We start from the raw sequence: 41,706 nt of genomic DNA, 5'->3' as shown, positions 1-41,706 counted from the left end.
GGGTTTCCCCATGTGAGAGTAGGTCATCGTCAAGATTAAATTCCGAAACCCCTATCTGCTGACGCAGGTAGGGGTTTTGTTTTATGCGAACAATAAAAAGGGGTGACCTGAGGTCATCCTTTTTTATCTCCATCAATCAAGCCTCTGGCACCGGGCAGCTTAAATCACCTTCCTTACATTTGAGGTAGGTTTTGAACGCCTCGACCCGCGCCTTCGTCAGGGCTGTAATGCACTCATTGTGGACCATCGGATAGACGCTGCCGCCCTCGACGCCGGACGCAGAAAAGCTGCATTCGGCGTCACGGAAGTCGATCCAGGCACGTTGCGCCTTGACCAGCAGTCGCTTGGCCTCGGCATTGTCCTTCAGGCGCGCTGTGATCTGCTTGTACAAACTGTTCAGTTCCTTGTCGGCAGCCTTGTTCTCCTGGGCTGCGCACTGGTTCATGTCACCTTGGGTCACAGCATCGGTGCAATCCTCTGCCTGGACAGCGCTGATGAACAACAGCGGAATCAGGGGTAGAAGCAAACGTGCGGACTTCATCATCTCTCCTTGAGTTGAAGGGGTAAGACTGCCGGGGAGTGTACTCAAACAACGCGCCGATACAACTTTTCGGTTGGTCTTGTGGTCTTACAGGCCTAGTGTTGAGCACAGGAGGTGACCCATGCATCTATCTGATCGTATCGAAAGAAAGATCTTACTGAAGGCGCCGCGTTCGCAGGTCTGGCGAGCCCTGGCCAATGCAGAAGCTTTTGGTCAATGGTTTGGCGTGGAGTTGGCGGGTAAACGCTTCGTCGCAGGTGAGCGCACCCAAGGGCAAATTACCTATACGGGTTATGAGCATCTCGTTTGGGATGTGCTGGTGGAGCGCGTCGAACCCGAGCGAGTGTTCTCGTTTCGCTGGCATCCTTATGCTGTGGAGCCGCAGACTGACTATTCCCAAGAGGCCGAGACGCGAGTGCAATTCGAGCTGGAAGATATGGATGGCGGTACCTTGCTAAAGGTAGTCGAGTCGGGGTTCAACGACATTCCCGAGGCGCGTCGACTCAAGGCTTTCCGGATGGACAGCCGAGGCTGGGATGAGCAGATGGCCAACATAGAGGAATTCTTGAGCAAAGCATGAGGTTCCCCATAAGACGGTGTGCTGGGCTTGGAATCAGGTTTTCCTGGGCGCTCTAAGGGTTTTCGGAAGGGTGGGTATGGCGAATGTCTTACATGACTTGGTAGCTATGTCCTCTGTTTCACTTTGGATCCGAGGCGTAATCTTCACTCATCCACTGAAGCACAGGGAGTGCTGCAGGATCAGGGAAGATCGACCTTGCAAGGATGGCTATCGACAGGGAGTCGTAATGGTCTTGGAAAAACCCGCTTCGGCGGGTTTTTTTTCGCCTGTTATAAAGCTTCAAATGTGCTGTATAGCGAAACGCTTACACACTAGCGGTGCATTGTCGTCTTGGACCAAGGCATCCGCGGGGCTAATCTGTTTTCACCCACTGAGCACAGGGAGTGCTTGGGGTCACGGATGATGGGACCAGGCATGGAGTGCCGGACAGTGAGTCAAAATGGTCCTCAAAAACCCGCCTAGGCGGGTTTTTTTTCGTCTGGAAGAAAGTCGTACTCATATCATGCCAAGCACCTGGCCATGGTACGGTCCGAACCATCAGCGGCGAGCGCTTGCCCACCAGGCGTACGGTCCGCGCCATCAGCCGCAAGTGCTTGGCCCATAGGCGTACGATCCGTCCCGTCTGCCGCTACTGAATGTTGATGGTCGTTCGCTTGGGTGAAGAAACGGTCCTGTTGCTGGCTCGGCAAAGCAAAAGCCGTGGCGCTCAGGACGAAGGTAATAATGGCGATTGAGTATTTCAAACTTTTCATGGCAATGACTCCGGTCATAACAAGGGGGTAAGGGCCGGGTCGTTCAGATGCGAAATCTGGCTGAACCCGTTGCAGCCCGGACGGTTGCCTTGCTGCGTGAGTTCAGAGTAGGGACCATGAGTGGGAAGACGTTAGACGGAAACTGCCTTGCGTTTGCCTGATCCTGTTCGCAGGCAGATTCAGACAGTGCTGGCCTGTAAAGCCATGGCGCGCAAGCGAGCGATGTCCTTGCTTGGCGAGGCGCCAAATAGACGGCTGTATTCCCGACTGAACTGCGAAGGGCTTTCATAGCCCATCTTGTAGCCTATTGACGAAACGTCGCTGTTCTCGGCAAGCAATAGGCGCCTGGCTTCCTGCAGGCGCAACTGTTTCTGATATTGCAGCGGGCTCATCGCGGTCACTGCCTTGAAACGATGATGCAGTGCCGAGGGGCTGAGATTGATCATTTGCGCCAGGCTGTCGATGCTCAGCGGTTCGGCGTAATGCGTATTGAGCCATTCGATGGCGCGGCTGATACGGTGGGTCTGGGTGTCAGGAATGGCAATTTCATGCAGTCGCCTGCCTTGGGCGCCCCGCAACAGTCGATAAAAGATTTCCTGCTGCGCCAAGGGCGCGAGGGTGGCGATGTCGTCGGGGCTGTCGAGCAACCGCAGCAAGCGCAACATTGCGTCGAGCAAGGGCTCGTCGATGCGGTCCAGGAACAAGCCGCGACCGGACCTTTCGGTCGGCACGCCGATGGGGCTGGCGTCGGCGATCAGCCGACAGATCTGAGCGGGATCGATGTCCAGGCGAATGCATAGGTACGGTTGCTCGGGGCTGGCCTCGATCACTTGGCCGGCCAGAGGCAATGTCACTGAGACCACCAAATAATTGAGCGGATCATAAACGTAGCGCTCATCAGCCAGGGTCACTTCCTTGCGTCCTTGGACAATGACGCATAACCCTGGCTTATGCACGACATGTAACGCTTCGGTGGGTTCGTCGCTGCGGATCAGATGCAAGGCGTCGATGGCGGTGGCGTGGACGCCGTACTCCGGCGCGTAGCGCTTCATCAGGTTCGCCAGCTCGGCGCGACGCAGGTCTACGCCATTATCAGGCGTGATGGTGATGGACGTGGATACCGACATGCCGATCAATCTCCCTGGCCAATTCAATGGATCGCGCTAGTTAAGCTGATTGCAACCGCTACGACCAGAGGCGTTATCGTTACAGGATCGTGCAAATGCGCAGGAGGATCCGGCTAACCGAAGCGTCGGATGGCTTCTTAATCTGGACCTGTCAAAACGCTCCCGCCGGGAGCAACGCATCCAGACGAGGAAACCAACATGTCCAATATTCAAGACAAAGTAGTGGTCATTACTGGCGCCAGCAGCGGGATTGGTGAGGCGGCGGCGCGGCTGTTGGCCGCTCGGGGGGCTTGCGTAGTGCTTGGCGCCCGGCGGGTGGATCGCTTGCAAACGCTGGTGCATGAACTTGAAGCCGCGGGCCACCGGGCTGCCTGCAAAGCCGTGGACGTGACCCGTCGCGACGATGTCCAGGCCCTGATAGATTTTTCCGTCGAAAAATTCGGCCGGCTCGATGTGATCATCAATAACGCCGGTGTCATGCCGCTCTCCAAGCTCGAAGCGTTGAAGGTCGAGGAATGGGACCGCATGATCGACGTCAACATCCGTGGCGTGCTCCACGGCATTGCCGCCGGCCTGCCGCTGATGCAGCGCCAGCGCAGCGGCCAATTCATCAACATCGCCTCCATCGGTGCCTACACGGTCAGCCCGACTGCCGCTGTGTATTGCGCCACGAAGTTTGCCGTGCGGGCAATCTCCGAAGGTCTGCGCCAGGAAGTGGGTGCGGATGTCCGGGTGACGGTGGTTTCCCCTGGTGTAACCAAGTCTGAACTAGCCGAGAGCATTTCCGACGAGGGCGGACGTGCCGAGATGCGTGAGTTTCGCAGGATCGCCATTCCCGCCGAAGCCATCGCACGGGCAATTGCCTACGCAATTGATCAACCAGCGGACGTGGACGTTAGTGAATTGGTGGTGCGACCAACGGCCAGCCCGTTTTAACGCCGAAACCAACAGGGGAGCTGCTTTCATGAGAAAGGTAATCGGAGACCAAGACAAGTTTGTCGGCCTGTGGGTGACGGCCGATGGCGTGATTCGCCATCGGTTGCTCCCCGGCGGGCGCTACGACGAAGCACGGGGCGCCCGGGAAAGTGCCTACCAAGGTGACTATTGGCTGCAGGACGACCATATCGAATACCACGACGACACCGGTTTCACGGCCGACGGGGATTTTCGTGATGGCGTGCTGTATCACGCGGGCATGGTGCTGTATCGCCAGGAAGTCTAAGCCATCCAAGCCAGGCACTTGATCGCAGTGCCTGGCCAAGACTTTTACGCAGATTTCAACCGTGCCGCGGCCCGCTGGGTGATCTGCGAACGCACCCGGAACGATTCTGCCGAACGGCGATTGGCTTCTTCGAGCACCTGCGGCGGTGCGGTGTCTGGGCGGCCTGCGGTGAACGGCGGAGCCGGGGCGTATTCAAGCTGCAGTTGGACCAGCTCGGCAGTGTCCTGGTCGAACAGCTCAGCTGCCAGCGTCAAGGCAAAATCGATACCCGCCGTGATGCCGCCACCGGTGAACACGTTACCGTCGCGTACCACGCGGTCCATGACCGGCGTCGCACCCAACGGCTGCAACAAGCTATGGAAGGCCCAGTGCGTAGTGGCGCGCTTGCCGCGCAACAGTCCCGCCGCGCCGAGTACCAGCGAGCCGGTGCACACCGACGTGATGTACTTGGCGTGGGCAGCCTGGCGCTTGATGAAGGCCAGGGTCTGCTCGTCTTCCATCAACGGGCCGACACCGCTGCCGCCGGGCACGCAAATGACGTCGAGGTCAGGGCAATCCTCGAACGTGACGGTGGGCAGCAGGACCAGGCCAGTGCTCGCGGTAACAGGCGCCAGGTCTTTCCAGATCAGGTGCACCTTCACATCCGGCAACGAGGCCAGCACGTCATAAGGGCCGGTGAGGTCCAGTTGCTGGACCTGGGGAAATAATAGAAAGCCAATCTGCAATGTCATGTCGCTTGCTCCTTTGGATGATGGTGCCCGAGGGGTGGACGTTTTCACTGTAGGCTCGTAGGATCTGGCGTATTCGCCAATAAACCCACGAATCACGCCAATATGCCCAATACGCCGAAATCCATTCATGTGCTGGCCTTCGCCAGCGTTCAGGTGCTGGACGTCACGGGGCCCTTGCAGGTATTCGCGTCGGCCAACGATCTGGTCCGTGGGCAAGGATTGCCGGCGCCTTATGCGCCGACGGTCGTTGCTGCTGGTGGCGGGGCGGTGATGTCGTCGGCGGGGTTGGCGCTGATGGCCGAGCCGCTCCCCGACGATGACAGCGACACGTTGTTGATCGCGGGTGGTTGGGGCGTATACGAAGCCGCCAAGGATCCGGCCCTGGTGGCCTGGGTCAAGCACCAGGGGATGCGCTCGCGCAGGGTCGCGTCAGTGTGTACCGGTGCGTTTCTGTTGGCGGCCAGTGGGTGGCTGGATGGGCGCCGGGTGGCGACTCACTGGACTCGTTGTGAACAACTGGCCCAACAACACCCGCAACTGCAGGTCGAACCCAATCCAATTTTCATCAAGGATGGCCCGGTCTGGACCTCGGCCGGGGTTACGGCTGGGATCGACCTCGCATTGGCGCTGGTCGAAGAGGATCTGGGCCGGGCGATGGCCTTGGAGGTCGCGCGGCACTTGGTGGTCTTTCTCAAGCGTCCCGGCGGGCAATCGCAATTCAGCGCCACCTTGGCGCTACAAAAACAGGGCGGTCGCTTCGATAGATTGCACGCCTGGATCGCCGAGCACCTGACGCGGGACCTGGGCTTGTCGAGCCTGGCCGCCGAGGCGGGCATGAGCGAACGCAGTTTTGTTCGCCATTACCGCGCCGAGACCGGCCAGACCCCAGCCCGCGCCGTGGAACTGATCCGCGTCGAGACCGCCCGCCGCCTGCTTGCCGACAGCGCGGTGCCGGTCAAGCGTGTCGCCCTGCAATGTGGCTTCGGCAGCGAAGAAACCCTGCGCCGCAGCTTTTTGCGAGCCGTGGGCGTGACGCCCCAGGCCTATCGGGAGCGGTTCAACGCTCAAGCAGATCCAGTAACGCCTTGACCGTGGCCTCGGGGGCCTCCTGAGGAATGTTATGGCCGACGCCGGCCAGTACGCGGCGTTCATAAAACCCGCTGAAATGCCCGGCATCCCCATCGTCCGCCGATGGTGGCCCCACACCGTCATCGCCGCCGCACAGAGCGATGCTCGGCACGCTGATGAAAGGTTGCTCCGTTAGTTTTTCCTCCATCCACTCGAGCGTCGGATCCCCCGGCGCGTACATGAAACGATGCCGGTAGGAGTGAATCACCACGTCTACAAAGTCCGGGTTCTCGAATGACGGCGCGGTGAGCGGATACAGCTCGGCGCCGCGTTTCCAGGTTGGCGACCAGAGGCGCCAGAGCAATTGGCACAGTTCACGCCGATTCTGCGTCAGGCCTTCGACGCCCCGGGCGGTGTGAAAGTAATACTGATACCACAGGCGATATTCATCTTCGGGCCCCAGCGGTTGGGTCGAGCCAGGAATGTCCTGCACGATATAGCCGTCGCCCGCGACCAGGCAGCGCACGCGTTCGGGCCACAGGGCGGCGACGATGCAGGCGGCGCGGCCACCCCAGTCATAGCCGCACAGCGCCGCTTGGGGAATGTCGAGCGCGTCCATCAGGTCGAGCAGATCCTGCGCCAACGCGGCCTGTTGGCCGGAGCGGGCGATGGCGGGATTGTTGAACCGGGTTGGGCCGTAGCCGCGCAGGTACGGCACGATGACCCGATAGCCGCGTTGGGCCAGGACCGGGGCAACCTCGTCGAAGGTACGCGGATCATAGGGGAAGCCGTGCAGCAGGATGATCGGCTCGCCGCTGGCAGGGCCGTGTTCTTCGTAGGCGATGCGCAGCAGCGGCGTCACCGCGAAATTGACCTTGGGCGCAGATGTCATGTTGGTCTCCGGCTTCAATCGGTTGGGGTCAGGCGGGCTCCTGGTTCACGTATTTGGCCCGGTCTGGCGTGAACGTCACGACCATGTTCGTGCTGGAGCAGGTCAGCGTGCGCTCCTGGGTCAGGTCGATGTCCAGGTCTTCGCCACGCAGGCCCTGCCATTGCGCCAGATACTTGAGACAACCGAACTTGGCGGTTTTCTTCAGGCTGCGGCTGACCCCGCCTTTCCAGCCCAGCACCGGCAGCTCACCGTCCAGGCAGCGTTGCGCCAGTTCGGGAAACCTCGCTGCCCGGTCGCGACCGATTTCCCAGCATTTGATCAGGCCCTTGTCCTGTTCGTCCCAGAGCTCTTCGCGAGTCAGCCCTGACCGGGGCTCGGTGGTGATGGAGCGTTTGATATGCGTCATGTCGGTCCTTGAATCAGGCTTTATCGGGCAGCTCCGCTGCACCCTTGCGTGCATCGATCTTAGGAGAGGGTTGCGGGGCTGGCAACCTGTAGCCATCGAAATGCGTTTAGCTTGGAAAGCAGATCCAACGTGGCGAGGGAGCTTGCTCCCGCTGGGTTGCGAAGCGACCCCAAAGTTTCTGAATCGAAAAGCGGCGTCTGCTGCGCAGCCGAGCGGGAGCAAGCTCCCTCGCCACGGGAAATGTGTTCCTACAAAAAGTGTGGCGAGCCGGAAATTTCCGACGAGTCGTGTCGGTTGGTGGTTAGGAAGCGGTGAGGATAGGCTTTGTCCGTCGCTGCAAAATCAGCGACCGGGTTTGGTCACCTGTTCGAAGTCAGGCGCATATGCGCAACTCAGCATCTCGGCGCTTTTGTCGGTATGCTTTGCGGCGGGCTGTGCGCGGGGCACTCTCTAGTGCGCCGGGTGCCTGACTTCCCGGTTGACCAACCTGCGTATAGCCCACCACCCTCGTTTGGTCACGAGGTGGGTGAGCTCACTATCAAGTCAGGAGTTTCACAATGGTCAAAATCACCCCCAACCCCCCCAAAAAAGCCGAAAACCTATCCAAGTACACCCGCTTCGACTCGCAAGAGCAGCGCGAAGCAGCCGACCGGGCATTGGATATCCATCTGTCTCCAGAAGCCGCCGCCAAGCCCGACACCGAGGACGGCCAGATATTTACCGTGGTCAAGGGCCTCAACACCGAATCCATACTGACCACCCTCAGCGAAACCCTGGCTTCTGCCAATGCCATGGCCAGCGACTTGGCCTTCGACCTGGAAGGCTCGCGAAGGCATGTGGCGCTGGGGCTTCAGCAGTTGATCGAGTTGGGAACGCTGCTGGCCAATCGGGCATTGGATGACATTGAACTGCCCCAGCCACCACGTTAGCCAACACACCGCAGGCCCTTGTGGCGAGGGAGCTTGCTCCCGCTGGGTTGCGAAGCGACCCCAAAATTAAAAGCGGCGTCTGCTGCGCAGCCGAGCGGGAGCAAGCTCCCTCGCCACGGGATTATCTTCCGTCATAGTCGCAGCTCACGGCTGCCAATGATTTTTCTCCCCACTCAACTTGCGATCCAGGAAACTCGCCGCGCTGATCAGTGCCAGATGGCTCAACGCCTGGGGCAGATTGCCCAGGTGATAACCGTGGCTGTCGAACTCCTCGGCATACAACCCCAGCGGATTGGCGTAGCGCAGCAGTTGTTCGAATTCCAGTTGGGCTTTTTCCACGCGGTCGGCGCGGGCCAGGCATTCGACGTACCAGAACGAGCAGGCGACGAATGAACCTTCGGTGCCGATGAGTCCGTCAATGGAGTCTTCGTCGGTGCGGTAGCGATAGACCATGCCATCGCGCACCAGATCTTTTTCGATGGCGTTCAGCGTCGACAACCAGCGCGGGTCGCGGGCGCTGACGAAGCGTACCAGCGGCATCAGCAACATCGATCCGTCCAGGGCGGTGCTGCCCAGGCGCTGGACGAAATGCTGGCGTTCGTCGTTCCAGAAGTTCGTCCAGATGTCTTCGTATATGGCTTGCCGGGTCTCATCCCAGCGGGCAAACGGGGCGGGTAGGGAGCGTTTGCTTGCCAAGCGAATGGCGCGGTCCACGGCGACCCAGCACATCAGCCGCGAATGCAGGAAATGCTGCTCCTCGCCGCGCATTTCCCAAATGCCAACGTCCGTGTCCTGCCAGGTTGCGCACACCTGGTCCACCACATCGACCGTGTGTTTCCAGCCCTGATGGGAAATGGCTTCGCCGTATTTGTTGACCAGGTACACCGCGTCCATCAGCTCGCCGAAAATGTCCAACTGCACCTGTTTGTACGCCTGGTTGCCGATGCGCACCGGCCGCGCGTTGCCGTAGCCGCTCAGGTGTGTCAGTTCGGTTTCGGGCAGTTCAAGCCGACCGTCCAGGCCGTAGAGGATGTTGAGTTTGGTCGGTTGATCGCGGCAGTCGCTGACCCGACCGCGCAGCCAGCGCATATAGTTGTTGGCTTCGTCGATAAAGCCCAGGCGCATGAATGCGTAGACGGTGAACGAGGCGTCGCGGATCCAGGTGTAGCGGTAATCCCAGTTGCGTTCGCCGCCGCGTGTTTCCGGCAGGCCGAAGGTGGCGGCGGCGAGGATGGCGCCTTGTTTACGTGAGGTCAGCAGTTTCAGCGCCAGCGCGGAGCGGTTGACCATTTCTCGCCAGCGGCCGCGGTAGTTGGACTGGCTGATCCAGCCGCGCCAGAACGCCAGGGTTCGTTCCAGGCACAGCGTGCTGGTGTCGTCCACCAGGCGCGGGTCGTCGATACCCCCGAGAAGAAACTCCGCCGTCTGGCCTTGCGCCAGGGTGAACTCGGCTACCGCCGCCTGGCCGTCCAGCGTCAGTGGCTGGTCGGCGCACAGGCGCAGGCTCGGTTGCTGCGCGGCTTCGAAGATGACGTGATCGCCGTCCTGGCGGGCCGTGGTCGCGGCGCGGGAATAGTCATGGCGCACCGCGCAACGCATGCGAAACGTCGCGCTGCCGACCGTCATGCGCACCCGACGCATCAATACAGGCAAATCGTCCTCGCTGTCGCCGATGGGCAGCAGGTCGGTGATTTCCACCACCACGCCGTCGCTCAGCCAGCGGGTTTGCAGGACGTTGGTGTCGGGCAGGTAGATTTGCTGGCGACGGGCGTCCGGCACGTCCGGCGCGAGTTGAAAGATGCCGGCCTCGGGGGTGTCCAGCAGTGAACAGAAGATCGATGGGCTGTCGAATTCCGGCCAGCAGAAAAAATCCACGCTGCCACGATCGTTGACCAGCGCGGCGGTGCGCATGTCACCAATAATCCCGTGATTCTCGATGGGGCTTTGCGGTTCGTCATGATCAACCATTGCCACGGAACCCCGGATAGAGGCTCATTCCGCCGTCGATGAACAACGTAGTGCCCACGACATAGTCGGACAAGTCCGACGCCAGCCAGACCACCGCGTTGGCGACATCTTCCACATCGCCGACCCGACCGTAGGGGATGAGCTCCAGGATTTTCTGCTCCTTGTCGCCTTCCATGGCCTCGCGATTGATCGCCGTGCGAATGGCACCGGGGGCGATGCTGTTGATGCGGATGCGCTGGTGGCTGGTTTCCTGGGCCAGGGTCTGCATGAGCTGGTCGATGCCGCCCTTGGACGCCGCGTAATTGACGTGGCCGGCCCAGGGAATGCGCTGATGCACCGAGCTCATGTGGATGATCTTGCCAGCGGCCCGGGACACGCCCTGGCGAATGCCCTGGCGGTTGAAGATGCGCAGGGCGGCGCGGGCGCAGAGGAACTGGCCGGTGAGATTGACGCCAATGACGGTGTTCCAGTCGTCCAGGCTCATGTCGACGGCGGCGGCGTCTTTTTGCAGGCCGGAGTTGGCGACCAGGATATCCAGCGTGCCGAACGCGTCGAGGGTCTGGGCGAACAAGCGTTCGACGTCCTGCTCCTTCGACACATCGGCACCGATGGCGATGGCTTGGCCGCCATCGTCGTTGATCTCGCGGGCCAGCTCTTCGGCCGGGCCGGCGCTGGAATGGTAGTTGAGCACGACGGCGGCTCCGGCGGCCGCCAACGCCCGGGCCGAGCCAGCACCGATGCCGGAGCTGGCGCCAGTGACCAGGGCGACTTGTCGGGCGAGGGAAATCTGCATGAGTAGCACCTTGAGCTGAGGGCCTTACTTGCTGACTGACGCCAGGTGCCGAGAGTTCATTTGTCGGAAAAGTCTTCACATTTCACCCACAGTTTTGCGCTTTCCCCGGTACGTTCGTTTATGGCAAGTTGCAGGCCCTTGTTGAGGCCGCGTCCCATGGCAAACCCCTACCGTGAATTGTTCACCGCCCCTGGCAGCCGCGGCTTCGTGCTGGCGGGGATGGTCGCGCGCATGCCGATATCGATGACTGGCATCGGCCTGATCACCATGCTTGCGCAGCTCAAGGGCGGCTATGGATTGGCCGGCGCGGTGGCGGCGACGTTTGCCTTGGCGACGGCGTTCTGCGCGCCTCAAGTGTCGCGACTGGTGGACCGTTTCGGCCAGCGACGGGTGTTGCCGGTGGCGGCGTTGCTGGGCGGTGGGGCGTTGTTGATGCTGCTGTTGTGCACACGATTGCAGGCGCCCCATTGGACGCTGTTCCTGTTCGCTGCCTTGGCCGGTTGCATGCCCAGTATGTCGGCGATGGTGCGGGCGCGCTGGACCGAGGTGTATCGCGGCCAGCCGCAATTGCGCACCGCTTACGCGTTGGAGTCGGTGCTGGACGAGGTCTGCTTCATCGTCGGGCCACCATTGTCGGTGGGTTTGTGCGTGGTGGCATTTCCAGAGGCGGGGCCGCTGGCCTCGGTGTTGCTGCTGGCGATCGGCGTGACGGCGTTTGTCCTGCAGCGTGGCACCGAACCGCCGGTGCATCCGCATCAGGCGCATCATCAGGGCTCGATCATCGGTTCGGGCGATGTGCTTTTGCTGCTGTTGTTGATGCTCGCCATGGGGATCATCGTCGGGGTGGTGGACGTGGTCAGCGTCGCGTTCGCCCAGCAGCAGGGGCAACCGGCGGCGGCGAGTATCGTGCTGTCGGTCTATGCGATCGGCTCGTGCCTGGCCGGGCTGGCGTTCGGCGCGTTGCGCTCGAAACTGCCGTTGCCGCGGCTGTTCCTGTACGGCGGGGTGGCGACGGCAGCGACCACGCTGCCGCTGTTGTTGGCGAGCAATATCCTTGGGCTGTCATTGGCGGTGTTCGTCGCGGGGTTGTTCTTTGCGCCGACGCTCATCGTTGCGATGGCGCTGGTGGAACGTATCGTGCCACCGGCCCGGCTGACCGAGGGCCTGACTTGGCTGGTGACCGGCCTGAGCATTGGCGTGGCAATCGGCGCGGCCGGTTCGGGATGGCTGGTGGATACGTTTGGCGCGCGCAGTGGGTTCTGGCTGGCGATTGCGGCCGGGGCGGTGGTGCTGGGGGCGGCGGTGCAGAGTTATCGGCAGCAACAATGAACGCATAGCACTGTGGCGAGGGGATTTATCCCCGCTGGACTGCGCAGCGGTCCTAAATCCTTCTGCTTGATATTATCAAGCTAAACGCGTTGTTCTTTTGAGGGGCTGCTACGCAGCCCAACGGGGATAAATCCCCTCGCCACAAGGGAACAGCTCCGCTAGCGCTGTTACCAACCCCGACCCGAATTCACCCAGAAATTCACCGACAGTGACGTGGACATCGATTCCACCTGGTGAAACCAACCCTCGCGTGGCAGCCGGCCTGGGTGTGGCTGCTGGCCTTGACCTCGGACCAGAACGCTTGGCGCGGGCCGAACACGAATTGGAAGACGCCTTCGATGCCAACGGCGCCGGCATTGGCGAACAGCTTGCCCAGGATGGTTTGCAGGTCCACGGCGGTCACTCTTGCGGGTTTTGCTCTTAGCAGGTAACGAGGGCCTTGATCAGAAATTTACCCTCGCCGCCCGACCATCGCCCTAGCGCGTCGCGACGATGAACAACCTTGGAAACGGCAGCAGGACCGAGCCATCGTCCAGGGTCGGATAGGCCTGTTCGATGGCCTTGAGGTATTGGCTCAGATAGTCCTCGCGTTGCGCTTCATCCAAGGGTTCGAGGAATGGGCGCAAGCCGCTGCCCTTGAACCATTCCACGATTCCCGAGGCACCACCGGCCAGAGGATGGTGGTAGGTGGTGCGCCACACGTCGACGCGGCTGCAATGGGGTTTGAGGATCGAATAATAGGTGCTGGCGTCCTCCACCTCGGTTCGCGAATCAGCTGCGCCGGCCAGTTGACCGGCCCAGGGGCCGCTGGCAGCGATGTCTCGCATCAAGCGGTGGGACGGCTGGTGCAGGGTGTCGGGCATCTGGATCGCCAGGCTGCCACCTGGTGTGAGTTTATTCACCAGTGACGGCAGCAGGGTAGCGTGGTCCGGCAGCCATTGCAGTACGGCGTTGGCGAAGATCACGTCGAAGGGCCCGCTTTCGTTCCATCGGCCGATGTCTGCCGTGTCGAATGTGACGTTGGGCAAGCGCTTGCGGGCGGCTTCGACCATATCGGCGGAACTGTCCAGGCCACGCACCGTTGCGTCGGGAAAATGGTCCACCAACAGTTCGGTGGAGTTGCCGGGGCCGCAGCCCAGGTCGATCACCTGGCGCGCCTGTACCGGCGGGATCGCCGCCAGCAGATCGCGGGAGGGGCGGGTGCGTTCCTGTTCGAAAGCGACATATTGTCGGGCGGACCAGCTCATTGTGTTCTCCTTGGGCAGACTAAAGCCTTGGGGCGGGCATTATAGGCCGCATCCGGACGCGGGGCCGGTGACTAATTTTCCACGGCCCGGCCTCGTTATTCTTTTTATTCAAACGATCGGAGAAAACCGCAGTGACCCAATTGACCCTGCTGTGCCTGCCGTACTCAGGCGCCAGCGCGATGGTGTACAGCCGCTGGCGGCGCAAGGTGCCACAGTGGCTGACGGTGCAGCCCGTGGAATTGCCCGGGCGCGGGGCGCGTTTCGCCGAGCCGCTGCACACCGACGTGGGGCCATTGGCCAAGCAACTGGCGCGCGAGCTGCACCCGACGCTTCAAGCGCCTTACGCCGTGTTCGGCCACAGCCTGGGTGCGTTGCTGGCCTGCGAACTGGCCCATGCCTTGCGCGAACTGGGTTGTCCGGAACCGGTGGCGCTGTTTGCCTCGGGCACTGCGGCGCCGACGATGCGCGCTGATTACGATCGCGGCTTCGCCGAACCGAAAACCGATGCCGAGCTGATCGACCAGTTGCGCACCCTCAATGGCACCAGCGAAGAAGTGTTGGCCAACGAAGAGCTGATGGCCCTGACCTTGCCCGTGCTGCGGGCGGATTTCCTGCTCTGCGGGCGCTACCAGCCGCGGCTTCGGCCACCGCTGAGCTGCCCCGTGCATGTGCTCGGCGGCACTGCCGACAAGGCCACCACCGAACAACTGATTGGCTGGAGCCGGGAAACCTGCGGCAGTTTCTCCGTGGACATGCTGGCGGGCGGGCACTTCTTTATCCATGAGCACGAAGCCCGGGTGCTGCGGCTGATCAAGGATCAATTGAGCGTGCATCATCGCCGGCATGGCCTGGCGATCAGCGCATGAGCTGATCTCCAGACTTGCCGCAAGACAATCCGTTGCGAAGGTTGGGGGATTGGTCTCAGCCGTGGAATACCAGGAACAACAGCACGATATTCACGACCAGCGACACCAGCGCCAAGGTCCGCCAGACCTTCAGCGGTTCTCTCTCCAACAGAGGGCGGGGCCTTACGCTCAAGCTGCGGCGTTCGCCCTGTTCCAGCAGCAGCAACCATTCCTCGGCGGTTTCAAAGCGCTGGCCCGGGTCCGCCGCGACGGCACGTTCAAGGCTCTGCCCAAGCCATTCGGCCAGGTCCGGCCGATAGCGGCTGGCACTGACCGGCACGCCGAAGCGCGGGCGTTGGAAGGCTTCGACTTCGCCGTAGGGGTAGTGCCCGGTCAGCAGGAAATACAAGGTCACGCCGACGGAGTACAAATCCTGTTGAGCGGTCGGCGCGGCACCACCAAAGGCTTCCGGGGCAATGTAGCTGGGCGTGCCAGGCAGAATGTTGGCCTGGTCCTCGGACAAGCCTGGGCAATACGCTAGGCCAAAATCCAATAGACGAAGTTCGCCGTCGTCGCCCAGGTGCAAGTTTTCCGGCTTGATGTCGCGGTGGTAGATCTGCCGTCGATGCAACAGGCCCACCGCCCGTACCAGCCGCTGCGCGAGGTCCTGCCATTGCGCCAGGGGCAGCGTGCCGGTCCGGTCGAACAGCTCGGCCAGGGTCATGCCCGGATATTCGCGCATCACGTAGTACAGATGCTGGCGCTGGGGCACGCCATGCACTTCGGGAAACTGCCTGCCGGCGACTCGCTTGAGAAACCATTCTTCCGACAACAATGCCTGCCCAGCCCGGGAATCGTCCCGCAGCTGTGCAGGCAAGGTTTTCAGCAGCCAGGGTTGGCCCTGGCCGTCGTGGACCCGGTAAAGCAACGATTGCTGGCTCTGGCCGAGCAAACCTTCGATCTGCCAACCCTCGAAGGCCTGGCCGGGTTTCAGCGTCGGCGGCAACGGCCACTGCTGGAGCTGGATCAACGCATCGCCGATGCTGGCTTCGCCCAAGGCATCGACGCGCACCAGCAACGCACTGGCGTTGTCCTGGCTGCCGGCCAGGTGGGCGGCGTTCACCAGTGTCTGGGCCGCGAGTTCGAGGTCTGGCTGGTCACGCAGAATGCCAGCGATGGCGGTGTCGCCGAGTACTGCCCACACGCCGTCACTGAGCAGCACGAAGGTCTCGTCCTCGCGCAGTTCCCCGTCGAGGAAATCCAGGATCAGGTGTTGATCCAGCCCCAGGGCGCGCTTGAGCACATGTTGCATGCCCTGTTGTTCCCAGACGTGATCTTCGCTGATCCGTTGCAGATGATCGGCTTGCCAACGGTAGACCCGGCAATCACCGACATGGGCCAGGGTGAAGCGCCGGCCCCGCAGCACCAGCGCGCTGACGGTGGTGAGCAGCGGTTGCCCGCCACCGTTGGCTTGCAGCCAACGGTTTTGAGCCAGCAACAGCCGGTCCAGCGCCTGGGCCACGCCCCAGGTTTGCGGCGTGGAGTAGTAATCCAAGGCCAGCGCTTGCAAGGTCGAGCGGGCGGCCAGTCCGCCATCGGCGCATTGGCTCACGCCGTCGGCGATGGCGAACAGGTAACCCTTGCTGGCGGCCAAGGCCGGGGCGGGGGTGACCAGGCGCAGGGCGTCCTGGTTTTCTTCCCGGGGGCCGATGGCGCTGGCCTCGGCGAAACTCAATTGCAGGCTCATGGTTGCAGGTTATACCCGAGCGGCGGTGACGGCGGCCGAACCCCAAGTGGTTCTCCAGCGACGCTTGACGCCGTGCAGGCCGAACCAGGCCAGGACACCGAGGCTGGCGAACAACCACAACGCCAGTTGATAGCTGCCGGTGCTCTGCTTGATCGCACCCATGCCCGCCGCCAGGGCGAAGCCGCCGATGCCGCCGGCCATGCCGATCAAACCAGTCATCACGCCGATTTCGCGACGGAAACGTTGTGGCACCAGTTGGAATACCGCACCGTTGCCTGCACCCAGACCGAGCATGGTGCACACGAACAGTGCCAGCGCCGCGTAGGAACTTGGCAGGTTGAAACCCACGGCAGCGATGCAGATAGCCGCCACGGTGTACATGCCCAGCAAGGTGCGGATGCCGCCGAAACGGTCTGCCAGGGCGCCGCCCAGTGGACGCATCAAGCTGCCACCGAAGACGCAGGCGGCGGTGTAGTAGCCGGCGGTGACCGGGCTCAGGCCGTATTGGTCGTTGAAGTAGCCGGGCAGGGCGCTGGCCAGGCCGATGAAGCCGCCGAAGGTCACGCTGTAGAAAAACATGAACCACCAGCTGTCGCGATCGCCCAGGGCCTTGAGGTAATCAGCCATGGATTTGGCCTTGGGACGCTCGGGGGCGTTCTTGGCCATCAAGCTGAAGGCGATCAGGGTCAGGATCAGCGGGATCAGCGCGAAGCCGAACACATTGGTCCAGCCGAACGACACCGCGAGGATCGGCGCGGCCAGGGCGGCGAACACGGTGCCCGAGTTACCGGCCCCGGCGATGCCCATGGCCTTGCCCTGATGTTGCGGCGGGTACCACTGGGACGCCAATGGCAGCGCCACGGCGAACGAGGCCCCGGCCATGCCCAGGAACAGACCCAGCAGCAGGGCTTGTTCATAGCTGTGGATGCCGAGTTTCCAGGCACAGAACAAGGCACCGATCACGATGACCTGGCCGATCATGCCGGCGGTCTTGGGGGACAGGCGGTCGGCCAGCAATCCCATGAACAGGCGCAACACCGCGCCGGCCAGAATGGGCGTCGCCACCATCAAGCCACGTTGTTGGGTGCTCAAATGCAAATCGGCGGAGATTTGCACCGCCATCGGGCCGAGCAGGTACCAGACCATGAAGCTCAGGTCGAAATAGAGGAAGGCCGCGAACAGTGTCGGGGTATGGCCGGATTTCCAGAAGCTTGAATTCATCGCGCACCTCAGCTGTAAAAGTCTCGAGAAATGAGTCAGTGCTTTGAGCAGTGCGCCGCCTGTGGTCGCACCACCGGTCCCGCAGGACCAAAACAAAAAAACGCCGCAACCCGGATTGCTGGAGGGCAATGGGGTATGCGACGTCTTTGTCGTAGGTGGGGCAACCGCCGTTGGTTACCTGTGGGGTGGGTTAAGCGAGATCTGTGCCAACCTGCGAGGTAGGGGTAGGGCCATTCGCGAGCAGGCTCGCTCCCACACTTGGCCGGGGAGCGTCGCAAATGCTGTGTTTAACCTCAAAGCCCTGTGGGAGCGAGCTTGCTCGCGATGACGGCGGGTCAGTCGATATCAATGTGAAAGTCAGACCGCTTTCGCGAGCAAGCTCGCTCCCACATGTGGAGCGCGGTCTTCTGTGGGAGCGAGCCTGCTCGCGAATGGGGCAGGCCAGGCGCTGCAAGGCTTTCAGCCGAGCAATTCATTCATGGCGATAATCTGCTCCGCCACCTGGATCAGCTTCTGCTGTCGACTCATGGCCTGGCGGCGCATCAGGGTGTAGGCCTGTTCCTCGTTGCACTCCTTCATTTTCATCAGCATGCCCTTGGCCAGCTCGATGCGTTTGCGTTCGGCCAGTTGCTGGTCCCGGGCCAGCAGTTGGGCGCGCAGGGCCTGGTCGCTTTCGAAGCGGGCCATGGCCACGTCGAGGATCGGTTGCAGGCGCGCGGCATGGATGCCTTCGACGATGTAGGCGCTGACGCCCGACTTGATCGCCTGGCGCATCACATCCGGGTCGTGCTCGTCGGTAAACATGACGATCGGTCGGGGTTGGTCACGACTGACCAGCACCACTTGCTCCATCACATCGCGCCCCGGTGACTCGGTATCGATCAGGATCACGTCCGGACGCACTGTTTCGACGCGCGCCGGCAGGTCGATGGTCAGGCCGGATTCGTCGATCACTTCGAAGCCGGCTTCAATCAGGGCTGCCTTGAGACGCCCGACTTTTTTCGCGGTGTCGTTGATCAGCAGGATACGCAGCATGGTCGTGGCTCCTGTCAGCGGCTGGCGAGAAGGGGAGCCGCATCGCTCAAGGCGTGCAGTTTGAAGCTGCGGGCGTACCCGGCCGGATCAGTGCCGTCCCAGGTCGTGCCGTCGATCAGTTGGCTGCTGCGCATGTCCTGGCCAGGGGACGTCATGCCCAGCGCCGCGGCGGCTTCACGGTACAGGTCGAGCTGCTGGACCTGGCGGGCGACGGCCAGGTAGTCAGGGTCTTCGCGCAACAGGCCCCAGCGGCGGAACTGGGTCATGAACCACATGCCGTCAGACAAGTATGGCAGGTTCACCTCGCCGCCCGCGTGGAAGCGCATGGCGTGGGGATCCTGCCAGCTGTTGCCCAGGCCGTCCGCATAAATGCCCAGCAAGCGCGGCTCGATGCAGTCGAGAGGCGCGTCGAGGTATTCGGGCGCGCTCAACAGTTGTGCGGTGCTGCGACGGTTTTCAGTGCTTTGCTCGATGAAGCGGCTGGCTTCCAGGATCGCCATCATCAGCGCCCGGGCAGTATTGGGGTATTGCTCGACGAACGCGCGGGTGCAGCCGAGGACCTTTTCCGGGTGGTCGGGCCAGATGGTCTGGGTGGTCGCCAGGGTAAAACCGAGGTTTTGCTTCACCGCACTGGCGCACCAGGGCTCGCCCACGCAAAAACCGTCGATGCGCCCGGCTTGCAGGTGCGCGACCATTTGCGGCGGCGGCACCACGACGCTGTCGACATCCGATAGCGGATGGATGCCCTGGGCCGCGAGCCAATAGTAGAGCCACATGGCATGGGTGCCGGTGGGGAAGGTCTGGGCGAAGGTCAGTTTCGGGCGAGTTTGGTGCACGTGCCGTTCCAGTGCTTCAGGACTGGTCACGCCTTGGGCCTGGAGGCCGTGGGACAGGTTGATGCTCTGGCCGTTCTGGTTCAGTCCCATCAGCACGGCCATGTCCGTCGGCGCGACGCCGCCAATGCCCAGGTGAACCGCGTAAATCAAGCCGTAAAGGCTGTGGGCGGCATCGATTTCACCGCTGACCAGCTTGTCCCGCAGGTTGGCCCAGGACGCCTGGCGCTTGAGATTCAGGGTCAGGCCGTAGGGTTGGGCGAAGCCTTGGGTGGCGGCCACCACCACCGGGGCGCAGTCACTCAAGGCCATGAAGCCGAGGTTGATCGCGCTCTTTTCCGGGGCATCGCTGCCGTTGACCCAGGCCAGGGGCGTGGCTGGAACTTCATTCATCGATATCACCTTCCACATAAAAAAGCGCCGTGTCCTGGCCAGGGGAGGCCGGACGCCGACGCCGTTGTCCTTTGAAACAGTGCGGCACTCATTCCGTCGTTGGCATGGGCGCTGATGACCAAAAGGGTGCAAGGCATATGCCAGTGCTGCGGTTTTGTGCGAGTGCCTCGCTTGCGACGCCGTTGCGCGGCTATAATCGCCGCCTCATTTCGTCGCCCGAGTCAAAGCCGCCCATGTACACCCTGGCCCGTGAACTGCTGTTCAAACTCTCCCCGGAAACCTCCCACGACCTGTCCCTGGACTTGATCGGCGCGGGCGGGCGCTTGGGTCTCAACGGTCTGCTGTGCAAGGCCCCGGCGAAACTGCCGGTGACGGTCATGGGCCTGGAGTTTCCCAACCCGGTCGGGTTGGCGGCGGGCCTGGACAAGAATGGCGCGGCCATCGACGGCTTTGCGCAGTTGGGTTTCGGCTTCGTGGAAATCGGTACCGTGACGCCGCGACCGCAGCCGGGCAACCCCAAGCCACGCCTCTTTCGCCTGCCCCAGGCCGAGGCGATCATCAATCGCATGGGCTTCAACAACCTCGGCGTCGATCACCTGCTGGCCCGTGTCGCGGCGGCCAAGTACAAGGGCGTGCTGGGCATCAACATCGGCAAGAATTTCGATACCCCGGTGGAACGCGCCGTCGACGACTACCTGACCTGCCTGGACAAGGTCTACGCCCACGCCAGCTATGTCACCGTGAACGTCAGTTCCCCGAACACCCCGGGCCTGCGCAGCCTGCAATTCGGAGATTCCCTCAAGCAACTGCTGGCCGACCTGGCCCGGCGCCGCGCTGAGCTGGCGACCATCCATGGTCGGCATGTGCCGCTGGCGATCAAGATTGCTCCGGACATGAGCGACGAAGAAACCGTCCAGGTGGCCCAGGCGCTGATCGAGACTGGCATGGACGCAGTGATCGCCACCAACACCACGTTGGGCCGCGAAGGTGTCGAAGGGCTGGAACACGGTGACGAGGCGGGCGGCTTGTCTGGCGCGCCGGTGCGCGACAAGAGCACCCACACCGTGAGCGTGCTGGCGGGTGAACTGGCGGGACGCTTGCCGATCATCGCGGCGGGGGGGATTACCGAAGGCCGCCACGCCGCCGAGAAGATCACCGCCGGGGCGAGTCTGGTGCAGGTTTATTCGGGGTTCATCTACAAGGGGCCGGCGTTGATTCGCGAATCGGTGGATGCGATTGCGGCGTTGGGGTGAATCAAAGGTTAACGTTCTGCGCAGATCCATTGTGGCGAGGGAGCTTGCTCCCGCTGGGCTGCGCAGCAGCCCCAAAACCATGACACGCGGTTGTCCAGGAAAATAGTGCCAGCCGGTTTCAGGACTGCTTCGCAGTCCAGCGGGAGCAAGCTCCCTCGCCACAGGATGGTGTTGTCTTTGAGATGTCCATTAAAAAGGGCTCCTCGAAGGAGCCCCCTGGGCCGAAGCCCGCCGTCCGGATGGGACGTGCGTGGTTAAATCGGTTTGGATGTCAAATTGTCGAGTTCTTGAGTAATAGGCCCTGTGTCAGCCGACGGCGTGAAGTTCGTTGAGTCTGTGGATACCCGCAGTGCCGGTCATACCGTCCCAGTTGTCGCCGCGTCCTTCCCGCCAGCCATTGATCCAGGCTTGACGTACCGACGGTAGAGTAAAGGGGCAAAGCTCACGGGATTTACCACCAACGCCATATTGGTAACCGCGTAAAAAAGCTCTTTCCAACGGATCACGCTTAAGTCTTCTCATAGGGTGTTGCCCTCACTTGTTGACTGTTGCTTAGCGTCGACCTCTATCGAGGCCGGGGCAGAATCATTCTGCCGTTGGTGGCTCGTTGCCGGCGTGACGAGCCAAGGTGTTGACGCCGTTGCGACGTCAACCTGTGGTGAGTTCTAACCAAAGCGTCACACGGATGGAATGATCGTTTTGTCATAAGCACGTAACAATAAAGATGTTAGTGCGATAAGTAACATGATGTTCGACACCCGCTTTCGAGCAAGACCCCTGTATGATCAGCCCTGCGCTGAAAGGCGGTCGCCGAAATCGAATGAGAATGTCCCCCTGTTGCACTCAGGTACTATTCGACGAAAGGGACGACTTTTCACAATTTGTTGCACAGAATTTTTTATCTGTCCTCGCATCTAAGCTCTTTGAACCTGAGCGGCGAGGACGGAGCGGCACACTTTCGTGCCACGCGGGTGCTCTTGAGAAAAGCACCTGACTGAACCCGGCCCGGCAATGCGTTGCCCGGTCCACTTAGCCAAAGGCTCTGGAAATCCCATGTCCGATCGTTTCGAACTCTTCCTCACTTGTCCCAAGGGCCTCGAAGGCCTGCTTATCGAGGAAGCCGTCGGGCTTGGCCTTGAAGAGGCGCGCGAGCATACCTCCGCCGTGCGCGGCATGGCCGACATGGAAACGGCTTATCGCCTGTGCCTGTGGTCGCGTCTGGCGAACCGCGTGTTGCTGGTGCTCAAGCGCTTCCCGATGAAGGACGCCGAAGACCTTTACCACGGTGTCCTGGACGTCGATTGGCAAGACCACATGCTCGCCGACGGCACCCTTGCGGTGGAGTTCAGCGGCCACGGCTCGGGCATCGACAACACCCATTTCGGCGCCCTTAAGGTCAAGGACGCCATCGTCGACAAGCTGCGCACGCCGTCGGGCGAGCGCCCGTCCATCGACAAGCTCAACCCGGACCTGCGCATCCACCTGCGCCTGGACCGCGGCGAAGCGATTCTCTCCCTGGACCTCTCGGGCCATAGCCTGCACCAGCGCGGTTATCGCCTGCAGCAAGGCGCCGCGCCGCTGAAGGAAAACCTCGCCGCCGCGATCCTGATCCGCGCCGGTTGGCCGCGCATTGCCGCCGAAGGCGGGGCGCTGGCCGACCCGATGTGCGGTGTCGGCACGTTCCTGGTGGAAGCCGGGATGATCGCCGCCGACATGGCGCCAAACTTGCGTCGCCAGCAATGGGGCTTTACCGCGTGGCTCGGCCACGTGCCAGCGTTGTGGAAGAAACTCCATGAAGAAGCCTCTGAGCGCGCCGCCGCCGGGCTGGCCAAGCCGCCATTGTGGATTCGTGGCTACGAGGCCGATCCACGGCTGATCCAGCCAGGCCGCAACAACGTCGAGCGTGCGGGCCTGAGCGAGTGGATCAAGATCTACCAGGGCGAAGTCGCCACTTTCGAACCGCGTCCGGACCAGAACCAGAAAGGCCTGGTGATCTGCAACCCACCGTATGGCGAGCGCCTGGGCGACGAAGCCAGCCTGCTTTATCTCTACCAGAACCTCGGCGAACGCCTGCGCCAGGCCTGCCTGAACTGGGAGGCCGCAGTGTTTACCGGCGCGCCGGACCTGGGCAAGCGCATGGGCATTCGCAGTCACAAACAGTATTCGTTCTGGAACGGCGCCTTGCCGTGCAAGTTGCTGCTGATCAAGGTCCTGCCGGACCAGTTCGTCACCGGCGAGCGTCGCACTCCGGAACAACGCCAGGCCGAGCGTGAGCAATCCGCCTACGACCAGACCCCGGATGTCCCGCAAGAGCGTCAGTACAACAAGAACGGCAACCCGATCAAGCCAGCGCCGGCACCGGCTCCCGTGGTCGAGCAGGCGCGCCTGAGCGAAGGCGGGCAGATGTTCGCCAATCGCCTGCAGAAAAACCTCAAGCTGTTGAGCAAGTGGGCCAAGCGTGAAGGCGTGGACTGCTATCGCGTCTACGATGCGGACATGCCGGAATACTCGATGGCCATCGACCTGTACCACGATTGGGTTCACGTGCAGGAGTACGTCGCACCGAAGTCCATCGATCCGGAAAAGGCCTCGGCCCGCTTGTTCGATGCGCTGGCGGCCATTCCCCAGGCCTTGAACGTCGACAAGAGCCGCGTGGTCATCAAGCGTCGCGAGCGCCAGAGCGGCACCAAGCAGTACGAGCGCCAGAGTGCCCAGGGCAAGTTCACCGAGGTCAACGAAGGCGGCGTGAAGCTGCTCGTCAACCTCACGGATTACCTCGATACCGGGCTATTTCTCGATCACCGGCCAATGCGGTTGCGAATCCAGAAAGAAGCCGCCGGCAAGCGCTTCCTCAACCTGTTCTGCTACACCGCGACCGCCAGCGTTCACGCTGCCAAGGGCGGCGCGCGCAGCACCACCAGCGTCGATTTGTCGAAAACCTACCTGGATTGGGCGCGGCGTAACCTGTCGCTCAATGGTTTTTCCGACAAGAACCGCCTGGAGCAGGGCGACGTGATGGCGTGGCTGGAGGCCAGCCGTGACGAGTACGACCTGATCTTTATCGATCCGCCGACCTTCTCCAACTCCAAGCGCATGGAAGGCGTGTTCGACGTGCAGCGCGATCACGTCCAGTTGCTCGACCTGGCCATGGCGCGGCTGGCGCCGGGCGGCGTGCTGTATTTCTCCAACAACTTCCGCAAGTTCCAACTCGAAGAGAACCTGGGCGAGCGTTACGCGGTGGAGGAAATCACCGCGAAGACCATCGATCCGGACTTCGCCCGGAACAGCAAGATTCACCGCGCATGGAAAATCATGGCGCGCTGAACTCGTTGATTGGATCCATCCAAGCCTTGAAATTCAAGGCTTTCGGGTGTTTTTGGGGCTGGCTAAAATAGTGGCATATAGCTATAACTTAGCTGTGACCGGGGCCGTTCAAATGCCTGGTCCTTTTCTGAGTTATGGGTATGGCATTACATCCGGTGCGTCCCAGGATCCTGGGTTTTATCAGCGAAGACGTTTCAGCGTGGCTGGTGGCTTTTCTGGTCCTGGCGGCGGGGGCTTTGCTGACCGGCTTGTTGGCCTGGGGCACGCTGAATCTGTTCAATCAGCAGCTGCGCCAGCGTTTCGCGCTGCAAGTCGACGAACGCTATAGCCGCATCGAAGAACGCTTCCAGGACCAGGTGCAACGCCTCGACAGCCTGAGGCGTTTCTTCGCCAACTCCGATGGGGTTTCCAACACCGAATTCCATGGCTACACCGAAGCCATGCTGCGCCATACCCGGGCCTTCGCCTGGGCGCCCCGGGTGCTGCGGGACGAGCGGCAGGCGTTTGAGCACCAGGCGCGGGCCGAAGTGTCCGGTACGTTTACCATTCGTGAGCCGGACGAGGCGGGTGTGCTGCGCGAGGCCCCCGAACGGGACGAATACGTGCCGGTGCTGTACGTCCAGGGCCAGCCCTCCTATGGCGCGCCGCTGGGCCTGGATCTGCTTCACCATCCCACGCGCCGCGCCACGCTGGAACGGGCCCGCGAACGTAACGCCATGGCGGTGTCCCAACCTCTGGACCTGGTCGGCGTCGATCCGGTCTTTTCCAGGGGGATCATGCTCGCCGCGCCGGTGGTGCGGCATTCCGGGAACGAGTTGTTGGGTTTCGTCGTGGCTGCCGTCAGCATGCGCCAGTTGATGTCCGATGGCCTGCCGGATTCGGGGCACGACAACCTGTCGATGCGGGTGCTCGACCTGTCCAGCGATGACCACCAAGAGGTGCTGTACGAGAGTCCCGACCGCCCGGGCAAAAGCGAGTTGTCGGCGACCCGGCTGTTGCGCCTGGCCGATCGTGACTTCCGGGTTGAGCTGCGCCCCAGCCACCTGTTCCTGTCGAGCAACCATTCCAGCGTCGTGAGCCTGACAGTGCTGGGCGGGTTACTCAGCCTGATGCTCAGCGTCTTGTTCTACACGCTGGTCAGCCAACGGCAACGGGCCCTGGCGCTGGTGGAGCAACGGACCCAGGAACTGCGGGCGCGGGAAACGGAATTGCGCGGCACCCATGGCCAGTTGAGGGGTGTGCTCGACGCCGCGACGCAGGTCGCGATCATTGCCACTGATCTGCGCGGTGTCATCACGACCTTCAATGCCGGTGCCGAGCAGATGCTCGGTTATCAGAGCCGCGAAGTCTTGCAGAGCATGACCCTGGAGAGCCTCCACGTTCCGCGCGAGCTGCAGGAGCGGGCGGCCCAACTCGCCGCGCGCTTTGGCAAGCCGATCCCCACCTGCCACGCGATGTTGCTGGAAGGGGGAGAACAGGGTGGCCAGCAAGCGCGGGAGTGGACCCTGGTGCGCCGCGACGGCAGCCTTCTGACGGTAAACATGCTGGCGACGCCGGTACTCGACGACCAAGGGCTGTGGGTCGGGCACCTGGCGATCTGCATCGACGTCACCGAACGCAAGCGCGTCCACGAGGCATTGGCCGCACGGGATCTATTGTTGAAGAAACTCAGCGCCCATGTTCCCGGCGGTATCTATCAGTTCAAGATGGATTTCAACGGCAGCTTCAGTGTGATCTACGCCAGCGATGGCATCCGCGATATCTACGAACTGGAGCCGGACGTGCTGGTGCGGCACGCCGAAGCGATTTTCTCGCGCATTCATCCGTTGGACAGCGCGCGGGTTCGCGAGTCGATCCGCACCTCGGCCGACACCTTGAGGCCATGGCGCGAAGAGTATCGGGTGCAACTGCCACTGCGCGGCCTGCGCTGGGTTCGCGGCGAGGCGACGCCTGAGCAACTGCCGGGCGGCGGGGTGTTGTGGCACGGATACATTTCCGACATCTCCGACCTCAAGCGCGTGGAAGAAGAGCTGCGGGCACTATCAGTGACCGATGCCTTGACCGGCATTCGCAACCGGCGTTATTTCCAGGAGCGGCTGACCTCGGAGTTGGCCCGGGTTGAACGCGGCACTGGGGAGATGGCGGTCATCATGCTCGACATCGACCATTTCAAGCGCATCAACGACCAGTACGGCCACGCGATGGGCGATCGAGTGCTGCAAGCGGTCTGCCAGCGCATTACCCAGCGACTGCGACGCACCGATGTGTTCTGCCGGCTCGGCGGGGAAGAGTTCGTGGTGTTGTGCCCGGACACCGATGGCGAAAGCGCCTACACGCTGGCCATAGGACTGTGGGACGGCCTGCGTGGGGCGCCCATCGAGGAGGTAGGGGTCATCACCGCCAGTTTTGGCGTCGCCAGCCTCCGTCCCGGCGAAGGCGCCGATGCGCTTTTGCTAAGGGCCGACTCCGGGGTCTACGCGGCCAAGCAGGCCGGGCGCGATCGGGTCGAGGCGCAGTTGGGATAATCGTTTGTACTCGAACCACTGTGGGAGCGAGCTTGCTCGCGATAGCGGTGTGTCATTCAGCATCGATGTCTGCTGATCTACCGAATCGCGAGCAAGCTCGCTCCCACATTTGATGTCATGTCGCTCCGGCTCAGAGCACCGAAGCCGCCTGCGGGAGCTTCGGCTGGCGATACAGGTCGAGCAATACCTGGTCCAGCACCGAAGAGGCGCCCCATGGCTTCGGATCGTTGAGGATCGCCACGACCGCCCAGGTGTTGCCGTTGATGTCGCGGCTGAAGCCGGCGATGGCTCGGACGGTGTTCAGCGTGCCGGTCTTGATGTGGGCTTCGCCGGCCATGGCGGTGGTCTTGAGACGCTTGCGCATGGTGCCGTCGGTGCCGGCGATAGGCATCGAGCTGATGTATTCCGCCGCATACGGACTGTGCCATGCCGCCTGCAGCATCGCCGCCATTTCCCGGGCGCTGACCCGTTCGGCGCGGGACAGGCCCGAGCCGTTTTCCATCACCAGGTGCGGCGCGGTGATGCCTTTCTTGGCCAGCCACTGGCGTACCACCCGCTGCGCAGCCTTGGCGTCGTCACCGTCGGCCTCGTTGCGAAACTGCGCGCCCAGGCTGAGGAACAGTTGCTGGGCCATGGTGTTGTTACTGTATTTGTTGATGTCGCGAATGATCTCCGCCAAGTCCGGCGAAAACGCCCGGGCAAGCAATTTGGCGTTGCCCGGGGTCGCGGCCAGGCGATCGTTGCCCTGGATGCTGCCGCCCAGCTCTTTCCAGATTGCCCGCACGGCACCAGCGGTGTAGGTGGCGTGATCGAGCAATGACAGGTAGGTCTGGGAGCTGCATCCGTCGCCGAGTTGGCCACTGACGGTAACGGTCATGCTGCCATCGGCGTTCGCCACCGGGTTGTAGCGAACGCCGCCGGCGCATTGCTTGCCGTTGACGGCCTTGACCACGTTTTCGATGCGGATGCTGGCGATCGGCGGCTCGACCGATACCAGCACCCGGCCGCCATCATTGCGGGCGACGAAGCGCAGGGCCTTGAGGTTGACCAGCAGCGAGTCGGGCTTGACCAGGAAGGGTTTGTTCTCGTCGTTGCCGTCGTCGTTGAACTCAGGCAATTGGGGCTGGATGAAAAAACTGCGATCCAGCACCAGGTCTCCGGTGACCTGCTGCACGCCGTTGGCCCGTAAATCGCGCATCAACAGCCAGAGCTTTTCCATGTTCAGCTTCGGGTCGCCGCCGCCCTTGAGGTACAGGTTGCCGTTGAGGATGCCACCGCTGAGCGTCCCGTCGGTATAGAACTCGGTTTTCCACTGGTGGTTCGGCCCGAGCATCTCCAAAGCAGCGTAGGTCGTGACCAATTTCATGGTGGACGCCGGGTTCACGGAAACATCGGCGTTGTATAGCGTCGGCGTGCCGGGACCATCGAGCGGCACCATGACCAGGGACAAGGCGTTGTCTTGCAGCTTGCTGTTCTTGAGAGCCTTTTGCACATTCGGCGACAGGGCGGTGTTGATTGTGGCGGCGCTGGTGGTGGCGGGGAGGGCCAGGGGAAGAAGAAGGCTGGCCAGGAGCAATGGACGCAAAGATTTGATCATGTGAAGTAAAACCCTGCAGGCGAGGGGAAAAAAGACGAGGACATGAAAATGAACGCCCTCAACGGTCATGAAAGTTCGGCATTATGCCCCAAGGCGTAACGGCTTGTGCCGTGCCCAAGCCCGTCGAAGCGGTATTTTTTTACCGGCGGTAGCCCGACAGGCCCGATGAGTCGGGCAATCGACGCACCAAACTGGTAAAGTGCCGGCCGTTATTACTTATGAGGATTGTTCCAATGGCGACTAACCGTTCCCAGCGTCTGCGCAAAAAACTGTGCGTGGATGAATTTCAAGAGCTGGGTTTCGAACTGAACCTGGATTTCAAAGAAGATCTGGCTGATGAGGCTATTGACGCTTTCCTCGACGCTTTCCTGAAAGAAGCCATGGAAGCCAATGGCCTGGGCTATGTCGGCGGTGACGACTACGGCCTGGTTTGCCTGCAGAAGCGTGGCTCGGTGACCGAAGAGCAGCGCGCTGCCGTTGAAGCCTGGCTCAAGGCCCGTCCTGAGCTGACCAGCGTCGAAGTCAGCCCGTTGCTGGACGTGTGGTACCCGGAAAAGCCGATCAACGCTAAGGCTTGATGGTGTAGAAAAACCGGCAACCTTTACAGGTGCCGGTTTTTTTGTGCCTGGATTTTTTGCCGTCTATCAGGCCGCTATCGCGAGCAAGCTCGCTCCCACAGGTTATTTGAACGACGCAAAACCCCTGTGGGAGCGAGCTTGCTCGCGATGCTTTCAGGCATTGCGCCAATTCAGGATCAACAACGTCAATACCCCCGCCACGATCCCCCAGAACGCCGAACCGATGGAAAACAGCGTCAGCCCCGACGCCGTGACCATGAAGGTGACCAGCGCCGCCTCCCGCTCCTTCACTTCGCTCATGGCGATGCTCAAACCGTTGATGATCGACCCGAACAGCGCCAGGGCCGCGATGGACAACACCAGTTCCTTGGGCAGCGCCGCGAACAGTGCCGCCAGCGTTGCGCCGAACACTCCGGCAATCCCATAGAAAATCCCGCACCACACCGCGGCCGTGTAGCGCTTGTTGCGATCTTCATGGGCATGCGGCCCGGTGCAGATCGCAGCACTGATCGCCGCCAGGTTGATGCCGTGGGAGCCGAACGGCGCCAGCAGCAGCGAGGCGATGCCGGTGCTGGTGATCAACGGCGAGGCCGGTACGTTGTAGCCGTCTGCCCGCAGTACGGCAATGCCGGGCATGTTCTGAGAGGTCATCGCCACCACGAACAGCGGAATGCCGATGCTGATGGTGGCTGCCAGGGAAAAGTGCGGCGTGGTCCAGACCGGTGTCGCGACTTCCAGGGCGAAACCGCTGAAATCCAAGAGTCCCAACAGGCCCGACAGCGCGGTGCCGACCAGCAACGCCGCCAGGACCGCATAACGCGGCGACAGGCGCTTGACGATCAGGTAGGTGAAGAACATGCCCAGCACGAGGCCGGTGCGGTGCTGGGTGGCGACGCATATTTCGCTGCCGATCTTGAACAGGATGCCCGCCAGCAACGCCGCCGCCAGCGAGGCCGGAATGCGCTTGACCAGGCGCTCGAAACTGCCGGTCAGGCCGCAGATCGTCACCAACACCGCGCACGTTATATAGGCACCGATGGCCTCGCCATAACTCACGCCGCCCAGGCTGGTGATCAACAACGCAGCGCCCGGGGTCGACCAGGCGATGGTGATCGGCGTGCGGTAGCGCAGCGACAGGCCAATGGAACACACGGCCATGCCGATGGAGATCGCCCAGATCCACGAGGAAATCTGCCCGCTGGTCAGGCCCGCCGCTTGCCCGGCCTGGAACATCAGCACCAGGGAACTGGTGTAGCCGGTCATCATGGCGATGAACCCGGCGACGATGGCCGAGGGCGACGTATCGGCCAATGGACGAAGTGGCGCGGTCGTGACTTCGGTCATGGTGGGCGGTGATCCTTGTTGTAGATTGGCTGGCCTTGGTGGGCCACAGGTTTCGGGTTTAAGCCTAAACTCAACACCGTAGTCGATTGCAATACAGCCATGCCCGCAAAGAGCCGTACAGTCGTGTTGCCATCAGAGGTTGTGTACAATCGCCGTGTTTTTTACGCGATACTTGCCAGCGACCCGCTGTGCCGTATTACAGTCACGGTTAAATCGCCGCAGTTCTCCCGACTCGAGTGCCCATGAACGAACAGTTGCAGCCCCTCAAGAAACAACCGCGAGCAGGCAAAGCCGGCCGCAGCGGAACCCAGGACGACATTGTCTATGCGCACATTTTCGAGGCCATCCTCGAACAGCGCCTGGCGCCCGGTACCAAATTGAGCGAAGAGGCACTTGGGGAGATTTTCGGGGTCAGCCGCACCATCATTCGCCGCGCGCTGTCGCGCCTGGCCCATGAAGGGGTGGTGCTGTTGCGGCCCAATCGCGGCGCCGTAGTGGCGAGCCCGAGTGTCGAAGAGGCCCGCCAGGTATTTTTCGCCCGGCGCATGGTGGAGAAGGCAATCACGGAACTGGCGGTCCAGCACGCCACCGCCGAGCAGCTTGCCGAACTGCGGCAGATGGTCAGCGACGAGCGCGACAGTTTCTCGCGCGGCGATCGTGGCGCCGGCATCCGGTTGTCGGGCGAGTTCCACTTGAAGCTCGCCGAGGCGGCGAAGAATGCTCCGCTGATCAGCTTCCAGCGCAGCCTGGTGTCCCAGACCTCGTTGATCATCGCCCAGTACGAAAGCGGCAACCGATCCCACTGTTCCTATGACGAACACACCCAACTGATCGACGCCATCGAGGCGCGCGACGCCAAGCTGGCGGTGGACCTGATGATGCATCACATGGACCACATCGACAGCAAGCTCAACCTCGACGAGGAAAGCGCGTCGGACGACTTGCATGCGGTGTTCTCGCATCTGTTGCAGAGCAAGAAGCCGGGGCGTACGCCTGCCAAGCTCTGATCGTTGAACCAGTCATACCGCCAATCGCGAGCAAGCTCGCTCCCACAGGGGTTATGTGTACACCACAAATCCACTGTGGGAGCGAGCTTGCTCGCGATAGCGTCCTGGCAGGCAATACAACCTACCGCTGGTGCACCAACCGACCCGCCGCGTAAGTCTGCGCAACCGTCCGATCATCCCCCAGCGTCATCAGCACGAACAACCGCTCGGCAATGTCCTTGGCCTGCTGGAGGCGATAGCTCAACAGCGGCGTGGCGTTGTAGTCCAGCACCAGGAAATCCGCATCCGTCCCCGGCTGCAACGTCCCGATCTTATCCTCAAGGCGCAAGGCCCGCGCGCCGCCGAGGGTAGCCAGGTACAGCGATTTGAATGGACTCAGCCGCGCGCCTTGCAACTGCATGACCTTGTACGCTTCGTTCAAGGTTTGCAGCAGCGAGAAACTGGTGCCGCCTCCCACGTCCGTCCCCAGCCCTACGTTCACTTTGTGCTTTTCGGCCATTGGCAGGTTGAACAGCCCGCTGCCTAGGAAAAAATTCGAGGTTGGGCAGAAAGCGATGGCCGAACCGGTCTGAGCCAGGCGCGCGCATTCGTCGTCGCACAGGTGAACGCCGTGGGCGAACACCGAGCGTTCGCCGAGTAATTGGTAATGATCGTAGACGTCCAGGTAACCCTTGCGCTCCGGAAACAACTCCTTGACCCATTGCACTTCCTGCAGGTTCTCGCTGATGTGGGTCTGCATGTACAGGTCCGGGTATTCGCTGAGTAATTGGCCGGCCAGGGTCAGTTGCTCCGGGGTGCTCGTTGGTGCGAAGCGCGGCGTCACGGCGTAGTGCAGACGGCCCTTGCCATGCCAGCGCTCGATCAGCGCCTTGCTTTCGGAGTAGCTGGATTCGGCGGTATCGACCAGATAGTCGGGGGCGTTGCGGTCCATCATCACCTTGCCGGCGATCATCCGCAGGTCGAGTTTCTCGGCCACTTCGAAAAACGCATTCACCGATTGCGGGTGCACGCTGCCAAATACCAGGGCGGTGGTGGTGCCGTTGCGCAACAGTTCCTTGATGAAAATATCCGCCACCGCCTCGGCGTGGGCCTTGTCGGCGAACTGGCTTTCGCAGGGGAAGGTGTAGGTGTTCAGCCAATCCAGCAGTTGTTCGCCGTAGGCGCCGACCATGCCGGTTTGCGGCAGATGGATGTGGGTATCGATCAAACCGGGTGTGATCAACGCGTCCGGGTAATGGTGGATTTCGATATCCGCCGCCAGGGTCGGCAGCAAGTCGCTGGCGTGGCCGATGGCGCTGATCTGGCCGTTTTCCACCACCAGCAGGCCGTCCTCGAAGTATTCATAGGACGCCTCGATACCCACCTCGGCCGGGTCGGCGAGGCTGTGGAGCAGGGCGGCGCGGTAGGCTTTGCGTGTCAGGGGCATGGTCTGTCTCGATAAAAGGATTAACGCTGGCTGCGGCGCGAAACCGGCAGCAACTTGGCAATGGGTTCGGCGCGCGAGGTGTGCTGGCCGAAGTCCGCGTTATAGGTGGCGATGATTTCGCCGGCGATGGAGATGGCGATTTCCACAGGCAGCTTGCCTTTGACTTCGCCGATGCCCATCGGGCAACGCATGCGTTGCAGGGTGCCGCTGTCGAAACCGCGATCACGCAGCCGATGCTCGAACTTGACCCGTTTGGTCTTCGAGCCGATCAGGCCGAAGTAGGCGAAGTCGTTGCGCTTGAGGATCGCGGCGCTCAGTTCCAGGTCGAGCTGATGGTTGTGGGTCATGACGATGCAGTAGCTGCCGGCGGGCAACTCATCGACTTCATCCAGCGGTTCTTCGGTCACGATTTTTTGCACACCGTGGGACAGGTGTTCCGGGAACTCTGCTTCCCGCGAATCAATCCAGCGCACCCGGCACGGCAGGCTCGCCAGCAACGGCACCAGGGCGCGGCCGACGTGGCCGGCGCCGAACACGGCGATTTGCGCTTGGACCTGGCCCATGGGTTCGAACAGCAGCACGGTGACACCGCCGCAGCACTGGCCGAGGCTGGCGCCGAGGCTGAAGCGCTCCAGGTGGGTATTCTGCTGGCCGCTGGCGAGCATCTGCCGAGCGATCTCCATGGCCTTGTATTCCAGGTGCCCGCCACCGATGGTGTCGAACGTCTGGCTGGCGCTGATGACCATCTTCGAACCGGCGTTGCGCGGGGTGGAGCCGAGCTCTTCGATGATTGTCACCAGCACGCACGGTTCACCGCGGGTTTGCAGGTCGGCGAGGGCGCTGATCCAGTTGTACATATTCACCTCGACATCTCTGTTGTCTGTTCCGGCCTCATCGCGAGCAAGCTCGCTCCCACATAGGGTCGGTGTTCACAATCCCCTGTGGGAGCGAGCTTGCTCGCGAAAGCGGCGCTGCGGTCCTAAAGCGGAGCCAACTCGGCCTCAACTTGCTCAGGTTCCACAGTCTTCAACTGACGCATCTGCTCACACCCCCACAACACCCGCTCCGGCGTCGCCGGCGCGTCGATTCTTGGTTGATGCCGGTAATCCCCCAGGCTCGCCACGGCGTCCTTGATGGCGCACCACGCGGCGATGCCGAGCATGAACGGCGGTTCGCCCACGGCTTTGGAATGGAACACTGTGTCTTCGGGGTTCTTGCGGTTTTCCACCAACTTGACCCGCAAATCCAAAGGCATGTCAGCGACGGCGGGAATCTTGTAGCTGGCCGGGCCATTGGTCATCAGCTTGCCCTTGTCGTTCCACACCAGTTCTTCCATGGTCAGCCAGCCCATGCCCTGGATGAAGCCGCCCTCCACCTGGCCGACGTCGATGGCCGGGTTCAGCGAGGCGCCGACGTCGTGGAGGATGTCGGTGCGCAGCATCTTGTACTCGCCGGTGAGGGTGTCGACGATCACCTCGGCACACGCCGCGCCATAGGCGTAGTAATAGAACGGCCGGCCACGGGCCTGGCTGCGGTCGTAGTAGATTTTAGGGGTCTTGTAGAAGCCGGTGCTCGACAGCGAGACCTGGGCGAAATACGCCTGCTGCACCAGTGCCTCGAAGCTCAGGATGTGATCGCGCACCCGCACGTGGCCGTTGTGGAATTCCACGTCTTCTTCGCTGACTTTGTACTGCCGCGCGGCGAACTCCACCAGGCGTCGCTTGATGGTTTCGGCGGCATTCTGCGCGGCCTTGCCGTTCAGGTCGGCACCGCTCGATGCCGCGGTCGGCGAGGTGTTCGGGACTTTGTCGGTGTTGGTCGCGGTGATCTGTACGCGGTCCATTTCCACCTGGAACACCTCGGCCACCACTTGGGCGACCTTGGTGTTCAGGCCCTGGCCCATTTCCGTGCCGCCATGGTTGAGGTGGATGCTGCCGTCGGTGTAGACGTGTATCAGCGCCCCGGCCTGGTTGAGGAAGCTGGCGGTGAACGAGATGCCGAACTTCACGGGCGTCAGCGCCAAGCCCTTTTTGAGGATCGGGCTGTTGGCGTTGTAGCGGCGGATCGCTTCGCGGCGCTCGGCATATTGGCTGCTTTGTTCAAGCTCGGCGGTCATCTCTTCGAGCATGTTGTGCTCGACGGTCTGGTAGTAATGCGTGACGTTGCGCTCGGTCTTGCCGTAATAGTTGGCCTTGCGCACCGCCAGCGGATCGAGCCCCAAGTGCCGTGCGATGGCGTCCATCACTTCCTCGATGGCGACCATGCCTTGAGGCCCGCCGAAGCCCCGATAGGCGGTGTTCGACGCGGTGTTGGTCTTGCAGCGGTGCCCGTTGATCGTCGCATCGCCCAAGTAATAGGCGTTGTCGGCATGGAACATCGCCCGGTCGACGATCGAGGCCGACAGGTCCGGCGAGCAGCCACAGTTGCCGGCCAGTTCAAGAGCGATGCCATGCAGGCGGCCGGTGCTGTCGAAGCCGACGTCGTATTCGATGTAGAAGGGGTGGCGCTTGCCGGTCATCAGCATGTCTTCGACGCGGGGCAGGCGCATCTTGGTCGGCTGGCCGGTGAGGTGTGCGATCACGGCGCACAGGCACGCCGGGCTGGCGGCCTGGGTTTCCTTGCCGCCGAACCCTCCGCCCATGCGGCGCATGTCCACCACGACTTTATTCATCGATACGCCCAATACCTCGGCCACCAGCTTCTGCACTTCGGTAGGGTTCTGGGTCGAGCAGTAGACGATCATGCCACCGTCCTCGGTGGGCATCACCGAGGAGATCTGGGTTTCCAGGTAAAAGTGTTCCTGGCCGCCGATGTGCAGCGAGCCCTGGATGCGATGCTCGGCACTCGCCAATGCGGTGGCTGAATCGCCGCGCTGGTGGGTGTGGCTGTCGAGCATGAAGTGCCGCTTGCGCAGCGCCTCGACGACGTCCAGCACCGGTTCGAGGTCTTCGTATTCAATGATCGCCGCCATCGCTGCCTTGCGAGCAGTCTCAAGGTCCTTGGCCGCGACGGCCAGCACCGGTTGGCCGACGAACTGCACATCGTTGATCGCCAGCAGCGGGTCACCGGGCAGCAGCGGGCCGATGTCCTTCAGGCCGGGAATATCCTGGTGGGTAATGGCGATGCGCACGCCTTCGAAGGCGTAGCAGGGCGCGGTGTCGATGCGCAGGATCCTGGCGTGGGCGCGGTCCGACAGCCGGGCGTAGACGTGCAACTGGTTGGGGAATTCCAGGCGGTCATCGATGTACTGCGCTTCGCCGGACACGTGCTTGGCGGCGCTGTCGTGCTTGACGCTGCGGCCCACGCCGGTGGTGAGGTCGCGGGCGAACAGTTCGGCCAGTTCGGCTTGGGTCTTCTCTACGGCGTGATGGTTAGACATAAGCGGTCACCCGAGTCTCGATGTGCGGCGTTTGCAGCTCGATGAAGTATTTGCGCAGCAGGTTGCGGGCGCTGAGCAGGCGATATTCCTTGCTGGCGCGGAAGTCCGAAAGGGGTGTGAAGTCCTCGGCCAGGGCGAGGCAGGCGCGCTCGACGGTGCTGTTTTTCCAGGGCGCACCGATCAGGACGGCTTCGCAATGCTTGGCGCGCTTGGGTGTGGCGGCCATTCCGCCGAAGGCGATACGAGCGTCTTGGACCACACCGTTTTCGATGCGCAGGTTGAATGCCGCGCAGACTGCGGAAATGTCATCGTCCAGTCGTTTGGAAACCTTGTAGGCGCGGAACGCCTGCTCGGCGCTGGCCCGGGGCACGATGATCTTTTCGATGAATTCGCTTTCCTGCCGGGCGGTGACCCGGTAATCGAGGAAATAGTCTTCCAGGGCCAGCGTGCGACGAACCTGGCCTTTGCACAGCACGATTTGCGCGCCGAGAGCGATCAGCAAGGGCGGTGAGTCGCCAATCGGCGAGGCGTTGCCGATATTGCCGCCCAGGGTGCCCTGGTTGCGGATCTGCAACGAGGCGAAGCGCTGGAGCAGTTCGCCGAAGTCCGGGTATTCGGCTTGCAGGGCTTCATAGCAATCGGAAAGCGGGGTGGCGGCACCGATTTCCAGGCGATCGTCGAAACGCTCGATGCGCTTGAGTTCGGCGACGTTGCCCACATAGATCATCACCGGCAGGGTGCGATGAAATTGTGTGACTTCCAGGGCCAGGTCGGTGCCGCCGGCCAGCAGGCGCGCTTGCGGATAAGCATCGTAGAGATCGGCCAGGTCGGCAACGGTCAGCGGGACCAGGCAACGCTTGTCGCCGCTGTTGAGTTCACCGGTTTCGGTCGGCGCGATGGCTTTCAGGCGGGAAATGGTTTCGGCCTCGCGGGCGTCGAACTGATCGGTTTGCTTGCCGCAACATGCCTGCTCGGCGGCGGCCAGGATCGGCCGGTAGCCGGTGCAGCGGCAAAGGTTGCCGGCCAACGCTTCATGGGCCTTGTGAGCGTCGGGTTGTTCGCTGTTCTTCTGCAAGGCGAACAGCGACATGACGAAACCCGGCGTGCAGAAACCGCATTGCGAACCGTGGCAATCGACCATGGCCTGCTGGACGCTGTGCAGTTGGCCGTTGTGCTTGAGGTCTTCGACGCTGATCAATTGCTTGCCGTGCAACGACGAAACGAACGTCAGGCACGAATTGAGGCTGCGGTAGCGAACGCGTTCGCGACCATCCGCGTCCGTTTCCAATTCGCCCACCACCACCGTGCACGCACCGCAGTCGCCGCTGGCGCAGCCTTCCTTGGTGCCGGGTTTGCCAACGTGCTCGCGCAAATAGTTGAGCACAGTCAGGTTCGGGTCCAGGGCGTGCTCGCTACGGAGTTCCTGGTTGAGTAAAAACTGGATCACGGAAGGCCTCGCAGATTCATTATTGTTGTATCGACGTGGGCTGAATTTAGCAGTTCTGACTTTTCGGTCAATGATTTTCTGACTTAAAGGTCAAGAAAATCCATTCGGTCGATGAACAACGATCTATGGACACTGTAGAACCCTGTGGGAGCCGAGCTTGCTCGCGATGACGGCGGTACATTCAGTATGGATGCAAGCTCACAGACCGCTATCGCGAGCAAGCTCGCTCCCACAGGGTCTGTTTCAGGAAGAGGGCTCAAATTTTTTTGCTTATATCGTGCCAAAAACCCGGTAGAGGCCCTGCGCCATGACGTATCGAGTGCGCTACACTGCGCCGCTTGTGCAGATCGAAGAGTTTGAAGGACAACCATGACGTTCAAGGCCCCGGACAGCCTCGCCGAGCAAATCGCCCATCACCTCGCCGAGCGCATCATTCGCGGCGAAATGAAGCCGGGAGAGCGCATCCAGGAGCAAAAGGTCACGCTGGCGCTCAATGTCAGCCGTGGTTCGGTCCGCGAGGCCTTGCTGATCCTGGAACGACGCCATTTGATCGCGATCCTGCCGCGCCGTGGGGCGCATGTCACCGAGTTGACTGAGCACAACGTGCGCAGTCTTTGTGCATTGATGAGCGAGCTGTACATCCTGCTTGGCAACGCCGTGGCCCATGGGTGGAAAGAACAGGCCGACATGGCGCCGTTCGTCGCGATCCAGCAGCGCCTCAACGATGCCTACGCGCGCCAGGACATCCGTACCTTTGTCGATGAAAGCTTCAGCGTGATGCGCGCCGCGTATCCCTTTGCCAACAATCCATACTTGCAGGAAACCGTCGAGAACCTGCAGCCGGCCATGAGCCGCGCCTACTTCCTGGCCTTGGAACAGCGCAAGGCCGAAATGAGCGAATTCCTCGACCTGTTCCAGCGCCTGCTCGTCGCGGTGCTGGCCCGTGATTTGCCGCAGATCCGCATCGTGCTGACGGCCTACGCCCAGCGCAGTTGCGATCTGGTGGTTTCAGCCCTGACGAAGGCCTGAACATGCGTCTCAAGTGCATCAAGCTGGCGGGGTTCAAATCGTTCGTCGATCCGACCACGGTGAACTTCCCCAGCAACATGGCGGCAGTGGTCGGGCCCAATGGCTGCGGCAAGTCGAACATCATCGACGCCGTGCGTTGGGTGATGGGCGAAAGCTCGGCCAAGAACTTGCGCGGCGAGTCGATGACCGACGTCATCTTCAATGGCTCCACCAGTCGCAAACCGGTGAGCCAGGCGAGCATCGAGCTGGTCTTCGATAACTCTGACGGCACGCTGATCGGCGAGTACGCGGCCTACGCGGAAATTTCCATTCGGCGCAAAGTGACCCGCGACAGCCAGAACAGTTACTTCCTCAACGGCGCCAAGTGCCGCCGTCGCGATATCACCGATATCTTCCTTGGCACCGGCCTGGGTCCACGCAGCTATTCGATCATCGAACAGGGCATGATCTCCAAGCTGATCGAGGCCAAGCCTGAAGACCTACGCAATTTCATCGAGGAAGCTGCCGGTATCTCCAAATACAAGGAGCGGCGCCGCGAGACCGAAAACCGCATCCGTCGAACCCACGAAAACCTCGCCCGCCTGACCGACCTTCGCGAAGAACTCGAGCGCCAACTCGAACGCTTGTACCGTCAGGCTGAAGCCGCGAAGAAATACCAGGAGTACAAAGGCGAGGAGCGCCAACTCAAGGCACAGTTGTCGGCCCTGCGCTGGCAGGCGTTGAACGAGCAGGTTGGCCAACGCGAGGCGGTCATCGGCAACCAGGAAGTCAGCTTCGAAGCGCTGGTGGCCGAACAACGCAACGCCGATGCCGCCATCGAGCGCCTGCGCGATGGGCATCACGACCTGTCCGAACGCTTCAATCTGGTGCAAGGGCGTTTCTATTCGGTGGGCGGTGACATTGCCCGGGTCGAACAAAGCATCCAGCACGGTCAGCAGCGCTTGCGCCAGTTGCAGGATGACTTGAAGGAAGCCGAGCGCGCGCGTCTGGAAACCGAATCCCACCTGGGCCACGACCGCACATTATTGCTGACCCTTGGCGAAGAGCTTGAACGGCTCACGCCAGAGCAGGAACTCACCAGCGCCGCCGCCGAAGAGGCTGCCGCAGCGCTGGAAGAAGCCGAGCTGACCATGCACGGTTGGCAAGAGCAGTGGGACAGCTTCAACCTGACCTCCGCCGAGCCGCGGCGCCAGGCTGAAGTCCAGCAGTCGCGGATCCAGCAACTCGAAACCAGCATGGAGCGCCTGGCCGAGCGTCAACGGCGTCAGTCCGAAGAGCGTGCATTGCTCGCGGCAGACCCGGAAGATGCCGCCATCCTGGAGCTGAGCGAGCAACTCGCCACCAGCGAAGCCACGCTCGAAGATTTGCAGGCCAGCGAAGACGCCCAGGTCGAACGCCTCGAGCAACTGCGCCAGGCCTTGCAACTGGCCTTGCAGAACCAGCAACAGGCCCAGGGTGAATTGCAGCGGCTCAATGGACGCCTGGCCTCGCTGGAAGCCTTGCAGCAAGCCGCGCTGGACCCGGGCACCGGCACCGCCGAATGGCTGCGTGACCAGCATCTGGCCGAGCATCCTCGATTGGCCGAAGGCCTGAAGGTCGATACCGGTTGGGAGTTGGCGGTGGAGACCGTACTGGGCGCCGACCTTCAAGCGGTGCTGGTGGATGATTTCGCCGGCTTCGACCTTTCTGGCTTCAGCCAAGGTGATCTGCGCTTGCTCAGCCCGGCCGGTGACGGGGTGCGGGTGCCGGGCAGCTTGTTGGACAAAGTCGAAGCCCAAGTCGATCTATCGCCCTGGCTGGGGCAGGTCAAGCCAGTGGACAGCCTCGAGCAGGCCTTGGCCTTGCGCGGGCAACTGGCGGCCGGCGAAAGCCTGATCAGTCGTGACGGATATTGGGTCGGCCGGCATTTCCTGCGGGTGCGCCGGGCCAGCGAAGCGGAGAGCGGCATGCTCGCTCGCGGCCAGGAAATCCAGCGCCTGGGCGCCGAGCGCGAAGAGCGCGAGGCCAGCGTCGAAGCCCTGGAAACCGAATTGCAGAACCTGCGGGCGCAACAGCGTCAGCAGGAAAACGGCCGCGAACATTTGCGTCGCTTGTTGCAGGACGAAGCGCGCCAACAGGGCGAACTCAAGGCGCAGCTGTCGGCCGGCAAGGCGAAGGTCGAACAATTGGCCCTGCGCCGCAGCCGTCTCGATGAGGAAATCGCCGAGTTGGGCGAGCAGCGGGCGCTGGAACACGAACAGATCGGCGAGGCGCGTCTGCAATTGCAGGAAGCCCTCGACGCGATGGCGCTGGATACCGAGCAGCGTGAATTGCTGCTGGCCCAGCGCGACAGCCTGCGTGAACGCCTCGACCGCGTGCGCCAGGAAGCGCGTCAGCACAAGGATCATGCTCACCAATTGGCGGTACGCCTGGGCTCGCTCAAGGCGCAATACGATTCCACCCGCCAGGCCTTGGAACGCCTGGAAATGCAGTCCGAGCGCCTGACCGAAAAACGTGAACAGTTGAGCCTGAATCTGGAGGAGGGCGAGGCGCCGCTGGAAGAGTTGCGCCTCAAGCTTGAAGAATTGCTCGATAAACGCATGAGCGTCGACGAAGAACTCAAGACCGCGCAGATCGCCCTGGAAGACGCCGACCGCGAATTGCGCGACGCCGAGAAGCGCCGTAGCCAGGCCGAGCAGCAATCGCAACTGATCCGCGGCCAGATGGAACAGCAGCGCATGGAATGGCAAGCCCTGACCGTGCGCCGCAAGGCCTTGCAGGACCAGTTGCTGGAGGACGGCTACGACCTCAACGGGGTGCTCGCAACGTTGGTGGCCGGGGCGAACGAGAAGGATGCCGAGGAAGAGCTGGAGCGCATTGCCCAGCGCATTCAGCGCCTGGGGGCGATCAACCTGGCCGCTATCGACGAATACCAGCAGCAGTCCGAGCGCAAGCGCTACCTGGATGCTCAGAACGACGATCTGGTAGAGGCGCTGGAAACCCTGGAAAACGTCATCCGCAAGATCGACAAGGAAACCCGCAACCGCTTCAAGGATACCTTTGATCAGATCAACGGCGGTTTGCAGGCACTTTTCCCAAAAGTTTTTGGTGGCGGCAGCGCCTATTTGGAACTGACGGGCGAAGATCTACTCGATACTG

General features: G+C 61.9%; 34 protein-coding genes and 1 pseudogene (1 of these 35 running past the window's edge). 14 read left to right on the top strand and 21 right to left on the bottom strand.

What is annotated here, in order from left to right; translation table 11 throughout:
* Positions 1–136: 136 nt before the first annotated feature.
* Positions 137–541 (bottom strand): lysozyme inhibitor LprI family protein, encoded by a 405-nt coding sequence (locus tag FHK92_RS04315; protein ID WP_181286974.1) that lies wholly within the window; start codon positions 539–541, stop codon positions 137–139.
* Between the two features lie 121 nt (positions 542–662).
* On the opposite strand from FHK92_RS04315, the gene FHK92_RS04310 reads away from it, so the two are divergent.
* Positions 663–1,121, top strand: a complete 459-nt coding sequence (locus FHK92_RS04310; RefSeq protein WP_181286973.1) for an SRPBCC family protein — start codon at positions 663–665, stop codon at positions 1,119–1,121.
* Between the two features lie 500 nt (positions 1,122–1,621).
* Here the strand turns inward: FHK92_RS04310 and FHK92_RS04305 are convergent, their stop codons facing one another.
* Both FHK92_RS04305 and FHK92_RS04300 read right to left on the bottom strand, forming a co-directional pair.
* Positions 1,622–1,873, bottom strand: a complete 252-nt coding sequence (locus FHK92_RS04305; protein WP_181286972.1) for a hypothetical protein — start codon at positions 1,871–1,873, stop codon at positions 1,622–1,624.
* Positions 1,874–2,052: 179 nt separating this feature from the next.
* Positions 2,053–3,000, bottom strand: coding sequence for an AraC family transcriptional regulator (locus FHK92_RS04300; RefSeq protein ID WP_181286971.1), 948 nt, complete (start codon positions 2,998–3,000; stop codon positions 2,053–2,055).
* Between the two features lie 198 nt (positions 3,001–3,198).
* Here FHK92_RS04300 and FHK92_RS04295 point away from each other — a divergent pair, with 198 nt between their 5' ends.
* Positions 3,199–3,936 carry an SDR family oxidoreductase gene (locus FHK92_RS04295; protein WP_181286970.1) on the top strand — a complete coding sequence of 246 codons (738 nt, stop codon included), beginning with the start codon at positions 3,199–3,201 and terminating at the stop codon, positions 3,934–3,936.
* 28 nt (positions 3,937–3,964) lie between these two features.
* The gene (locus FHK92_RS04290; protein ID WP_181286969.1) at positions 3,965–4,222 is read left to right on the top strand and encodes an Atu4866 domain-containing protein; all 258 of its coding nucleotides are present in this window, start codon (positions 3,965–3,967) and stop codon (positions 4,220–4,222) included.
* 44 nt (positions 4,223–4,266) lie between these two features.
* Here FHK92_RS04290 and inhA read toward each other — a convergent pair whose 3' ends face one another.
* Positions 4,267–4,953, bottom strand: a complete 687-nt coding sequence (gene inhA, locus FHK92_RS04285; RefSeq protein WP_181286968.1) for an isonitrile hydratase — start codon at positions 4,951–4,953, stop codon at positions 4,267–4,269.
* 102 nt (positions 4,954–5,055) lie between these two features.
* Between inhA and FHK92_RS04280 the strand changes: the two genes are divergently transcribed.
* The gene (locus FHK92_RS04280; RefSeq protein WP_181286967.1) at positions 5,056–6,042 is read left to right on the top strand and encodes a GlxA family transcriptional regulator; all 987 of its coding nucleotides are present in this window, start codon (positions 5,056–5,058) and stop codon (positions 6,040–6,042) included.
* Here FHK92_RS04280 and FHK92_RS04275 read toward each other — a convergent pair.
* Complete coding sequence (locus tag FHK92_RS04275) at positions 6,011–6,913, bottom strand: alpha/beta fold hydrolase (protein WP_181286966.1); 903 nt, start codon at positions 6,911–6,913, stop codon at positions 6,011–6,013. The genes FHK92_RS04280 and FHK92_RS04275 overlap by 32 nt on opposite strands.
* A gap of 28 nt (positions 6,914–6,941) precedes the next feature.
* Positions 6,942–7,319, bottom strand: coding sequence for a hypothetical protein (locus tag FHK92_RS04270; protein WP_181286965.1), 378 nt, complete (start codon positions 7,317–7,319; stop codon positions 6,942–6,944).
* A 557-nt stretch (positions 7,320–7,876) separates the two neighbouring features.
* On the opposite strand from FHK92_RS04270, the gene FHK92_RS04265 reads away from it, so the two are divergent.
* The gene (locus FHK92_RS04265; protein WP_181286964.1) at positions 7,877–8,248 is read left to right on the top strand and encodes a DUF6124 family protein; all 372 of its coding nucleotides are present in this window, start codon (positions 7,877–7,879) and stop codon (positions 8,246–8,248) included.
* 144 nt (positions 8,249–8,392) lie between these two features.
* Here the strand turns inward: FHK92_RS04265 and FHK92_RS04260 are convergent, their stop codons facing one another.
* On the bottom strand, positions 8,393–10,216 hold the full coding sequence (locus FHK92_RS04260; RefSeq protein ID WP_181286963.1) for a glycoside hydrolase family 15 protein: 1,824 nt from the start codon (positions 10,214–10,216) through the stop codon (positions 8,393–8,395).
* Positions 10,209–11,009 carry an SDR family oxidoreductase gene (locus tag FHK92_RS04255; RefSeq protein WP_181286962.1) on the bottom strand — a complete coding sequence of 267 codons (801 nt, stop codon included), beginning with the start codon at positions 11,007–11,009 and terminating at the stop codon, positions 10,209–10,211. The genes FHK92_RS04260 and FHK92_RS04255 overlap by 8 nt, the downstream gene beginning before the upstream one ends.
* A 156-nt stretch (positions 11,010–11,165) precedes the next feature.
* On the opposite strand from FHK92_RS04255, the gene FHK92_RS04250 reads away from it, so the two are divergent.
* Positions 11,166–12,338 carry an MFS transporter gene (locus tag FHK92_RS04250; protein WP_181286961.1) on the top strand — a complete coding sequence of 391 codons (1,173 nt, stop codon included), beginning with the start codon at positions 11,166–11,168 and terminating at the stop codon, positions 12,336–12,338.
* A 247-nt stretch (positions 12,339–12,585) separates the two neighbouring features.
* Here FHK92_RS04250 and FHK92_RS04245 read toward each other — a convergent pair.
* Both FHK92_RS04245 and tam read right to left on the bottom strand, forming a co-directional pair.
* Positions 12,586–12,732 (bottom strand): annotated as a pseudogene (locus FHK92_RS04245) (cupin-like domain-containing protein); the annotation flags it as partial.
* An 82-nt stretch (positions 12,733–12,814) separates the two neighbouring features.
* Entirely contained in the window at positions 12,815–13,585 is a 771-nt protein-coding gene (gene tam, locus FHK92_RS04240; protein WP_181286960.1) for a trans-aconitate 2-methyltransferase, read from the bottom strand.
* A 131-nt stretch (positions 13,586–13,716) separates the two neighbouring features.
* On the opposite strand from tam, the gene FHK92_RS04235 reads away from it, so the two are divergent.
* Complete coding sequence (locus FHK92_RS04235; protein ID WP_181286959.1) at positions 13,717–14,451, top strand: thioesterase II family protein; 735 nt, start codon at positions 13,717–13,719, stop codon at positions 14,449–14,451.
* 55 nt (positions 14,452–14,506) lie between these two features.
* On the opposite strand, the gene FHK92_RS04230 is transcribed toward FHK92_RS04235, so the two are convergent.
* The 4 genes from FHK92_RS04230 to FHK92_RS04215 all read right to left on the bottom strand — a co-directional run bounded on the left by FHK92_RS04230 (position 14,507) and on the right by FHK92_RS04215 (position 19,659).
* Positions 14,507–16,177: a bifunctional protein-serine/threonine kinase/phosphatase gene (locus FHK92_RS04230; RefSeq protein WP_181286958.1), complete on the bottom strand. Its 1,671-nt coding sequence runs from the start codon at positions 16,175–16,177 to the stop codon at positions 14,507–14,509.
* Positions 16,178–16,186: 9 nt separating this feature from the next.
* Positions 16,187–17,398 carry a nitrate/nitrite transporter gene (locus tag FHK92_RS04225; RefSeq protein ID WP_181286957.1) on the bottom strand — a complete coding sequence of 404 codons (1,212 nt, stop codon included), beginning with the start codon at positions 17,396–17,398 and terminating at the stop codon, positions 16,187–16,189.
* Between the two features lie 459 nt (positions 17,399–17,857).
* Positions 17,858–18,433 carry an ANTAR domain-containing response regulator gene (locus FHK92_RS04220; protein WP_025212689.1) on the bottom strand — a complete coding sequence of 192 codons (576 nt, stop codon included), beginning with the start codon at positions 18,431–18,433 and terminating at the stop codon, positions 17,858–17,860.
* A 14-nt stretch (positions 18,434–18,447) separates the two neighbouring features.
* The gene (locus tag FHK92_RS04215; RefSeq protein WP_181286956.1) at positions 18,448–19,659 is read right to left on the bottom strand and encodes a CmpA/NrtA family ABC transporter substrate-binding protein; all 1,212 of its coding nucleotides are present in this window, start codon (positions 19,657–19,659) and stop codon (positions 18,448–18,450) included.
* 233 nt (positions 19,660–19,892) lie between these two features.
* On the opposite strand from FHK92_RS04215, the gene FHK92_RS04210 reads away from it, so the two are divergent.
* Positions 19,893–20,912, top strand: a complete 1,020-nt coding sequence (locus FHK92_RS04210) for a quinone-dependent dihydroorotate dehydrogenase (RefSeq protein ID WP_181286955.1) — start codon at positions 19,893–19,895, stop codon at positions 20,910–20,912.
* 306 nt (positions 20,913–21,218) lie between these two features.
* Here the strand turns inward: FHK92_RS04210 and rmf are convergent, their stop codons facing one another.
* Entirely contained in the window at positions 21,219–21,434 is a 216-nt protein-coding gene (gene rmf / locus FHK92_RS04205) for a ribosome modulation factor (RefSeq protein ID WP_003223300.1), read from the bottom strand.
* Between the two features lie 531 nt (positions 21,435–21,965).
* On the opposite strand from rmf, the gene rlmKL reads away from it, so the two are divergent.
* The gene (gene rlmKL, locus FHK92_RS04200) at positions 21,966–24,236 is read left to right on the top strand and encodes a bifunctional 23S rRNA (guanine(2069)-N(7))-methyltransferase RlmK/23S rRNA (guanine(2445)-N(2))-methyltransferase RlmL (protein WP_181286954.1); all 2,271 of its coding nucleotides are present in this window, start codon (positions 21,966–21,968) and stop codon (positions 24,234–24,236) included.
* A 140-nt stretch (positions 24,237–24,376) separates the two neighbouring features.
* Positions 24,377–26,761 carry a sensor domain-containing diguanylate cyclase gene (locus FHK92_RS04195; RefSeq protein ID WP_181286953.1) on the top strand — a complete coding sequence of 795 codons (2,385 nt, stop codon included), beginning with the start codon at positions 24,377–24,379 and terminating at the stop codon, positions 26,759–26,761.
* Between the two features lie 130 nt (positions 26,762–26,891).
* On the opposite strand, the gene dacB is transcribed toward FHK92_RS04195, so the two are convergent.
* On the bottom strand, positions 26,892–28,358 hold the full coding sequence (dacB, locus tag FHK92_RS04190; protein WP_181286952.1) for a D-alanyl-D-alanine carboxypeptidase/D-alanyl-D-alanine endopeptidase: 1,467 nt from the start codon (positions 28,356–28,358) through the stop codon (positions 26,892–26,894).
* A gap of 233 nt (positions 28,359–28,591) precedes the next feature.
* Here dacB and FHK92_RS04185 point away from each other — a divergent pair, with 233 nt between their 5' ends.
* Positions 28,592–28,936 (top strand): YggL family protein, encoded by a 345-nt coding sequence (locus FHK92_RS04185; RefSeq protein WP_181286951.1) that lies wholly within the window; start codon positions 28,592–28,594, stop codon positions 28,934–28,936.
* Positions 28,937–29,089: 153 nt separating this feature from the next.
* Here FHK92_RS04185 and FHK92_RS04180 read toward each other — a convergent pair whose 3' ends face one another.
* Complete coding sequence (locus FHK92_RS04180) at positions 29,090–30,280, bottom strand: benzoate/H(+) symporter BenE family transporter (protein WP_181286950.1); 1,191 nt, start codon at positions 30,278–30,280, stop codon at positions 29,090–29,092.
* 242 nt (positions 30,281–30,522) lie between these two features.
* Between FHK92_RS04180 and FHK92_RS04175 the strand changes: the two genes are divergently transcribed.
* Positions 30,523–31,287, top strand: coding sequence for a GntR family transcriptional regulator (locus tag FHK92_RS04175; RefSeq protein ID WP_030140875.1), 765 nt, complete (start codon positions 30,523–30,525; stop codon positions 31,285–31,287).
* A 121-nt stretch (positions 31,288–31,408) separates the two neighbouring features.
* On the opposite strand, the gene guaD is transcribed toward FHK92_RS04175, so the two are convergent.
* The 4 genes from guaD to xdhA form a co-directional block, all read right to left on the bottom strand.
* Complete coding sequence (gene guaD / locus FHK92_RS04170; protein WP_181286949.1) at positions 31,409–32,713, bottom strand: guanine deaminase; 1,305 nt, start codon at positions 32,711–32,713, stop codon at positions 31,409–31,411.
* 20 nt (positions 32,714–32,733) lie between these two features.
* Positions 32,734–33,570 carry a xanthine dehydrogenase accessory protein XdhC gene (xdhC, locus tag FHK92_RS04165; protein ID WP_181286948.1) on the bottom strand — a complete coding sequence of 279 codons (837 nt, stop codon included), beginning with the start codon at positions 33,568–33,570 and terminating at the stop codon, positions 32,734–32,736.
* A 122-nt stretch (positions 33,571–33,692) separates the two neighbouring features.
* On the bottom strand, positions 33,693–36,092 hold the full coding sequence (gene xdhB, locus FHK92_RS04160; RefSeq protein WP_181286947.1) for a xanthine dehydrogenase molybdopterin binding subunit: 2,400 nt from the start codon (positions 36,090–36,092) through the stop codon (positions 33,693–33,695).
* Positions 36,085–37,539 carry a xanthine dehydrogenase small subunit gene (gene xdhA, locus FHK92_RS04155; RefSeq protein WP_181286946.1) on the bottom strand — a complete coding sequence of 485 codons (1,455 nt, stop codon included), beginning with the start codon at positions 37,537–37,539 and terminating at the stop codon, positions 36,085–36,087. Before xdhA ends, xdhB begins: the two co-directional genes overlap by 8 nt.
* A 369-nt stretch (positions 37,540–37,908) precedes the next feature.
* On the opposite strand from xdhA, the gene FHK92_RS04150 reads away from it, so the two are divergent.
* Together FHK92_RS04150 and smc are read left to right on the top strand one after the other, a co-directional pair.
* On the top strand, positions 37,909–38,568 hold the full coding sequence (locus tag FHK92_RS04150; protein ID WP_030140880.1) for a GntR family transcriptional regulator: 660 nt from the start codon (positions 37,909–37,911) through the stop codon (positions 38,566–38,568).
* A gap of 2 nt (positions 38,569–38,570) precedes the next feature.
* Positions 38,571–41,706, top strand: partial view of a chromosome segregation protein SMC gene (gene smc, locus FHK92_RS04145; protein WP_181286945.1) — the 5' portion only. 353 nt of this gene lie beyond the right edge of the window; the window shows 3,136 of its 3,489 coding nt (coding positions 1–3,136); its start codon is at positions 38,571–38,573; its stop codon lies off the right edge, out of view.

The organism is Pseudomonas brassicacearum subsp. neoaurantiaca, from assembly GCF_013608025.1.
Taxonomy (GTDB): Bacteria; Pseudomonadota; Gammaproteobacteria; order Pseudomonadales; family Pseudomonadaceae; genus Aquipseudomonas.
Note: the sequence above shows the minus strand (reverse complement) of the source record. Positions and strands in the feature narration are given on the sequence as shown.

What these genes read in the sequence shown, in the direction of transcription:
- FHK92_RS04175 (WP_030140875.1), top strand. Translation starts at nt 30,523, where the DNA reads ATGAACGAACAGTTGCAGCCCCTCAAGAAACAACCGCGAGCAGGCAAA.
- tam (WP_181286960.1), bottom strand. Translation starts at nt 13,585, where the DNA reads ATGAGCTGGTCCGCCCGACAATATGTCGCTTTCGAACAGGAACGCACC.
- FHK92_RS04290 (WP_181286969.1), top strand. Translation starts at nt 3,965, where the DNA reads ATGAGAAAGGTAATCGGAGACCAAGACAAGTTTGTCGGCCTGTGGGTG.
- FHK92_RS04310 (WP_181286973.1), top strand. Translation starts at nt 663, where the DNA reads ATGCATCTATCTGATCGTATCGAAAGAAAGATCTTACTGAAGGCGCCG.
- FHK92_RS04260 (WP_181286963.1), bottom strand. Translation starts at nt 10,216, where the DNA reads ATGGTTGATCATGACGAACCGCAAAGCCCCATCGAGAATCACGGGATT.
- FHK92_RS04230 (WP_181286958.1), bottom strand. Translation starts at nt 16,177, where the DNA reads ATGAGCCTGCAATTGAGTTTCGCCGAGGCCAGCGCCATCGGCCCCCGG.
- FHK92_RS04275 (WP_181286966.1), bottom strand. Translation starts at nt 6,913, where the DNA reads ATGACATCTGCGCCCAAGGTCAATTTCGCGGTGACGCCGCTGCTGCGC.
- xdhB (WP_181286947.1), bottom strand. Translation starts at nt 36,092, where the DNA reads ATGTCTAACCATCACGCCGTAGAGAAGACCCAAGCCGAACTGGCCGAA.
- FHK92_RS04295 (WP_181286970.1), top strand. Translation starts at nt 3,199, where the DNA reads ATGTCCAATATTCAAGACAAAGTAGTGGTCATTACTGGCGCCAGCAGC.
- FHK92_RS04255 (WP_181286962.1), bottom strand. Translation starts at nt 11,009, where the DNA reads ATGCAGATTTCCCTCGCCCGACAAGTCGCCCTGGTCACTGGCGCCAGC.
- FHK92_RS04250 (WP_181286961.1), top strand. Translation starts at nt 11,166, where the DNA reads ATGGCAAACCCCTACCGTGAATTGTTCACCGCCCCTGGCAGCCGCGGC.
- inhA (WP_181286968.1), bottom strand. Translation starts at nt 4,953, where the DNA reads ATGACATTGCAGATTGGCTTTCTATTATTTCCCCAGGTCCAGCAACTG.
- FHK92_RS04315 (WP_181286974.1), bottom strand. Translation starts at nt 541, where the DNA reads ATGAAGTCCGCACGTTTGCTTCTACCCCTGATTCCGCTGTTGTTCATC.
- FHK92_RS04150 (WP_030140880.1), top strand. Translation starts at nt 37,909, where the DNA reads ATGACGTTCAAGGCCCCGGACAGCCTCGCCGAGCAAATCGCCCATCAC.
- FHK92_RS04210 (WP_181286955.1), top strand. Translation starts at nt 19,893, where the DNA reads ATGTACACCCTGGCCCGTGAACTGCTGTTCAAACTCTCCCCGGAAACC.
- FHK92_RS04270 (WP_181286965.1), bottom strand. Translation starts at nt 7,319, where the DNA reads ATGACGCATATCAAACGCTCCATCACCACCGAGCCCCGGTCAGGGCTG.
- xdhC (WP_181286948.1), bottom strand. Translation starts at nt 33,570, where the DNA reads ATGTACAACTGGATCAGCGCCCTCGCCGACCTGCAAACCCGCGGTGAA.
- FHK92_RS04280 (WP_181286967.1), top strand. Translation starts at nt 5,056, where the DNA reads ATGCCCAATACGCCGAAATCCATTCATGTGCTGGCCTTCGCCAGCGTT.
- FHK92_RS04185 (WP_181286951.1), top strand. Translation starts at nt 28,592, where the DNA reads ATGGCGACTAACCGTTCCCAGCGTCTGCGCAAAAAACTGTGCGTGGAT.
- FHK92_RS04225 (WP_181286957.1), bottom strand. Translation starts at nt 17,398, where the DNA reads ATGAATTCAAGCTTCTGGAAATCCGGCCATACCCCGACACTGTTCGCG.
- dacB (WP_181286952.1), bottom strand. Translation starts at nt 28,358, where the DNA reads ATGATCAAATCTTTGCGTCCATTGCTCCTGGCCAGCCTTCTTCTTCCC.
- FHK92_RS04195 (WP_181286953.1), top strand. Translation starts at nt 24,377, where the DNA reads ATGGCATTACATCCGGTGCGTCCCAGGATCCTGGGTTTTATCAGCGAA.
- rlmKL (WP_181286954.1), top strand. Translation starts at nt 21,966, where the DNA reads ATGTCCGATCGTTTCGAACTCTTCCTCACTTGTCCCAAGGGCCTCGAA.
- FHK92_RS04215 (WP_181286956.1), bottom strand. Translation starts at nt 19,659, where the DNA reads ATGAATGAAGTTCCAGCCACGCCCCTGGCCTGGGTCAACGGCAGCGAT.
- FHK92_RS04265 (WP_181286964.1), top strand. Translation starts at nt 7,877, where the DNA reads ATGGTCAAAATCACCCCCAACCCCCCCAAAAAAGCCGAAAACCTATCC.
- guaD (WP_181286949.1), bottom strand. Translation starts at nt 32,713, where the DNA reads ATGCCCCTGACACGCAAAGCCTACCGCGCCGCCCTGCTCCACAGCCTC.
- rmf (WP_003223300.1), bottom strand. Translation starts at nt 21,434, where the DNA reads ATGAGAAGACTTAAGCGTGATCCGTTGGAAAGAGCTTTTTTACGCGGT.
- FHK92_RS04300 (WP_181286971.1), bottom strand. Translation starts at nt 3,000, where the DNA reads ATGTCGGTATCCACGTCCATCACCATCACGCCTGATAATGGCGTAGAC.
- FHK92_RS04305 (WP_181286972.1), bottom strand. Translation starts at nt 1,873, where the DNA reads ATGAAAAGTTTGAAATACTCAATCGCCATTATTACCTTCGTCCTGAGC.
- FHK92_RS04180 (WP_181286950.1), bottom strand. Translation starts at nt 30,280, where the DNA reads ATGACCGAAGTCACGACCGCGCCACTTCGTCCATTGGCCGATACGTCG.
- FHK92_RS04220 (WP_025212689.1), bottom strand. Translation starts at nt 18,433, where the DNA reads ATGCTGCGTATCCTGCTGATCAACGACACCGCGAAAAAAGTCGGGCGT.